The organism is Yoonia sp. R2331 (assembly GCF_041103235.1).
In the GTDB taxonomy this organism is placed as follows: domain Bacteria; phylum Pseudomonadota; class Alphaproteobacteria; order Rhodobacterales; family Rhodobacteraceae; genus CANMYO01.
This window is the reverse complement of sequence record NZ_JBGCUN010000001.1, coordinates 894,711-950,776: the sequence shown is the minus strand read 5'-3', so window position 1 is coordinate 950,776 and position 56,066 is coordinate 894,711. Positions and strand designations below refer to the sequence as shown.

51 protein-coding genes, 1 tRNA gene, 1 pseudogene and 1 riboswitch (1 of these 54 only partly in view) are annotated in these 56,066 nt (G+C 61.1%); of the genes and pseudogenes, 20 read left to right on the top strand and 33 right to left on the bottom strand.

The genetic code is table 11. The annotated features are described in order from the left end of the window. The 4 genes from AB3Y40_RS04805 to AB3Y40_RS04790 all read left to right on the top strand — a co-directional run. A protein-coding gene (locus AB3Y40_RS04805) for a DNA polymerase III subunit delta' (protein WP_369437659.1) crosses the window boundary here: on the top strand, nt 1–929 show its 3' portion. Its footprint begins 196 nt before the window's first position; the window shows 929 of its 1,125 coding nt (coding positions 197–1,125); its start codon lies beyond the left edge, outside the window; its stop codon occupies nt 927–929. A 10-nt stretch (nt 930–939) separates the two neighbouring features. After that, nucleotides 940–1,725, top strand: coding sequence for a TatD family hydrolase (locus AB3Y40_RS04800; protein ID WP_369437658.1), 786 nt, complete (start codon nt 940–942; stop codon nt 1,723–1,725). Next, nucleotides 1,722–2,519, top strand: coding sequence for an MBL fold metallo-hydrolase (locus AB3Y40_RS04795; protein WP_369437657.1), 798 nt, complete (start codon nt 1,722–1,724; stop codon nt 2,517–2,519). The genes AB3Y40_RS04800 and AB3Y40_RS04795 overlap by 4 nt, the downstream gene beginning before the upstream one ends. A gap of 103 nt (nt 2,520–2,622) precedes the next feature. Beyond that, nucleotides 2,623–3,552 carry an AEC family transporter gene (locus tag AB3Y40_RS04790; RefSeq protein ID WP_369437656.1) on the top strand — a complete coding sequence of 310 codons (930 nt, stop codon included), beginning with the start codon at nt 2,623–2,625 and terminating at the stop codon, nt 3,550–3,552. 10 nt (nt 3,553–3,562) lie between these two features. Here the strand turns inward: AB3Y40_RS04790 and AB3Y40_RS04785 are convergent, their stop codons facing one another. The 7 genes from AB3Y40_RS04785 to AB3Y40_RS04755 form a co-directional block, all read right to left on the bottom strand. Next, nucleotides 3,563–4,792: an ABC transporter permease gene (locus AB3Y40_RS04785; protein ID WP_459553966.1), complete on the bottom strand. Its 1,230-nt coding sequence runs from the start codon at nt 4,790–4,792 to the stop codon at nt 3,563–3,565. Between the two features lie 3 nt (nt 4,793–4,795). Beyond that, on the bottom strand, nt 4,796–6,421 hold the full coding sequence (locus AB3Y40_RS04780; RefSeq protein ID WP_369437655.1) for an ABC transporter permease: 1,626 nt from the start codon (nt 6,419–6,421) through the stop codon (nt 4,796–4,798). Next, on the bottom strand, nt 6,422–6,709 hold the full coding sequence (locus AB3Y40_RS04775) for a DUF1330 domain-containing protein (protein WP_369437654.1): 288 nt from the start codon (nt 6,707–6,709) through the stop codon (nt 6,422–6,424). A gap of 71 nt (nt 6,710–6,780) precedes the next feature. Further along, the gene (locus AB3Y40_RS04770) at nt 6,781–7,893 is read right to left on the bottom strand and encodes an extracellular solute-binding protein (protein ID WP_369437653.1); all 1,113 of its coding nucleotides are present in this window, start codon (nt 7,891–7,893) and stop codon (nt 6,781–6,783) included. Nucleotides 7,894–7,969: 76 nt separating this feature from the next. Continuing rightward, complete coding sequence (locus tag AB3Y40_RS04765) at nt 7,970–9,109, bottom strand: ABC transporter ATP-binding protein (RefSeq protein WP_459553965.1); 1,140 nt, start codon at nt 9,107–9,109, stop codon at nt 7,970–7,972. 190 nt (nt 9,110–9,299) lie between these two features. Then, nucleotides 9,300–9,386, bottom strand: a tRNA-Leu gene (locus AB3Y40_RS04760). Between the two features lie 53 nt (nt 9,387–9,439). After that, entirely contained in the window at nt 9,440–9,922 is a 483-nt protein-coding gene (locus tag AB3Y40_RS04755; protein WP_369437652.1) for a DUF2306 domain-containing protein, read from the bottom strand. Between the two features lie 101 nt (nt 9,923–10,023). Between AB3Y40_RS04755 and AB3Y40_RS04750 the strand changes: the two genes are divergently transcribed. The 4 genes from AB3Y40_RS04750 to ctaD all read left to right on the top strand — a co-directional run bounded on the left by AB3Y40_RS04750 (nt 10,024) and on the right by ctaD (nt 15,330). Next, a complete protein-coding gene (locus AB3Y40_RS04750; protein WP_369437651.1) occupies nt 10,024–10,809 on the top strand; it encodes a LytTR family DNA-binding domain-containing protein in 786 nt (261 codons plus the stop codon). Continuing rightward, a complete protein-coding gene (gene lipB / locus AB3Y40_RS04745; protein WP_369437650.1) occupies nt 10,802–11,494 on the top strand; it encodes a lipoyl(octanoyl) transferase LipB in 693 nt (230 codons plus the stop codon). Before AB3Y40_RS04750 ends, lipB begins: the two co-directional genes overlap by 8 nt. Before the next feature lie 45 nt (nt 11,495–11,539). After that, on the top strand, nt 11,540–13,501 hold the full coding sequence (locus tag AB3Y40_RS04740; RefSeq protein ID WP_369437649.1) for a putative bifunctional diguanylate cyclase/phosphodiesterase: 1,962 nt from the start codon (nt 11,540–11,542) through the stop codon (nt 13,499–13,501). 158 nt (nt 13,502–13,659) lie between these two features. After that, on the top strand, nt 13,660–15,330 hold the full coding sequence (ctaD, locus tag AB3Y40_RS04735) for a cytochrome c oxidase subunit I (RefSeq protein WP_369437648.1): 1,671 nt from the start codon (nt 13,660–13,662) through the stop codon (nt 15,328–15,330). Nucleotides 15,331–15,817: 487 nt separating this feature from the next. On the opposite strand, the gene AB3Y40_RS04730 is transcribed toward ctaD, so the two are convergent. Further along, a complete protein-coding gene (locus tag AB3Y40_RS04730; RefSeq protein ID WP_369437647.1) occupies nt 15,818–16,417 on the bottom strand; it encodes a VPLPA-CTERM sorting domain-containing protein in 600 nt (199 codons plus the stop codon). 317 nt (nt 16,418–16,734) lie between these two features. On the opposite strand from AB3Y40_RS04730, the gene AB3Y40_RS04725 reads away from it, so the two are divergent. After that, nucleotides 16,735–17,223 (top strand): DUF2244 domain-containing protein, encoded by a 489-nt coding sequence (locus tag AB3Y40_RS04725; protein ID WP_369437646.1) that lies wholly within the window; start codon nt 16,735–16,737, stop codon nt 17,221–17,223. 139 nt (nt 17,224–17,362) lie between these two features. Here AB3Y40_RS04725 and AB3Y40_RS04720 read toward each other — a convergent pair whose 3' ends face one another. Further along, nucleotides 17,363–17,818 carry a GatB/YqeY domain-containing protein gene (locus AB3Y40_RS04720; RefSeq protein ID WP_369439603.1) on the bottom strand — a complete coding sequence of 152 codons (456 nt, stop codon included), beginning with the start codon at nt 17,816–17,818 and terminating at the stop codon, nt 17,363–17,365. Between the two features lie 177 nt (nt 17,819–17,995). On the opposite strand from AB3Y40_RS04720, the gene carA reads away from it, so the two are divergent. Beyond that, entirely contained in the window at nt 17,996–19,141 is a 1,146-nt protein-coding gene (gene carA / locus AB3Y40_RS04715; RefSeq protein WP_369437645.1) for a glutamine-hydrolyzing carbamoyl-phosphate synthase small subunit, read from the top strand. 76 nt (nt 19,142–19,217) lie between these two features. After that, entirely contained in the window at nt 19,218–21,125 is a 1,908-nt protein-coding gene (locus AB3Y40_RS04710; protein ID WP_369437644.1) for a glycosyltransferase family 2 protein, read from the top strand. On the opposite strand, the gene AB3Y40_RS04705 is transcribed toward AB3Y40_RS04710, so the two are convergent. After that, on the bottom strand, nt 21,079–21,732 hold the full coding sequence (locus AB3Y40_RS04705) for a GntR family transcriptional regulator (RefSeq protein ID WP_369437643.1): 654 nt from the start codon (nt 21,730–21,732) through the stop codon (nt 21,079–21,081). The two genes, AB3Y40_RS04710 and AB3Y40_RS04705, sit on opposite strands and share 47 nt — an antisense overlap. Nucleotides 21,733–21,841: 109 nt before the next feature. Here AB3Y40_RS04705 and AB3Y40_RS04700 point away from each other — a divergent pair, with 109 nt between their 5' ends. Then, nucleotides 21,842–23,023 (top strand): UbiH/UbiF family hydroxylase, encoded by a 1,182-nt coding sequence (locus AB3Y40_RS04700; protein ID WP_369437642.1) that lies wholly within the window; start codon nt 21,842–21,844, stop codon nt 23,021–23,023. Nucleotides 23,024–23,110: 87 nt separating this feature from the next. Here the strand turns inward: AB3Y40_RS04700 and AB3Y40_RS04695 are convergent, their stop codons facing one another. From AB3Y40_RS04695 to AB3Y40_RS04675, 5 genes are all read right to left on the bottom strand, one after another. Next, a complete protein-coding gene (locus AB3Y40_RS04695) occupies nt 23,111–24,247 on the bottom strand; it encodes an aminotransferase class V-fold PLP-dependent enzyme (RefSeq protein WP_369437641.1) in 1,137 nt (378 codons plus the stop codon). 144 nt (nt 24,248–24,391) lie between these two features. Continuing rightward, complete coding sequence (locus tag AB3Y40_RS04690) at nt 24,392–25,129, bottom strand: GGDEF domain-containing protein (protein WP_369437640.1); 738 nt, start codon at nt 25,127–25,129, stop codon at nt 24,392–24,394. Nucleotides 25,130–25,188: 59 nt separating this feature from the next. Beyond that, nucleotides 25,189–25,905: a GGDEF domain-containing protein gene (locus AB3Y40_RS04685; protein ID WP_369437639.1), complete on the bottom strand. Its 717-nt coding sequence runs from the start codon at nt 25,903–25,905 to the stop codon at nt 25,189–25,191. Nucleotides 25,906–26,012: 107 nt separating this feature from the next. Next, nucleotides 26,013–26,465 carry an Lrp/AsnC family transcriptional regulator gene (locus tag AB3Y40_RS04680; RefSeq protein ID WP_369437638.1) on the bottom strand — a complete coding sequence of 151 codons (453 nt, stop codon included), beginning with the start codon at nt 26,463–26,465 and terminating at the stop codon, nt 26,013–26,015. Further along, nucleotides 26,462–26,917 (bottom strand): Lrp/AsnC family transcriptional regulator, encoded by a 456-nt coding sequence (locus tag AB3Y40_RS04675; RefSeq protein WP_369437637.1) that lies wholly within the window; start codon nt 26,915–26,917, stop codon nt 26,462–26,464. The genes AB3Y40_RS04680 and AB3Y40_RS04675 overlap by 4 nt, the downstream gene beginning before the upstream one ends. Nucleotides 26,918–27,050: 133 nt before the next feature. Between AB3Y40_RS04675 and ilvC the strand changes: the two genes are divergently transcribed. From ilvC to AB3Y40_RS04655, 4 genes are all read left to right on the top strand, one after another. Next, nucleotides 27,051–28,073, top strand: coding sequence for a ketol-acid reductoisomerase (ilvC, locus tag AB3Y40_RS04670; RefSeq protein WP_369437636.1), 1,023 nt, complete (start codon nt 27,051–27,053; stop codon nt 28,071–28,073). Nucleotides 28,074–28,134: 61 nt separating this feature from the next. Then, a complete protein-coding gene (locus AB3Y40_RS04665) occupies nt 28,135–28,758 on the top strand; it encodes a GNAT family N-acetyltransferase (RefSeq protein WP_369437635.1) in 624 nt (207 codons plus the stop codon). 102 nt (nt 28,759–28,860) lie between these two features. After that, nucleotides 28,861–29,133, top strand: a complete 273-nt coding sequence (locus tag AB3Y40_RS04660) for a hypothetical protein (protein WP_369437634.1) — start codon at nt 28,861–28,863, stop codon at nt 29,131–29,133. A gap of 69 nt (nt 29,134–29,202) precedes the next feature. Further along, nucleotides 29,203–30,108, top strand: coding sequence for a DMT family transporter (locus AB3Y40_RS04655; RefSeq protein WP_369437633.1), 906 nt, complete (start codon nt 29,203–29,205; stop codon nt 30,106–30,108). A 146-nt stretch (nt 30,109–30,254) separates the two neighbouring features. On the opposite strand, the gene glmM is transcribed toward AB3Y40_RS04655, so the two are convergent. From glmM to AB3Y40_RS04610, 9 genes and pseudogenes are all read right to left on the bottom strand, one after another. Continuing rightward, a complete protein-coding gene (gene glmM, locus AB3Y40_RS04650) occupies nt 30,255–31,598 on the bottom strand; it encodes a phosphoglucosamine mutase (RefSeq protein ID WP_369437632.1) in 1,344 nt (447 codons plus the stop codon). Beyond that, nucleotides 31,573–32,424: pseudogene (folP, locus tag AB3Y40_RS04645) on the bottom strand (dihydropteroate synthase); the annotation flags it as partial. The gene glmM and the pseudogene folP, both read right to left, overlap by 26 nt. Next, nucleotides 32,418–33,299: a dihydroneopterin aldolase gene (locus tag AB3Y40_RS04640; RefSeq protein ID WP_369437631.1), complete on the bottom strand. Its 882-nt coding sequence runs from the start codon at nt 33,297–33,299 to the stop codon at nt 32,418–32,420. The pseudogene folP and the gene AB3Y40_RS04640, both read right to left, overlap by 7 nt. 88 nt (nt 33,300–33,387) lie before the next feature. Then, nucleotides 33,388–34,062: a cell wall hydrolase gene (locus AB3Y40_RS04635; protein ID WP_369437630.1), complete on the bottom strand. Its 675-nt coding sequence runs from the start codon at nt 34,060–34,062 to the stop codon at nt 33,388–33,390. Nucleotides 34,063–34,230: 168 nt separating this feature from the next. Next, nucleotides 34,231–36,732, bottom strand: coding sequence for a putative PEP-binding protein (locus AB3Y40_RS04630; RefSeq protein WP_369439602.1), 2,502 nt, complete (start codon nt 36,730–36,732; stop codon nt 34,231–34,233). Nucleotides 36,733–36,859: 127 nt separating this feature from the next. Then, a complete protein-coding gene (glyS, locus tag AB3Y40_RS04625) occupies nt 36,860–38,905 on the bottom strand; it encodes a glycine--tRNA ligase subunit beta (protein ID WP_369437629.1) in 2,046 nt (681 codons plus the stop codon). Continuing rightward, nucleotides 38,905–39,399: a DUF6446 family protein gene (locus tag AB3Y40_RS04620; RefSeq protein ID WP_369437628.1), complete on the bottom strand. Its 495-nt coding sequence runs from the start codon at nt 39,397–39,399 to the stop codon at nt 38,905–38,907. Before AB3Y40_RS04620 ends, glyS begins: the two co-directional genes overlap by 1 nt. A 32-nt stretch (nt 39,400–39,431) precedes the next feature. Beyond that, nucleotides 39,432–40,088, bottom strand: a complete 657-nt coding sequence (locus AB3Y40_RS04615) for an FkbM family methyltransferase (protein ID WP_369437627.1) — start codon at nt 40,086–40,088, stop codon at nt 39,432–39,434. Beyond that, nucleotides 40,085–41,005, bottom strand: a complete 921-nt coding sequence (locus AB3Y40_RS04610) for a glycine--tRNA ligase subunit alpha (RefSeq protein WP_369437626.1) — start codon at nt 41,003–41,005, stop codon at nt 40,085–40,087. Before AB3Y40_RS04610 ends, AB3Y40_RS04615 begins: the two co-directional genes overlap by 4 nt. 175 nt (nt 41,006–41,180) lie before the next feature. Here AB3Y40_RS04610 and AB3Y40_RS04605 point away from each other — a divergent pair, with 175 nt between their 5' ends. Next, a complete protein-coding gene (locus AB3Y40_RS04605; RefSeq protein WP_369437625.1) occupies nt 41,181–42,923 on the top strand; it encodes a trypsin-like peptidase domain-containing protein in 1,743 nt (580 codons plus the stop codon). Nucleotides 42,924–43,243: 320 nt separating this feature from the next. On the opposite strand, the gene AB3Y40_RS04600 is transcribed toward AB3Y40_RS04605, so the two are convergent. Together AB3Y40_RS04600 and AB3Y40_RS04595 are read right to left on the bottom strand one after the other, a co-directional pair. Further along, nucleotides 43,244–44,833: a thiamine pyrophosphate-binding protein gene (locus tag AB3Y40_RS04600; RefSeq protein ID WP_369437624.1), complete on the bottom strand. Its 1,590-nt coding sequence runs from the start codon at nt 44,831–44,833 to the stop codon at nt 43,244–43,246. After that, nucleotides 44,833–46,281 carry a TrkH family potassium uptake protein gene (locus AB3Y40_RS04595; protein WP_369437623.1) on the bottom strand — a complete coding sequence of 483 codons (1,449 nt, stop codon included), beginning with the start codon at nt 46,279–46,281 and terminating at the stop codon, nt 44,833–44,835. The genes AB3Y40_RS04600 and AB3Y40_RS04595 overlap by 1 nt, the downstream gene beginning before the upstream one ends. A 157-nt stretch (nt 46,282–46,438) precedes the next feature. On the opposite strand from AB3Y40_RS04595, the gene AB3Y40_RS04590 reads away from it, so the two are divergent. Next, nucleotides 46,439–46,909, top strand: coding sequence for a hypothetical protein (locus AB3Y40_RS04590; protein WP_369437622.1), 471 nt, complete (start codon nt 46,439–46,441; stop codon nt 46,907–46,909). Between the two features lie 7 nt (nt 46,910–46,916). On the opposite strand, the gene AB3Y40_RS04585 is transcribed toward AB3Y40_RS04590, so the two are convergent. Then, entirely contained in the window at nt 46,917–47,429 is a 513-nt protein-coding gene (locus AB3Y40_RS04585; protein WP_369437621.1) for a class I SAM-dependent methyltransferase, read from the bottom strand. Between the two features lie 445 nt (nt 47,430–47,874). Here AB3Y40_RS04585 and AB3Y40_RS04580 point away from each other — a divergent pair, with 445 nt between their 5' ends. Continuing rightward, entirely contained in the window at nt 47,875–48,675 is an 801-nt protein-coding gene (locus tag AB3Y40_RS04580) for an HpcH/HpaI aldolase family protein (RefSeq protein WP_369437620.1), read from the top strand. Between the two features lie 99 nt (nt 48,676–48,774). On the opposite strand, the gene folE2 is transcribed toward AB3Y40_RS04580, so the two are convergent. Both folE2 and metZ read right to left on the bottom strand, forming a co-directional pair. Further along, nucleotides 48,775–49,878, bottom strand: coding sequence for a GTP cyclohydrolase FolE2 (gene folE2 / locus AB3Y40_RS04575; RefSeq protein WP_369439601.1), 1,104 nt, complete (start codon nt 49,876–49,878; stop codon nt 48,775–48,777). A gap of 389 nt (nt 49,879–50,267) precedes the next feature. After that, entirely contained in the window at nt 50,268–51,437 is a 1,170-nt protein-coding gene (metZ, locus tag AB3Y40_RS04570; protein ID WP_369437619.1) for an O-succinylhomoserine sulfhydrylase, read from the bottom strand. A 48-nt stretch (nt 51,438–51,485) separates the two neighbouring features. Continuing rightward, nucleotides 51,486–51,563, bottom strand: a riboswitch (SAM riboswitch). A gap of 118 nt (nt 51,564–51,681) precedes the next feature. Between metZ and AB3Y40_RS04565 the strand changes: the two genes are divergently transcribed. After that, the gene (locus AB3Y40_RS04565) at nt 51,682–52,008 is read left to right on the top strand and encodes a PilZ domain-containing protein (RefSeq protein WP_369437618.1); all 327 of its coding nucleotides are present in this window, start codon (nt 51,682–51,684) and stop codon (nt 52,006–52,008) included. Here AB3Y40_RS04565 and AB3Y40_RS04560 read toward each other — a convergent pair. Genes AB3Y40_RS04560 through ftsY form a run of 4 tightly spaced genes read right to left on the bottom strand, consistent with a single transcriptional unit; the run spans nt 52,005 to nt 55,493 of the window. After that, a complete protein-coding gene (locus AB3Y40_RS04560; protein ID WP_369437617.1) occupies nt 52,005–52,616 on the bottom strand; it encodes an inner membrane-spanning protein YciB in 612 nt (203 codons plus the stop codon). The genes AB3Y40_RS04565 and AB3Y40_RS04560 overlap by 4 nt on opposite strands. A gap of 11 nt (nt 52,617–52,627) precedes the next feature. Then, nucleotides 52,628–53,530: a DMT family transporter gene (locus AB3Y40_RS04555; protein ID WP_369437616.1), complete on the bottom strand. Its 903-nt coding sequence runs from the start codon at nt 53,528–53,530 to the stop codon at nt 52,628–52,630. Further along, nucleotides 53,527–54,420, bottom strand: a complete 894-nt coding sequence (locus AB3Y40_RS04550; RefSeq protein WP_369437615.1) for a hypothetical protein — start codon at nt 54,418–54,420, stop codon at nt 53,527–53,529. The genes AB3Y40_RS04555 and AB3Y40_RS04550 overlap by 4 nt, the downstream gene beginning before the upstream one ends. After that, on the bottom strand, nt 54,420–55,493 hold the full coding sequence (ftsY, locus tag AB3Y40_RS04545) for a signal recognition particle-docking protein FtsY (RefSeq protein WP_369439600.1): 1,074 nt from the start codon (nt 55,491–55,493) through the stop codon (nt 54,420–54,422). The genes AB3Y40_RS04550 and ftsY overlap by 1 nt, the downstream gene beginning before the upstream one ends. Nucleotides 55,494–56,066: the final 573 nt, after the last annotated feature.

The window sequence follows — 56,066 nt, the reverse complement described above, 5'->3', positions numbered from 1 at the left end:
TTCTGCTGGCAACCCCATCCCAGCAAGATGACGGGCTCTTTGGGGCCCCGCCCCCGCCAACTTCACTTGCAATTGACCCCGATCACCCCGATGCCCGCCTTGTACAATCTGGCAGCCATCCCGGCCTCTTGGTGATCCGCCGCATGGTCAATGAGAAGACCGGCGCCCTGCAGGCCGACATCACGCGCGAGGCGCTCGAGCCGCTCAAAAACTTCTTTCACATGTCGGCCACCGATGGTGGCCACCGCGTGGTGATCGTGGATGCCGCCGATGAAATGAACCGCAACGCTGCCAACGCGATCCTCAAGGAACTGGAAGAGCCGCCCGCCAACACCACGCTCCTTCTGATTGCCCATCAACCCTCGCGCCTCTTGCCCACAATCCGTTCGCGCTGCCGCGAGCTGCGTTGCGCGCCCTTGGCCGCCACTGATCTGGCCGCCGCACTTGATCAGGCCGGGTTCCAGACCGACCAGACAGAGGCGCTGACCACGCTTTCGGGCGGCTCTGCGGGGGATGCGATCCGGCTTCTGTCGCACGACGGCCTACCGCTTTACGCGGAACTGGTGGACCTGATGTCAGGCCTGCCCAATGTCGCGCGTCCGCCTCTGCTGAAACTCGCGGACAGCTGTGCAGGCCGCAATGCAGACACCCGATTTGCTCTGACACTTGACCTGCTGGACCACCTGCTGGCCCGCGCCGCGCGCACCGGACTTATGGGCGAACCCAGCAGCCAGGGCGCCCCGGGCGAGGCACGGCTGCTGGCGCGCCTGTCGCCCAATGACCGCGCCGCGCGCGCTTGGGCCGACCTTCAGCAATCGCTTTCTGCACGCGCGCGTCACGGGCGGGCGGTCAACCTTGACCCTGCGGCGCTGATCCTTGATATGGTTTTTGCAATCGAACACACGGCGCGCGACCACGCCGCCCCCTGAAAGCGCGCCGATGATCCCTGCCCTTGTCGACAGCCACTGCCATCTGGACTTTCCCGATTTCGACGGCGAACACGGCGCGCTGATCGCCCGCGCGGCAGAGGCTGGCGTGACCCGCATGGTTACAATCTGCACCAAACTGCGGCTGGAACCGCAGGTGCGTGCACTGGCCGAACGTTTTGCGCCAGTCTTCTATGCCGCCGGCACCCACCCGATGTCTGCCGCCGATGAACCGCTCGCGACCTATGACGAACTGGTCGCTTTGACCGATCACCCCAAATTTGTGGGCATCGGCGAAACCGGGCTGGACTATCATTACACCGCCGACAGCGCGCAGATCCAAAAGGACAGCCTGCGCATCCATATCGCCGCCGCTCGCGACACCAAACTGCCGCTTATCATCCATGCCCGTGCCGCCGACGACGACATGGCCCGCATCCTGTCCGAGGAATACGCCAACGGCGCATTCACCTGCGTCATGCACTGCTTTTCCTCTTCGGCCGCATTGGCCCAAACCGCCCTCGACCTCGGCTTCTACCTGTCAATGTCAGGCATCGCCGCCTTTCCCAAGTCCGCCGACCTGCGCGACATCTTCAACGCCGCCCCGCGCGACCGCATCCTTGTGGAAACCGACAGCCCCTACCTTGCCCCACCGCCCCATCGCGGCAAACGGAATGAGCCTGCCTACACCGCCCATACCGCACGCATCGCGGCAGAGGCCTTCGGGATCGACTATGCCGACTTCGCAGCCCAAACGACGGCCAATTTCGACCGGCTGTTCTGGAAGGCCACCGCATGACGCTGCGCTTCACCATCCTCGGCTGCGGCTCGTCTGGCGGTGTGCCACGCCTTGGCGGCCACTGGGGGGCCTGTGATCCTGCGAACCCCAAGAACACCCGCCGCCGCTGTTCGCTGCTCGTGGAACGCGATGGCCCCGATGGCACCACCCGCGTCTTGATCGACACCTCTCCCGACCTGCGCAGCCAACTGCTGGATGCAGGCATCGGCGAACTCGACGCCGTGATCTACACCCATGCCCACGCAGATCACGTGCATGGGCTGGATGACATCCGCATGATTGTCTACAATATGCGCCGCCGCATCCCTGTCTGGGCCGATGGCGATACCGGCAACGCGCTTCTGGCGCGCTTTGGTTATGCGTTCGTCCAACCCGCCGGATCGGCCTATCCGCCGATCTGCGATCTCAACACCATCGACGGCGACGTGACGATCGTGGGCGCAGGCGGCCCGATCACCCTGACCCCGTTCGAGGTTGAACACGGCACAATTGACGCGCTTGGCTTCCGGATCGGTGATCTTGCCTATCTGCCGGATGTCTCGGCTATTCCCGATGATGTCTGGCCGGTGCTCGACAACCTGGCAATCTGGATTGTCGACGCGCTTCGCCGTGATCCCCACCCCAGCCACAGCCACCTTGCGCAAACACTGGACTGGGTCGCACGCGCCAAACCGGCGCAGGCGGTGATTACCAATATGCATATCGACCTCGACTACGCGACGCTCAGCGCCGAAACACCGGATCATATCACCCCCGCCTACGACGGTATGACTTTGACCCGACCCGCGCCATGACGCACCTCACCCCTGCTTCTTCTGGCCACAATAATCCCCGCCGGAGGCACCAGAAAATGGCACATTTTCTGACCCAGATTTTTTGCAAAAATCTGGCCTGCCCATGACAGCGCTGCTTGATGTCATCCTGCCGGTCTTTCTGGTGATCGGCTTTGGCTACCTCGCCGTTTGGCGCGGTGTGTTTGCACCCGAAGGCGCGGACCAGCTGATGCGCTTCACCCAAGGCTTCGCGATCCCCTGCCTTTTGTTCCGCGCCATCTCGACCCTTGATCTGGGCCAGAACTTCAATCCGGCTTTGCTGTTCAGCTACTACGGCGTCGCAGCCTTGTGCTTCTTGCTGGGGTTGCTGGGCGCGCGCGCGCTGTTCCGTCGCGACTGGGAAGACGCCGTGGTCATCGGCTTTTGCTGCCTTTTTGCCAACTCCGTCCTGCTGGGTATCCCGATCACCCAGCGCGCCTATGGCACCGACGCACTGGCGGGAAACTACGCGCTCGTCGCGATCAACGCACCCTTTTGCTACGGCCTTGGCATTACCTTGATGGAGTTTATCCGCAATCGCGGCGGCAAGCTGCGCCAGACCCTGCCCAAGGTCGCAAAGGCCATGTTCGGCAACAACCTGATCATCGGCATCAGCCTTGGCTTTGCCGTCAATCTCACAGGGCTCCCGTTGCCGGTCGTCCTGACCGACGCGATTGACATGATGATCCGCGCGGCACTCCCGGCCGCACTCTTTGGCCTTGGCGGCGTGCTGGTCCGCTACCGTCCCGAAGGCGACATGCGTGTCATCCTTTACGTCTGCGCCATCACGCTGCTGGTGCAACCGGCGCTGTCGTTCACCCTTGGCGCGGGCTTTGGGCTGCCAGTCGAGGCGCAGCGCTCGCTCGTGATCACAGCGGCCATGGCCCCCGGCGTGAACGCCTATGTCTTTGCCAATATGTATGACCGTGCGAAACGGGTCGCGGCGTCATCGGTCCTGATCGCGACCGGTCTGTCGGTGCTGACCGCCTGGGGCTGGCTTTCGGTCCTGCCCTAGGGTCCTGACCCTAAGTCGGGGACATGCCCCGCAACCGCTCTGACCGCCGCCGGAGCAGTTCAACCACCGTCAGCAGAATGATCGAGATCACCACCAGCACCGTCGCCACCGCCAGAATCGTCGGACTGATCTGCTCGCGCAATCCAGTGAACATCTGCCACGGCAGCGTCTTTTGCGCCGCAGCACCCACAAAAAGCACCACAACCACTTCATCAAAGGATGTGATGAACGCAAACAACCCGCCAGAGATCACGCCCGGCAGGATCAACGGCATCTGCACCTTAAAGAAGGTCGTGACCGGCGTCGCGCCCATGTTCGCCGCTGCCCGTGTCAGCGAATTGTCAAACCCCACCAGCGTCGCCGTCACCGTGATGATGACAAAGGGAATGCCCAAGGCCGCATGCGCGAGGATCACCTTGATATAACCCGACAACGACTTGGACATGCCCAGCGTGTTCTCCATCCATAGCCCCATCTGGCTGTAGAAAAAGAACATCCCCGTGGCCGAGATGATCAGCGGCACGATCATTGGTGAGATCAGGATCGCCATGATCCCGCGCCGAAACGGCACGTGGGATTGGCTCAACCCAATCGCCGCCAACGTGCCCAGGGACACTGAAATGATCGTGGCAAAGGGCGCAATGATCAGGCTGTTCTGCATCGGGCGCAGCCAGTCGGCGTTGGTGAAGAAGTCTTCGTAATGCTTCAGGCTGTATCCCGCGGGGTCCAGCGCCAGCATCTCGGGCGTAAAGGTGAAAAAGTCCTGCGCGTTGAACGACAAGGGAATGATCGTGATGATCGGGGCGATCAGGAAGAAAAAGATCAGCCCGCAGATCAGTTTGAAGGTATTGTGCCACAACACCTGCCCTGTGGTGGCATAGGGCGGCACGCCCGCGCGGTAGGCCCCCGTCGACAGCCAATAGGCACACCAGCCCAAAAGTGCGCCCAGGATGCCACCGGCCAGCGCACCGGGCAAACCGCCCAGCACCAGCCCCAGTGCGGCGCATACGGCGATCGCGACCCAGCGACCTGTGCGTTTGGGCAAATGCACCGCCAGCGCATAGGCCAATGCAGCGCCAATGACAGCCCCTGCCACCAGCCCGGTCAGCACGCCCAGCCCTGCGGCCTGCCCGCCCAACACCCCCAACACCGCGCCAAAGGCGGCGGTCAGCGGCACGGTAAAGCTCCAGGTGTTGTCAGCGGCGGCGGCCTTGTCGGCGGCTGTCATGAATGTGGTCATGGCTCAGCCCCCCAGCTTCACGTTATCGATGCCGACGATCTTGTCGTACATCCAGTAGAAGATCAGCACGATCGCCAGCAGGATCGACCCCAGCGCCGCGGCCAAACCCCAGTTCAGGCTGGATGAGATGTGATAGGCGATCCGGTTGGAGATAAAGACACCCTTGGTGCCGCCCACAATCTCGGGCGTGATGTAGTAGCCAATCGCCAGAATGAAGACGAGGATCGAGCCTGCGCCGATCCCCGGCACCGACTGCGGGAAGTAGACCCGCCAAAAGGCCGTCCAGTTTGTTGCCCCCAGCGATTTCGCCGCCCGCAAATAGCTGGGCGGGATCGTCTTCATCACCGAATAAAGCGGTAGGATCATGAAAGGCAGCAGGATATGCGTCATCGCAATGATCGTGCCCGTGGCGTTGTTGATCAGTGCCAGCCGGTTCTCATCCCCCACCAGCCCGATCCAGACCAGCAGCTCGTTGATGACCCCTTGCTGTTGCAACAGCACCTTCCACGCGGATGTCCGCACCAGAAGAGAGGTCCAGAATGGCAGCAACACAAGGATCATCAGCAGGTTCGCCTTGGACGCCGGCAGGTTCGCCAGCAACCAGGCCACCGGATAGCCCAGCAGGATACAGCTGCAGGTGATGACCAAGGACATCACCATCGTGCGCCAGAAAAGCGTGAGGTAAATTTGCTGATCTTCCGGCCGCCATTCGGACCCGTCGGGCGCTTTCTGGCGGTCGATGGAGTTCAGGAAATACCCGCTGGTGTAGTTCGGGCTGTAGGTCTGGATGGTTTGCCAGACTTCGACACTGTTCCAGTCTTCGTCCACATCGACAAAGGCGGCGCGCAAATCCTCGGTTTCAAATGCGCCCACGGCCCCTTGGGCATCAACCAACGGCAGCCCGGTCCCCGCTACAGCCGACAGATCGGCTTCGCCCAATTCCTGTGCCAGGACGTGGAACTGAATGGGCCAGATGTCTTCTTTCAGCGGGTTGTCTTCCTCGCTGCGCACAAAGTTTGCGTAATCCCGGTACAGCGCCACGGTCTGCGGCAGCGCCTCCGCTGCACCCGGATCAGCCTCGAACTGCGGCGGCATCCCGTCTTCGCCTGCGTTGGTCCAATCCGTCAGGGCCGCGTTCCAGTTTGCGCTGCCCAGTTGCACCGCCCAATTGGCGGGCATCTCAAAGCCGGGGTCCAGATCGACAAACTGATCCATCGCCACCTCGCCCATATCATCCACGCGGCGACCGGACTTGCGGAAAAGCGACGCGATACCTGATGTTTCGTAATTGAGCCGCGACCCAAGCCGCGTGTGTACCTTTTTCTCGACCGCGACCATCATGTCCTGGGCCAAAGCCTCAAACACCGGATCGCCGGGGGCTTCGCCGGTGCTGGCGTCCCAATCGGCAACCGCGACCACGGTGCGGGGCAGCACATCGCTGACAATCTGGTTTTCGACCGACCGGAACAACATCTGTCCAATCGGCCAGATAAAGGTCAGCAGGATGAACAGCAGCAACGGGGCGATCAGCAGCAGCGCGCGCATCTTCTGACGGCGCAACGCCCGGTTCAGCGATTTTTTCAGCGGCGTGCCGTCGGCCGCCAGCATCGGGCCTGCTGCATCAGTCATCTAGACACCTTCAACTAGAATGATTGTGCTTTCTGCACAGCGCCGCCGGATCTCGGCGACAGCTTGGTACTCGGGGTCTTCGTAGGCCGCCTTGGCGGCGGCGTAGCTGTCGAATTCAATGACGACATGGCGGCCCATTTCGACCCCCTCCGGCGTCTCGGATTGCCCACCGCGAACGACAAAGCGCGCGCCGTGGCTTTCAAGGATCGGCGTGTCCTTTTGCACATATTCGGGATACCCCTCGGGATCCGTCACTTTGATATGTCCGATGATATAACCTTTGGGCATCGTCCGCTCCTGCTGCTGTGGTGGCAAGGCGGGGTCAAACCCCGCCCTACCCTTTTTTCACGCCTCAGCGCTTATTGCGCCAACCATGCCTGGAACTTGGCGTCCAGGTCATCGCGGTAATCCGCCCACCATTCGTAATTGTTCACAAAGGTGTTCTCGGCATTGTTCGGATCGGTCGGCATATGCGGTGCCATCTCAATCCCTAGCGTGGCATGAGTGCTGACCAGCGGGGCCGACGACATCCGGGCCGGGCCATAGCTGATGTACTTGGCCTGATCCGCAAGGCGCTGGGTGTCCGTTGCGAAATAGACATAGTCCAGCACCCGGGCCAGACGGTCCTCGGGCAGACCAGCCGGGATCACCCAGCCATCCAGATCAAACATCTGCCAGTCCCAGGCCATGCCAATCGGCTGGCCCTGCTCTTCAATCGCGGCAAACAGGCGGCCATTGAACGTTGAGCTCATGAAGACCTCACCGTCAGCCAGAAGCTGGATCGCCTCGGCCGCAGAGGACCAAAAGATCGTCTGATCCTTGATGGTGTCCAGCTTGGCAAAGGCCTGCGCCTGCCCCTCTTCGGTCTCAAGGGTGTCATAGACGTCCTCATAGGCCACGCCATCACACAGCAGCGCCCATTCCATGTTGGCAATCGGTTGCTTGTTCAAACCGCGCTTGCCCGGATAGGTCTCCAGATCGAACACATCACAGGCGCCGGTTGGCGGTGCGACGCCATCAGCGACCTGATCGGTGCGATAGCCAAAGGTCGTCGAGAACACGATCTGCGGAATAAAGCAGTCAGAGACGATCATGTCGCCGAAGTCATTGCTGGCACTTGTGCCGTCCGGTGCCGCGGCCAGTACTTCGTCGTGGTCAATCTCCATCGCCAGACCCTCGTCGCAGGCGCGGATCGCGTCCGCGGCCTCAAGGTCAACCAGGTCCCAGGTGATGTTGCCCGCTTCATTCATGGCCCGCAGCTTCGCGATACCCTCGGCCGAACTATCATCGTTGATGATCGTTGTTCCGGTCATTTCCGAATAAGGCGTGTGATACGCGTTCTGCTGTGACGAGGTATAGGCCCCGCCCCAGCTTACGATGGTCATTTCGTCGGCCATGTGACCGTCTGCAAACGCAGCCGTGCTCGCCAGCGAAAGGGCGGTACTCGCCATCAGTGTTGTCGTCAGTTTCATGTCGTTCTCCCGTTTCGAAACCCGGTTTGATCTTTTTTCAAGGCGCACCGCCGGGCGCGGCGCGGCCCTATTGCGGTCAGGCGTCGAGCGCCCGGCAATCCTGTGGCAACCAGCCAATCTCGATCTGCTCGCCGGGCTTCAGGCGGGTCTGATCGGGCGCGTTGCGCGATTTGATGATGAAATCATCGGTGCCTGCGACCCGTAGACGGGTGCGGAAAATGTCACCCATATAGATGAATTCCTGCACTTCAGCCTTCAGGGTATGCGCGCCTTCCTGCAAGCGTGACTTGTCGAATTCGACCCGCTCGGGCCGGATGCTGACCTTGGTGCGCTCGCCCACGTTGGCCACGTTGACTGGCATCGCATCAATGATGTCGCCATTGTCCAACTTGACCACGCAAGTGTCGCCGGTGATCTCCTGAACAACACCTTCCAACGTGTTGTTTTCACCAATGAATTGCGCCACGAAAGAGTTCTCTGGTTGTTCATACAGCTGATCGGGCGGGGCCAATTGCTGGATTCGGCCATCGTCAAAAACCGCCACGCGGTCTGACATGGTCAGCGCCTCGGTCTGGTCGTGGGTGACGTAAACCACCGTGATCCCCAGCTCGTGTGCCAGATTGGTGATCTCAAACTGCAATGTCTCGCGCAACTGCTTGTCCAACGCGCCAAGAGGTTCATCCATCAGCACCAGTTCGGGTTCAAATACCAGCGCGCGCGACAGCGCGATCCGCTGCTGCTGGCCACCTGACAACTGGCTGGGACGGCGACCTGCAAAGTCCTGCATCTGCACCATGCCCAGCGCGCGCATCACCTTTACTTCCTGCTCGGCCTTGCCCATCTTGCGCACCTGCAGCGGAAACGCGAGGTTTTCGGCCACGGTCATATGCGGAAACAACGCATAATTCTGGAACACCATGCCAATGCCGCGCTTGTGCGGCGGAATGTTGTTGATGCTGATCCCGTCCAACTTGATCTCGCCGTGGGTCGCTGTCTCGAACCCGGCCAGCATCATCAGGCATGTGGTTTTCCCGGACCCCGATGGCCCCAGCATCGTCAGAAACTCGCCCTTGGGCATTGAAAGGTTCAGGTCTTTGACGACAAGGTTTTCGCCGTCATAGCTTTTCTGCACACGTTCGAACGCAACGAAAGCGCTTTCATGACTTGATCCGGTCACGTAGTTCTCCCCATTGGCGGCTTTGTCGCGCCATTGCATCAGACTAAAACAAGCGTTTGACGCGATTGCAACCAATTCAGCGGCATGTTGCCACTTGCAGGCGACATGGCCCCTTGGTGCCCGCAAAAGAGGCCAATCGCCTGTTTGCGGTCCAGCCACGACATTCCGCTGTGCCCGGCGCGGACCACAGGGCAGAAGCGCTTTGAAAACCAATGTGTCGAAAGGGGCGTGGTGCGGTCGGGGGGACTCGAACCCCCACGAGTGTTACCTCACAGCGACCTCAACGCTGCGCGTCTACCAATTCCGCCACGACCGCAAGTCAGGCTGCGCGTCTTCTAGATCAGGGGTCCGACCTTGCCAAGAGGGAATTCACGCAACCCGTGGCTGATACCGCCAGCCCAACCAGGCCAGTCCGCCGACAACGACAAAGGTTGCAACAAAACCCGCAAGGGGCGACGCCGCAAAGAAGGTCTCGTTCAGCGTCCGCCCCGGCAGGAATGTGAACAACCCGGCAATCGCCAAACCTTGGAAATAAAGGCTGCGCATGGCCCGCCCATGTTGGGCAAAGCGGCGGTTGATCAGGTGCCAGATGCTTTCGGCCAAAGAGATATAGGTCAGAACCGAAAACAGATGGATCGGGTTGAAGGGGCCAATAACGGCCCAACTGCTCATCATCAGGCCACTGGTCGCCAACCCGAACATGGCCAACATCCACGTGCCACCCATCATCCGATGCAGCCTGTCACGGCGTTTGCGCCAGATGTTGACCGGGCCAAGACATATCGCCAACACGGCGCAAAGCAGATGGATTTGCACCATCAGCGGTGCGGTCAGGATCGGGGTGAGAGTCATGGGTCAGGCTCCGTTGGTTGTGGTTGTCGCGATGTCATGGCACCTTTTGCAAAACGCCCCTCGCGGGGCAAAACCCGATACGCAAAAGGCAGAAAAACAACGTGGCTGACGGCGCTTTCCCATTCGCGATACGTGAACTGCGGACCACGTTTGGCGATGTGCGGATGCTTGTGGCGCTCTTGTGCACCGGCGTCATGGTAGGGCTCGCCGGTCCATTTGATACGTTTGACCTGATGGCCACCCTGCCCCGTATGGCTTATTGGATCGGGCTTGTGTTTCTCACTTACGCGGTCGGCAACTTTGTCTCGGCACTGGTCCAGCACATCCTTTACGACCGCATTCCCGCAACGCTGCCGCGCTTTGCCATTGCTGGTGTCGCCATGGGTCCACCGATCTTTGCCGTGATCGCCGCCATCAATTATGCCAGCTTTGGCTTTGTGATGGACACCCCGGCAGAGGTGCTGGTGGCCCTGTTCCATGTCACGGTGATCTCTGTGGTGATCTCGGTCCTCTTCGCGCTCTTTTTGACGACGGACGCGCCCGCCGACACCGCACCACCCGCGATCCTTGACCGCCTGCCGTTTGACAAGCGCGGCCCCCTTGTTGCGCTTTCGGTCAGCGATCACTACGTCAACGTCATGACCACCAAAGGGCAAGACATGGTGCTGATGCGACTGGCTGATGCGATGCGTGAAACCGGTGACGTGGCGGGCCTGCAAGTGCACCGCTCGCATTGGGTGGCGCTGGATCAGATCACAGCGGTCAAACGTCAGGGGGATCGCGCCGAACTGACGCTGTCCACCGGGGCCACAATCCCGGTGAGCCGCGCCAATATGCCCGCACTCCGCAAAGCAGGCCTTCTGCCCCGGCCGACCGCCCATGGTTGACTGGATCACCGCACCGGGGTTGACCCCTTACCCCGACGCACTGCGTTTCATGGAGGACCGCGCCGCCGCCATTGCCGCAGGCACGGCGGATGAATGCATCTGGCTGGTGGAACATCCCCCGCTTTATACCGCCGGCACCTCGGCCAAACTTGCGGATTTGGTCGACCCCGACCGCTTTGACGTGTTCGAGGCGCGGCGCGGCGGGCAATATACTTATCACGGACCGGGCCAGCGTGTGGCCTATGTGATGCTTGATGTCTCCAAACGCGGCCGTGACGTGCGCTGCTTCGTGCACGATCTGGAAAGCTGGATCATCGCCACACTGGCCGAATTCAACGTAACCGGTGAACGTCGCGCAGGGCGTGTCGGCGTCTGGGTCACCCGCCCCGACAAACCTCTTGCTGCAGATGGCAGCCTGCGCGAAGACAAGATCGCCGCTCTGGGCATCAGGCTGCGTAAATGGGTGTCGTTTCACGGGCTGTCGATCAATGTGGAACCTGATCTGTCCCATTTTGACGGAATCGTCCCCTGCGGCATTGCCGAACATGGCGTCACATCGCTCGTTGATCTGGGCCTGCCAGTGACAATGGACGACGTTGATGTCGCCCTTCGCCGCACCTTTGCGACCGTGATGGAACAAAGCTCTGCAAAAAGCTGCGATGCAGGGGGCGAAATTAGCGCATAGTTAAATCTTCACCTCTAGTCCGTTGCGAGACTTATGAGGTGAAAGATGCTCCCTGCCACGGCCGCCAAAAATTCCGACCGCAAGGTTTTTTGGGCCGTTTTGGGCACGGTGGCACTCGCAGGGCTTCTGGTGGTCGGAACCTACTATGCATTGCAGCTCGCGCGCGAACATGAATTACGGGCCAAGGCGCAAAGCGACGTGCGCGCATGGGGTGAACACCTTGTGGATCATACGCCGGGATTGCCGGGCCTCTTGGCGGGTCAACCCGCGTCACCAGCCCAGCAATCCGCGTTCCATATGGCGCACAGCTATGGCGGGGTGCAGGGGTTTTCCCTCTTTTCCTTAGACGGCACGCAGATCGTTGGCCATGGCAACATGCCCCAACGGCTGACCGAACAGGCCACGCTAGACGCGGTGCAGCAGGCTGCCGCAAATGGCACGCTGCACATCTGGTTTGAAGATGTTCCGGACACCAGTCTGCACAACGTGGTCGATTCCGTCGCCATCCTTCCGCTTTTTGCAGATGACGGCACTCAAATCGGCGTGGCAAAGCAGCGGACTCGGCACACCAGCACAGCCGTATCGCTGTCGACGGTGACCGGCCTTGTGGTGATGGGCGTGCCGATCCTGTCGGCCTTTGCCTTTCTTTTGCCGATGCTGATCACGATCCGCATCACCCGCAAGGCCAAACTGCGCGAACAGGAACTCGCCAATCTGTCGCGGCAGGACGCGCTCACCGGGCTGATGAACCGCAATGGCATCGCAGGCAAGATCCGACCGCTGTTTGCCGACAGGCGCGACCCGGCTGAACAGATCGGGATCATTCTGGTCGATCTGGATAACTTCAAGGCGGTCAATGACATCTACAGCCCGGCCGTGGCAGATGCCTATTTGTGCGAAACCGCCAACCGGCTTTTGCGGATCGCGGGGGCTGCAGGCTTTGTCGGGCGGATGAATGGCGATGAATTCATGCTGGTCCTGCCCACCACCACCAGAGAAGCGTTGCGCCGCTGCGCAGACGAGGTGCAGCACGCCATTGCCGCCCCCTGCCCGATCGATGGTCAGCAAGTGCAATGCACTGCCTGCATCGGGCTGCATCTGTCGCCCGTGGGCCAACCGGTTGACCGCGCGCTACATGCCGCTGATTTGGCTCTGAACAAGGCGATTTCCGACGGTTATGGCCAGACGGTCGAATACGTCGATGCGCTCGATCAGGTCACCGGGCGACACAATCAGATCGAAAGCTATCTGCGCAGCGTCGGTTTCGATCACGCGGTTGAGGTTTACTTTCAGCCCTTCGTCGATGCCGAAACCGGGCAGGTCAACGGGTTCGAGGCTTTGGCCCGCTTGCGCGATGAACAGGGCAATATTGTCGGCCCTGACGAATTTATTCCTGTTGCCGAAAGCACCGGCATGATTCACGAGTTGGGCAAGGTCGTGCTGCGCAAGGCGATGCGCGCCGCCCGCAAATGGCCCGCCCCGATCTATATCTCCGTAAACCTCTCACCTGTGCAGTTTCAGAACAGCAATCTGGCCAATGACATTATCGCTGACCTTGACCGCATCGGGCTTGCCCCGGAACGGCTGGAACTGGAACTCACCGAAAGCCTGCTTTTGCAGGACGAAGAAGGCGTCAGCGCCGTCTTGCAACGCCTGCGGCATGCAGGGATCAGCGTCGCGATGGATGACTTCGGCACCGGATATTCCAGCCTTGGCTATCTGTGGAAATACCATTTCAACAAGCTCAAGATCGACAAATCCTTCCTCTCCGGCCACGACTTTGAAGAAGGGCGCTATTTCGACATCATCGAAACCATCATCCTGCTTGGTCATAAGCTGGGCATGTCGGTTACGGTTGAAGGGGTCGAAACCCGCCGTCAGGTCGAAGTCTTGACCGCCATGTCCTGCGACCAGTTCCAGGGCTTCTATTTCGCGCGGCCTCTGACGCTCGAACAGGCCAACGCCGTCGTGCAAAGCCTTTACGCACCGATACCAAAATCCGCCTGATTTCGAACACCGGCACCCCCGCCCCTGCGCCAATATTACCCAGCACCTCGGCCACTTCGCGTGTTGCCCCGGCGCGCACAACCCACTAGAACCCCAACAAAAGCTCGGGGTGAAGATGACTCGCGCCCGGAGCAAAGGAACCAACCAAGGAGAGCCACATGGCAGACGCAGCCATCCACGGCCACGAGCACGAAGACAACCGCGGCTTCTTTACCCGCTGGTTCATGTCCACCAACCACAAGGATATCGGCATCCTGTACCTCTTCGTTGCAGGTGCGGTCGGTTTCATTTCGGTGGCCTTTACCGTCTACATGCGGCTCGAGCTGATGCACCCCGGCGTGCAATACATGTGTGCCGAAGGCGCGCGGTTCATCGCCTCTGGCGAGGTTTGCACACCTAATGGTCACCTCTGGAACGTGATGATCACCTATCACGGCGTCCTGATGATGTTCTTTGTGGTCATCCCGGCGCTCTTTGGCGGATTTGGCAACTATTTCATGCCCTTACAGATCGGCGCGCCCGATATGGCCTTCCCGCGCATGAACAACCTGTCGTTCTGGATGTATGTCGCCGGTACCGCGCTTGGTGTCGCCTCGATGCTGTCGCCGGGCGGCAACGGGCAGCTTGGCTCTGGTGTGGGCTGGGTGCTTTACCCGCCGCTGTCGACGTCCGAGGGCGGGATGTCCATGGACCTTGCGATCTTTGCAGTCCACGTTTCAGGTGCCTCGTCGATCCTTGGCGCGATCAACATGATCACCACCTTCCTGAACATGCGCGCGCCGGGTATGACCCTGCACAAAGTGCCGCTGTTCTCCTGGTCGATCTTTGTGACCGCATGGTTGATCCTACTCGCCTTGCCCGTTCTGGCCGGCGCCATCACCATGCTGCTGACAGACCGTAACTTTGGCACGACATTCTTTGATCCTGCCGGTGGCGGTGACCCGATCCTCTATCAGCACATCCTGTGGTTCTTCGGCCACCCAGAGGTCTACATCATCATCATCCCCGGCTTTGGCATCATCAGCCACGTCATCGCCACCTTCAGCCGCAAACCGATCTTCGGCTACCTGCCGATGGTCTATGCGATGGTCGCGATCGGTGTGCTGGGCTTCGTCGTCTGGGCGCACCACATGTACACCGTGGGCATGTCCCTGACCCAGCAGTCCTACTTCATGCTGGCCACGATGGTGATCGCAGTGCCGACAGGTGTGAAGATCTTCAGCTGGATCGCCACAATGTGGGGCGGCTCGGTTGAGTTCAAAACGCCGATGCTTTGGGCGATGGGCTTCCTGTTCCTCTTCACCGTGGGCGGTGTGACGGGCATCGTACTGTCTCAGGCCGGCGTCGACCGGGCCTATCACGACACCTACTACGTCGTGGCACACTTCCACTATGTGATGTCGCTGGGCGCTGTCTTCTCGATCTTCGCGGGCATCTATTTCTACTTCCCCAAGATGTCGGGCCGCATGTACCCCGAATGGGCCGGTAAATTGCACTTCTGGGCGATGTTCATCGGTGCAAACATCACCTTCTTCCCGCAGCACTTCCTGGGCCGTCAGGGGATGCCACGTCGCTACATCGACTATCCCGAGGCTTATGCCCTGTGGAACTACGTCTCCAGCTGGGGCGCCTTCCTGTCCTTCGCCAGCTTCGTGTTCTTCATCGGCGTGATCTTCTATTCGCTGCTCTACGGTCGCCGGGTGTCTGACCCCAACCCGTGGAACGAATACGCCGACACGCTGGAATGGACCCTGCCCTCGCCGCCGCCCGAACATACGTTCGAAACGCTGCCCAAGCAGTCCGATTGGGACAAGCCGCACGCGCACTGACGCCAAGGCGTATCGCAACACCGAAAAGGCCCCGGTCACTCGACCGGGGCCTTTTCATTTGTGCATCACGCAATTGCAGGGCACCGCGATACCCGGGTCGTATTGCCGCCCATAACACCCCGCGCAGCCCGACACTGCCCCGCTCTTTGGACGCAGCCGCCTGACTGTAGCAACCACCAAGCGCGCAGTAAGTCACACATCAGAACCCATAGGTGGCCCAAGGCTTCGGACCCACCGCAGCACGGGACACAGGTGCGCGTTGACTTCGCCACCACCGCTCACGGTGAGAGCGTTGCACATCTTACGCCTGTGGCGGCCCCCTGCCCCTTTGACAGCTGCAGCCATGCCGCTGTGACGGCTCTTGTTGCAGTGGTGGTGCGCATTGCTGCCATCACTGTCACCGACGACGCAACGGCATCAGCACCCATACCCCGGAATCAAAAAGCCCCGCACAATGGCGGGGCTTTCCGTATTCTGTTGGGAAGGATTAGCCCTTGCGGCGCTTCATCGCACCCAGACCGCCCAGACCAGCCAGCAACAGCAGACCAGCGGCAGGCACCGGAACCGATGCAACAACGCGGAAGTCCAGATTGCTGAAGTCTTGATTCACACCTGTCCAGGTCGCGACAAGGTACTTGATGTCGCCAGCGCTGCCGAAGCTTGCAAGCAGGCTCTGCCCAGACACAGGCTCCATGATGAACGATTCTTCGCCGGAACAGCTCGAACCGGTGACGCCCGAACACCATGAGATGCGCAGGTCATCGAATGATCCCACGTCATTGGTTGTGCTGGTGTTCACGGCGAACAGACCAGCAATGGCCGACTCAAACTTGAAAACAATCGAGCCACCGTCGCTCGACGTGCCGCTATCCAACTCACCCAGAAGGGTCGAATTCGCATCGATCAGGTTGGTTGCCATCTGGCTGTCGGAACTTGCCCCGACTTCCAGCAGCGAAGCTTCAAGTTGCGCCACGGCATGCGGCGTATAAACCATCCCACCTGCAGAAAGCGTTGCGGCACTTGCCTGACTTGCAAACGCTGCGGCCGCAAATCCGGCGACAGCGGCAAGTGACTTAATCTTGTTCATTTCAATTTCCTCGTTACCAAACAGCAGCGCACAAAGTACCGCCGACTTCTCAACATGTATCCCATATCAAAAAGGGCCAAATCAAGGCCCGTGAACGTTTCATTAACACTTTTTCGCCTCAGACCCGAAAATCGCTCCAAATCTCGCCCCCAAATGGCCCGATTTTGCCGAAAATCCTGCAATCTTTTCCCTTTTGGAAACAATCATCAGGACTGCCAGCGAATCGGTCCGCCTGATTCTCGCCACATTCAAGGCGCGGAATCAGGCGCGACGGAACCGCACATTGTCTGCCATGCACAGATCGCTAAAACGTCCCCATGCCCTACGAATGGACCCCGGAACCTCCGCAAGCCTCCGCCAACTGGCGGCTGTCGCTCTGGCCCTACCGGTCGCTTTTGCGGCGCGACTTTGTGCTTTTCATGGGGGCAACCTGCCTCCTTGTGACTTTGCCGCTGATCGTGGTTCTGGGATCAACTATCCTTTGGGGTCTTTTGCCTTTCTTTGCGCTGATGGTTGCAGGTCTGTGGACCGCGCTCAACATCAGCTACCGCAGGGGCGAGGTGCTCGAGGAATTGACCGTCACGGATGATGTCGCCTACTTGACCCGGCACAACCCCAAGGCACCGGCGCAGGAATGGCAGGCCAACCGCTATTGGGTCAGCGTACATCTGCACCCCAAGGGCGGCCCGGTCGACAATTACATCACCCTGCGCGGCGGCGACCGCGAGGTTGAAATCGGCAGCTTTCTGGACGCCAGCGAACGGCTCGCCCTTTATGACGACCTCAAACGCGCTTTGCGTCCCTAGCGCGCCACAAATTTGCAAATGCGCTTGAGACGCCCACCCGTAAACCGCTTAAACGGTCCCCCGGACCGTTTCCGAGACCCCCGGGGCTCCGCCCGTAAACCGCTGAAACGGTCCCCCGGACCGTTTCTCGAGACGCGGTTTACCCCAATTTGTCTTTGACCAACGGGCCGACCTTGCCGAAATCCATCTGACCGGTGAACTTGGCCTTCAGGACCCCCATCACCTTGCCCATATCGCGGATGCTGGTGGCGCCAACCTCGGCAATCGCGGCATCCACGGCAGCGGCGGCCTCCTCTGAATCCAGCTGTTTTGGCAGGAAATCCTCGATCACCTTGATCTCGGACCGTTCCTTGTCGGCCAGCTCCAGCCGCCCGCCCTCTTCGTAGGCGCGTGCGCTTTCGTGACGCTGCTTGACCATCCGCCCCAAGATTGACAGCACCTCTGCGTCGCCCACCTCGGCCTCGTCAGTGCCGCGTTGCGCGATCTCGCGATCCTTGATCGCGGCGTTGATCAGCCGCAGGGTGGACAGACGGTCCGCCTCTTTCGACTTCATTGCATCTTTCAGGGCCGCATTGACCCGGCTGCGCATGTCCATGAAAACTCCCGTCTCTGGCATCAGGCGAGCGCGCACCATACTGTCGCACCCGGTGGCTGACAAGCACCCCAACGCGACGTTAGCACAGGCCAAAAACAAGGGCGTTCTGGCCCTTGACCCCTGCCGACTGCGCCCTTAGTTACGGCCCAATTTTGCGCGATCTGGGGGATGCACGCGATGCCAGCGAAACCAACCGCCTGCCTTGCACTTGCCGATGGTACGATCTTCTATGGTCGCGGCTTCGGGGCCACCGGCCAGACGACGGCAGAGCTTTGTTTTAACACCGCCATGACCGGCTATCAGGAAATCATGACCGATCCGTCCTATGCGGGCCAGATCGTGACATTCACTTTTCCCCATATCGGCAACACAGGCGTGACCCCCGAAGACGACGAAACCGCAGACCCCGTTGCCTGCGGCATGGTCGTCAAATGGGATCCAACTGGACCTTCGAACTGGCGCGCGACCGAGGAAATGACCACATGGCTGACCCGCCGGGGCCGGATCGGCATTGGTGGTATTGATACCCGCCGCCTGACCCGCGCGATCCGCCAGCAGGGCGCGCCGCATGTGGCGCTGGCCCATGACCCGGACGGCAATTTTGACATTGATGCGCTTGTGGCCGCCGCCCGCGGTTTTTCCGGCCTCGAGGGACTGGATCTGGCGAAGGAAGTGACCTGCGCGCAATCCTACCACTGGAATGAAATGCGCTGGGCCTGGCCAGAGGGCTACGCGCCACAAACCGCCGCCCGGCACAAAGTTGTGGCGATTGACTATGGTGCCAAGCGCAACATCCTGCGCTGTCTCGCCTCTGCGGGCTGCGACGTGACCGTCCTGCCTGCCACGGCCACCGCAGAAGAGGTTCTGGCGCTTAACCCCGATGGCGTCTTTTTGTCCAATGGGCCGGGCGATCCGGCGGCCACGGGCACCTATGCCGTGCCGATGATCAAAGGCGTGCTTGAAACCGATCTGCCTGTGTTTGGCATTTGTCTGGGTCACCAGATGTTGGCACTCGCCCTTGGCGCGCAGACGATCAAGATGAACCACGGCCATCACGGCGCCAACCACCCGGTCAAGGACATCGAGACCGGCAAGGTCGAAATTACGTCAATGAATCATGGGTTTACCGTTGACAGCCAAACCCTGCCCGACGGCGTTGTCGAAAGCCACGTCTCGCTCTTTGACGGGTCAAACTGCGGCATCCGTCTGGCGGACCGTCCGGTCTTTGGCGTGCAATATCACCCCGAGGCATCGCCGGGGCCGCAAGACAGCTACTATCTGTTTGAGCGTTTCGCAGCGGCCATGGACGCCCGCGCTGCGTAAACTTTTCGCGGCTTTGTTAATCATCCGTTAAGGATGCTGCCGTCATCTTGGTCTTCGGGACAACCGGACGGGCCAGATGACGCGACTGACGCCCCATTTGACACCAGACCCAACTGCGCAGGTGATGCACCCCCTGCGCAGCACGTTGCGTCTTGACCTTTCGACGTCCGATGGCGCGGTGTCGTCCGATGCGCTCGATGATGCGCAACATGTCGCGACCCGGCTGGGGTTGCAGCTGGATGACGTGCTTTATGCGCAGCATGGATTGTCCCGCCGCACACTGGTCGAGGCGCAGACCGATTTGACGAAATCGCAGTTGATCGACCCGCTGCGAGACCCGCCTGACCCCCGGCTGGTGGCCCAACTTGGGCCTGCGCTGGCGCTGCGCCACGGGGTGTTGCCGTGGCGGCGCATGGGCGGCTGCGTTGTGGTGCTGGCGCCCACGGCGCTGCATTTTGACCGCCACCGCGCTTCGCTGACGGCGCTGTTTGGTCCCGTCCGCATGGCCTTTGCCACGACCGATCAAATCACTCGCTGCATCAGCACACAATTCGCCACGCAACTCGTTCGCCGCGCCGAAACCCGCGTGCCCGACGCCGAAAGTTGCCGCAATTGGGCGGCTCCGGCGGCGCTACGCCTTGCCATCGTTTTCGCCGGCCTCTTGCTGCTGGCCGCCTTTGCCGCCCCAGTGCTGACCTTCACAATCCTGACCGCCCTGACGGTGCTCTTGCTCACACTCGCAACCGGCGTCAAAGCCGCAGCCGCCATCGTGGGCCGCGCGCCCTTGCCCGAAGGCCCCGGCGCGCATGACGCCACACCTGCGCGCCTGCCCGTGATCACCCTGCTGATCCCGCTCTACCGCGAAAAAGCGATTGCAGATCACCTTCTCAACCGCTTGGAAGCGATTGATTATCCACGCGAATTGCTTGACGTCTGCCTTGTGATGGAAGCCAGTGATCACACCACACGCGCCGCTGTCGGCCGCGCCCGGTTGCTCACGTGGATGCGGCTGATCACCGTGCCGGACGGCACAATCAAAACCAAACCGCGCGCCCTGAACTACGCGCTCGATTTCGCGCATGGGTCGATTGTCGGCGTCTACGACGCCGAGGATGCCCCCGCCCCCGATCAACTGCGCCGCGTTGCCCATCACTTTGCCAATGCCGATCCTGCGGTGGCCTGCCTGCAAGGCATGCTTGATTACTACAACCCGCGCGCCAACTGGCTGACCCGCTGCTTCACCATCGAATACGCCGCCTGGTTCCGGGTCATCCTGCCCGGCTATGCCCGTATGGGGCTGGTCGTACCGCTCGGCGGCACCACACTCTTTTTTCGCCGCCACGCGCTCGAACGGCTTGGCGCCTGGGACGCACACAATGTCACCGAAGATGCCGATCTTGGTATCCGGCTGGCGCGCCACGGATTCCGGACCGAATTCGTCAACACAGTGACCGAGGAAGAGGCGAATGGCCGGTTCTGGCCGTGGGTCAAGCAACGCTCGCGCTGGCTCAAGGGCTATGCGATCACTTACGGCGTGCACATGCGCCACCCTGTCCGCCTCTGGCGCGATCTGGGTCCATGGCGGTTCTTCGGACTGCAAGTGCTCTTCGCGGGCACGCTGGCGCAGTTTCTGCTTTCCCCCCTGCTCTGGTCCTTCTGGCTGATCCCTTTTGGCCTGCCGCACCCGATTAGCACGATCCTACCTGCACCTGCCCTTTGGACACTGGCCGGGCTCTTTCTGGCGACCGAACTGGTCTCACTTGCCATTGCATGGGTGGCCCTTGGCCGCGCGGGAAAGCGGGGCCTCTGGCTTTGGGCCCTATCCCTGCAGCTCTATTTTCCGCTGGCGACCATCGCCGCCTACAAGGGTCTGCTGGAACTGACGTGGAAGCCGTTTTATTGGGACAAGACCGCCCACGGCGTGCTCTTGCCCGGCACTACTCGGCGGCTTCGACCTTGGCAGCGTCCAGCTTCAAACGGGTAACATAGGCCTTGGAAATATGGTCGTGCAGCGCGCGATACGCCGCATCACCATCGCCTTTTTCAATCGCACGCACGATTTCCTCATGCTCTTGCAACGTGTCGGCCCCTCGGCCCTCGGCCGAGATCGACGTTGTCGCCAACAGCGCCATGGACCGATGCACAAGATCCAATTGCCGGACCAGAAACCGGTTGTGTGACGCCAAATGGATCTGCTTGTGAAACCGCCGATTGGCACGGGCCAGCGCCTGCGCGTCATCCTTGAGCGCCTTGTCCGCCTCCAGCATGTCACGCAACACGGCTACCTCTTCGGGCGTCGCGTGCCGGGCTGCCAGCCGGGCCGCCAACCCTTCCAACTCTCCGCGCACCACGTAAAGTTCGGACATCTGGGTATGGTCCAGTGACGCCACAATCAGCGACCGCCCATCGCGCGTCAGCAGCCCTTGGGTCTCCAACCGTTGCAATGCTTCGCGCACCGGCGTGCGCGACACGCCCAGACGTTCCGCCAGATCGCTTTCCACCAACCGGTCGCCCGGGGTGTAGATATGGCTGTCGATCGCCTCAAGGATCAGATCATAGGCATCCTTTTGCGGACGGGGTGGCACGGGCATCAGGCTTCCTTTCGCGCGGACGTGATCCGACCCTAACGATCCGTTCCCGTTGGCGCAATTCGCCACATCCCCCTTTCCCGCGCGCCTTTAGCCGCCTATGTCGCAGGGTATGGAAACCGACATTCTGATCTCGGGCGGCGGTGTGGCGGGTCTGACTGCTGCTGCGGCCTTTGGCACCGCTGGCTTTGATGTGGTCATTGTGGACCCCGCCCCGCCTGTCACACAGGCCGATACGCCCGGGGCTGATTTGCGCACGACCGCATTTTTGCAACCCGCGCGCGCCTTTCTGGACTGCGCCGGGCTTTGGGACATGCTCGCCCCCCATGCTGCACCTTTGCAGATCATGCGCATCGTTGATGGCGCTGCCACGCCGCCGGTTGTGCGCGACTTTGACGCCGCGGACATCTCGGACCAACCTTTTGGCTGGAACCTGCCCAACTGGCTGTTGCGCCGCGAAATGGTCGCGCGTCTCTCTGCCCTGCCAAACGTCGACTTCCGGCCCGGCACGGGCTTTGCGCGGATGCTGACCCGCACGGCAGAGGCGCGCGTGACGCTGACAGACGGGCAAAGCCTGCGCGCCAAACTGGTGATCGGCGCCGATGGCCGTGGCTCACCTGTGCGCGCCGCCGCCGGGATCGACGTCAAAACAACGCGCTACGGGCAAAAAGCGCTGACCTTCGCGGTGACCCACGCGGCCCCGCATGACAATATCTCGACCGAGGTGCACCAGACCGGCGGCCCGTTTACGCTGGTGCCGCTCCCCGATCACAACGGCCAACCCTGTTCCGCCGTCGTCTGGATGGACAGCGGGGCCGAGGTTGCGCGCCTCGCTGCCCTTTCACCCGCCGACTTCAATGCCGCCGCCACCGCGCGCAGCGCAGGCGTCATGGGCGATCTTGCGCTGGTGGCAGGCCGGTCCAGCTGGCCGATCATCAGCCAAATCGCCAATCGCCTGACCGCCCAGCGCACCGCATTGGTGGCAGAGGCTGCGCATGTGATGCCGCCGATTGGCGCGCAGGGCCTCAACATGTCGCTCAGCGACCTCGCCAGCCTGCTGGATCTGGCCGAAGCGCACCGCGCATCCCTTGGCGATACTGCCATGCTGGATGCCTACCAGGCTGCGCGGCATACCGACATCCGCCTGCGGGTCACCGGGATCGACGCGCTCAACCGTGCTTCCATCGCGGGCTCATCGGTCTTGCGTGACCTGCGGCCCTGGGGCATTCGCGCGCTGGCCGACACAGCGCCCGTTCGCCGTCAACTCATGAAACTTGGCCTCGGCGCGGGCTGACTCTTCTTCTGGCCAAAATAATCCTGGGGGAGTCCGCCCAGCGGACGGGGGCAAAGCCCCCAAAAGGGTGGGTGGGCGGGCACCGCCCTACCCGCCTACCACCTGATCCACCACCGGCAGCAACCGCGCCAGCGTCGCGTCCACATCGTAAAGCTTATCCAGCCCAAACAGCCCCAGCCGGAAGGTGCGGAAATCCTCTGGCTCATCGACGGCAAGCGGCACACCTGCGGCAATCTGCATGCCTTGGGCCGCAAACTTGCTGCCGTTCTGGATGTTCGGGTCATCGGTATAACTGACCACGACACCCGGCGCGCCGAACCCTTCCGCCGCGACAGACCGCACGCCCATGCCCGCCAAATGCGCGCGCACCGCGTCACCCAGCGCCCATTGCGCGTCTTTCAACCGGTCAAACCCATAGTCCCGCGTTTCAATCATCGTGTCCCGAAACGCCCGCAGCCCATCCGTTGGCATCGTCGCATGATAGGCATGGCCACCGCCTTCATAGGCCGCCATGATCCCGTGCCATTTCTTCAGATCTCCGGCAAAGCTGTTGGATGTGGTGTCTTGCATGCGCGCCGCCGCGCGGTCCGACAGCATCACCAGTCCCGCACAGGGCGTCGCTGACCAGCCCTTTTGCGGGGCAGAGATCAGCACATCAACGCCCACATCCTTCATATCGACCCAGACACAGCCCGAGGCGATGCAGTCCAGCACCATCAATGCGCCCACCTCATGGGCAGCCGCTGCCATCGCGCGCAGATAGTCATCCGGCAGAATGATGCCCGCGCTGGTTTCAACGTGCGGGGCAAAAACCACATCGGGTTTCGCCGCCTTGATCGCATCCACAACCTCGGCAATGGGGGCAGGCGCGAACGGTGCGCGGCTGTCATTGCCCGCCTGCCGCGCCTTCAGCACCGTGGTCTGCGCGGTAAATTGGCCTGCGTCGAAAATCTGGCTCCAGCGGTATGAAAACCAGCCGTTGCGCAGGATGAACGTATGTGCGCCGGCGCCAAACTGCCGCGCGACCGCCTCCATGCCAAAGGTGCCGCCACCAGGCACAACGGCCACGTGATCGGCGTTGTAGACCTCTTTCAGCATGGCTGAGATGTCGGTCATCACACCTTGAAAGGCCTTACTCATGTGATTGAGCGACCGGTCCGTGAATACCACCGAGAATTCCATCAGGCCTTCGGGATCAACCGAGGATTTCGCTGTGCCGTCCATGCATGCCTCCTGCGCTGGGGTTGCCTTTGGCTACCTTCCGCGCGGGCTGATGGCAAAGTCTATTTGGGTATGCAAACAGCTATCGGCCCAGTCGCGGACCGCATTCATCTTGCGCCAGCCGCCGGGCACAAAGCGACCCTTTGCCTAACCTGCCGCTTTCCAGGCCTCCCCGGACCCTTGCTGATCGCGATGAAAAACCACCCCGTTGCGACCCTGCGCTTTTGCCAGGTAAAGTGCTGCATCCGCATCCCGGATGGCGGCATCAATGTCCGCGCAACGCGCCTGCAAGGACCCGCCAATCGACACCGTCACTGTCAATGGCTTACCTTCAAAGGTGACCACCTCTGCCGCAACCGCCTGCCTTATGATTTCGGCCACGGTGGCCGCCGCCTCGACAGAGCTTTCGTGCAAGAAGATCACGAACTCTTCACCCCCGAACCTGCAAACCATATCCTGCGGCCCGACAGAGGATTGCAGCACGCGCGCCACTCGGCGGATCACCGCGTCCCCTGCGATATGCCCATGTGTGTCGTTGACCGCCTTGAAGTGATCAATATCAACCATCAATGAGACACCATAAGCATCCGGCGCATCGGCCATGACTGCGTAAAAGTGGTCGCGCGTTGCCACATCCGTCAGCCTGTCGCGCGCGACAAGTCGTTGAAGCTCGTCTGACAATTCATTGATATGCACAATTTTCTTGCCGATGAAAATCATCAACGACATGGTAATCGAGACGGTCAGCAGCAAACTTAACGACAACTCCCACAGCCATTCTTCGCGCGGGTACAACAGCATGATCACAGGGACAACCACAGCGCAGGCAAACGCTGTGGCGAGCATGGAAAAGCCCAGGATATCAGAGTTGGTTTTCAGCTTCATGACGCCCTCTTATAGCACATATAGCCGCGATAGGTGCCCAAGGGGTTAATCTGCCTCTGTCATGCAGCCTGCGGTGACAGCCACTCCATCACCGTGCGGTTCCGACCGCTTTCCTTTGCGCGATAAAGTGCGGCATCTGCTGTGCCAATGGCTTCGTCGATGTCCTCAGTGGCGTCTTTGAGCGATCCGCCAATGGACACGGTTACCGCCACGGTCAAATCGCCCACCCGCACCGGGGCTGCAGCCACAGACCGGCGCATCCGTTCGGCAATATCGCGGCCCTGTTCCGGCGTGACCTTGTGCAGGAAGATCACGAATTCCTCGCCGCCAAACCGGCAGACAATATCAATCTCGCGGCAATTGGCGCGCAGCACTTCGGCCACTGACTTGATCACCGCATCACCGACCATATGTCCGTGGACGTCATTGACTTTCTTAAAGAAATCAATGTCCACCATCAGCGACACACCATAGGCATCCGGTTCGGCCGCAAGGCGTTCATAAAAGAAGTCCCGCGTTGCGGCCTGGGTCAGCCGGTCACGTTCGGTCAGCGCTTTCAACTCTTGCTTGCGCAAGTAGTTTTCGTGCATCTGCCCGCCCAGATAAAGGCATACAGGCAAAGAGATAATCAGCGTCAGCAGCGGTTCGCGCGCCAGAATATAGGCGTGCATTTCGGGCGGGTAGTACAACACCTGCACGATCATCAGAAACGCCATTTCAAGCGCCGAAAAAAGGATCGCGAACTTCCAAAGATCACTGCGTTGCCGGACTTCCATCAGGGGGCCTCTGCTTTGTTGCGCAGTCACCTTACGTAAATCTTCCCCAACAGAATCTTAATTGCCCCGGTTTCTTTCCGCACAACTCATAACAAGATTTTAACAAATCAAAGCGGTCCGGGGCGGCGTTCTTCGCTCAGCAGCACATTGGCCTCCACGTCACCGACACCCGGCAAGGTCATGATCCGGCGGCGCAACACCCTCTCAAAATCGGCCAGATCGCGCGCCACGACCCGCAGGCGATAGTCATATAGCCCCAGCACGTGTTCAACTGATTGCACCTCAGCGATACCGCTCACTGCCCGCTCAAAGTCTTCCAGACTGACGCGCCCCTTGGTGGCAAGTTTCACCCCCAGAAACACCGTTACACCAAATCCCAGCGCCTCATGGTCCAGCCGCAGCCTGCGCCCCGCGATCACCCCCGCCTCTTGCAGCCGCCTGATCCTCCGCCAAGTGGCAGGCTGGCTCAGCCCTAGTTTCTGGCCCAACCGCTGCGTCGATTGCTCTGCGTTTTCAACCAATTGCCGCAACAGATCGCGGTCCAGATCATCCAGCGTCATATCGGCAACGTCCTGTCATCCTTGACACTTGCCACGGTCATCAGCGCCTCGATGTCCGCGATATGTGGCAGGGTCAAAACCTCTTCGCGGTATATCCGCTGATAATCCGGCAAATCCTTCGCGATCAGCGACAGCCGCACATCGACCCGGCCCAGAAAGGTCTGAATTTCGACCACCTCACGCACCGCCCGAGCGGCCACCAAAAAGGCATCGAAGGCGCGCGGTTGGGTCTTGTCCAGCGTGATCCGCAGACTGACCGCCACCGCATAGCCAAGTGCTGCCCAGTCAATCACCACACCCACGCCTTGTAACACGCCGCTTGCGCGCAGCTTCTCTAACCGGCGACTGACCCGCGCAGGGCTCAGCCCCGTGGCTGCCGCCAAGTCTGGCACGGCCATCGCCGGATCATTCTGCAATCGGCGCAAAATGCGTCTGTCATCATCATCAAGCATGAATTTCGCAATATCCCGACTTTTGGCGAATAACAATTACCATATCGACCCAAATAATTGCGCAACCAACACTGCGCTTCCGGCCAAAGGGGCCTATAAGCGCTGCCAGACACGATAACCAAAGGAAAAGACCATGCGCGTTTACTACGACCGCGATTGCGACGTGAACCTGATCAAGGACAAGAAAGTCGCCATCCTCGGCTACGGCTCTCAGGGTCACGCCCACGCCCTTAACCTGCGCGACTCCGGCGCCAAGAACCTTGTCGTCGCCCTGCGCGAAGGCTCCCCTTCGCAAGCCAAAGCCGAAGGCGAAGGCCTGCAGGTCATGGGTATCGCAGAAGCCGCCGCCTGGTGTGACGTCATCATGTTCACCATGCCCGACGAACTTCAGGCCGAAACATACAAGAAATACGTCCACGACAACATCAAGCCCGGCTCGGCCATCGCCTTTGCCCACGGCCTGAACGTCCACTTCGGCCTGATCGAGCCAAAAGACGGTGTCGACGTCATCATGATGGCCCCCAAAGGCCCCGGCCACACCGTGCGCGGCGAATACACCAAAGGCGGCGGCGTCCCCTGCCTTGTGGCCGTTGACACCGACGCATCCGGCAAGGCGCTGGAAATCGGCCTGTCCTATTGCTCCGCCATCGGCGGCGGCCGCTCCGGCATCATCGAAACCAACTTCCGTCAGGAATGCGAAACCGACCTCTTTGGTGAACAGGCCGTGCTTTGCGGCGGTATCGTTGAACTGATCCGCATGGGCTTTGAAACCCTCGTGGAAGCAGGCTACGAGCCCGAAATGGCCTATTTCGAGTGCCTGCACGAAACCAAGCTGATCGTGGACCTGATCTATGAAGGCGGTATCGCCAACATGAACTACTCGATCTCCAACACCGCAGAATACGGCGAATACGTCTCTGGCCCGCGCGTGCTGCCTTACGCCGAGACCAAGAAGCGGATGAAGGACATTCTGACCGACATCCAAACCGGCAAATTCGTGCGTGACTTCATGCAGGAAAACGCCGTGGGCCAGCCCTTCTTCAAGGCGACCCGCCGGATCAACGACGAACACCAGATTGAACAGGTCGGTGAAAAGCTCCGTGGCATGATGCCTTGGATCTCTGATGGCAAAATGGTCGACAAATCCAAGAACTGATCTTTGATCTCACACATGGCTGGTCCCGCCCTTGCGGGGCCAGCACACCACCGGGGGCCAGATGTCCAATCTTGAAATCCGCCCCGCGCCCGCGTCACTTCTCCCACAAATCCAGACCGCCCTGCGCGCCACGTGGGAAGCGCACCGCGCCCGCCAACCCTTTGCTTTCAGCACCGGTGATCTGGAATCCCTCGTGATCCCTGGCCTTGCCCAGTCGTTTCAGGACCATGACGGCCAACCGCTTGAAGAAAGCCCAAGCATCTTTGCGGCCTACCTCGACAACCGGTACGCCGGCTACATCGCGCTCAGCCCGCTGACCCTGCCCGATGGCAGCACGCCCGCCTTTATCAATATCGACGACATTCACGTGCAACCTGACCTGCGTGGCCAAGGCATCGCCCGTGCGCTTGTCGATCACGCCAAAGCCTTGGCTGATACGAACGACTGGGACAACCTCACCGCGACCGTCTGGTTCGGAAATGACAGCTCGGCCCGGCTTTTCGCCTCCGCAGGTTTTGCACCGACCTCAACAACCCTGCGCTATGGCCCCGCGCGCCAGGTGCGCGATCAACCTGCCCCACCAGCGACCCCAAGCACGCGCCGCCAAGGCCACGGCGACGTGATCCTGGCGGTCGTTGCCACATTGGCCCTGGTCAGCCTCGCCGTCTCCTGCGCCGGGCGCTGACCGCCCCCCCGCATCAAATCGGCAAAGTCTTGCACCCTTGCGGCCATGCTCCTGCCGCATTGCCCCGGCAAAGTTCACTCAGATCGAACCAAAGGTGACCACATGCTGCGTTTTTCTCTGCCACTCGCACTCTGCCTTTTTGCAGCGCCGCTGAGCGCCAGCAACCTGACCGATGACACGTCAGGCCCCTCTCTGGCCGTGCCCGCCCCACAGATCGCCGCCCTTGACGATCTGATCCCACAGCAGACACCGACGCTGACTGCCACCATCGGGGGCAGCGCCATGCTGCCCGGACTTGGCCTGCTAACCCTCGACGGCGCGCAAGACCTGCAGGCCATCACCCAGCCCGCCACCGCTGTCCAGCTGCTGAAATAATCGGCCTTCCGCTGGCGCACGCGCCGCGCCCGGGCTAGCAAGGGGCACACCACCCCAACCGCTGGCCCCATGACACCGCATCCCACCCCTGCAAACTGGCTCTCGATCTTCGCCCTCGGCCTGATCTGGGGTGGCACCTTCATGGTGGTGACACTGGCCCTGCGTGGCTATGGCCCACTGACCGTGGCCTGCGCGCGCACCACGCTCGGTGCTCTGGTCCTGCTGGCGCTGATGCGCTCTCTCGACCGCCCTTGGCCGTCCTGGACCCCGCGCCTGACGCTCTATCTGCTGGTGATCGGCACGCTCAACACCGCCCTGCCTTTCGCGCTGCTCAGTTGGGGTCAGCAACACGTGGCCTCTGCCTTTGCTGGCATCTCCATGGCCGCCCTTCCGCTTTTTGTGCTGCCGCTGGCGCATGTCTTCTCGGATGAACCGCTCTCAGCCCGCAAAACCGCCGGTGTTCTTCTGGGCTTTGTCGGGGCCGTCACCCTCATCGGCCCCGGCGTGCTGGACATGGGGCAAAGCACGGCTTCCTTGGGGCAACTGGCCTGTATCACCGCCTCGCTATCTTACGCGGTCTCTTCGATCCTGACCCGCCGCTGCCCGCCGATTGACAGCATTGCGCTGGCCACCATCGGGCTTTGTGTCGGCATCGCCTACCTGATCCCCGCGATGCTGCTGGTCGAAGGCGTGCCCACCCTTGCCGACCCGCGCAGCACGCTCGCGATCCTGTTCCTCGGGCTGGTCCCTACCGCACTGGCGGCACTTTTGCGGGTCGCCGTGATCCGCAGCGCGGGATCGGTCTTCATGACATTGGTCAACTACCAGGTCCCGCTCTGGTCGGTCCTCTTTGGCGTGCTGATCCTGAACGAAGTCCTTCCCCTGCGGTTCTTCGCCGCCCTCGCCCTGATCCTCACCGGGCTGGCGATCAGCCAATGGCCCAGCCTCAAACGGCTCTTTGCCCCTTTCTTTTGAATGAAAATATGCCGGGGGAGTCCGCCTAGCGGACGGGGGCTGGCCCCCATGCAACACCTGCCACACGCACCGCCGCCGGGGCCTGTCACACTGCCACCACCCCTCGGGACACGAAAAATGTCGTGCGGCGCAGCCGCGCAATGACCTCAGGCCGCGGCCTCAACCTCGGCCACGATCCCGTCAACCACCGCTTCCAGCAACACAGGATCCTCGCATTCTGCCATCACCCGCACAAGCGGTTCGGTGCCGGATTTGCGGATCAACAACCGCCCCTTGCCCGCCAGCTTGGCCTCCGCATCCGCAATCGCCGCGCGCACGGCCTCTGCCTCCAAGGGTGCGGCCTCTGCCCCGAACCGGACGTTCTTCAACAACTGCGGCACGGTCTCGAAACTGCGGCTCAGCGCGCTGGCCTTTTGCCCGGTCTGGATCATCGCCACCAGAAACTGCAACCCCGCCAACAGCCCATCACCGGTGGTGGCATAATCGGTCATCACGATATGGCCGGACTGCTCTCCGCCCAGGTTAAAGCCACCTGCACGCATCCGTTCCACCACGTAACGGTCGCCGACGCCCGTGCGCTCCAGCCGCAGGCCCTGCGCCTCAAGATAACGCTCCAGCCCAAGGTTCGACATCACCGTCGCCACCAGCGCCCCGCCTGCCAACCGCTCTTCTGCGGCCCAACGGGTCGCCATCAGCGCCATGATCTGATCGCCGTCAGCCACTTGCCCGGTCTCATCAAGGATCATCACCCGGTCGGCATCGCCATCCAGACAAATCCCCACATCCGCGCCATGGGCCAAAATCGTCTCGGCGGCGGTCTGTGTTGCCGTGGATCCGCAGCCTGCGTTGATGTTCACCCCATTGGGGGCAACACCCACCGGGATCACAGTCGCCCCCAATTCCCATAACACCTCTGGTGCGACTTTGTAGGCCGCCCCATTGGCGCAATCGATCACCACCTTTAATCCATCCAGCCGCATGCCCGCAGGCACCGTCGATTTCACCCGCTCGGCATAGCGGAACCGCCCGTCATCAATCCGCTTGGCGCGACCAATGTTTTCCGCCTGCGCCAGCGCAATCTCACCCGCGACCAGCCCCTCGATCTCGGCCTCTGCCGCATCCGACAGTTTGAACCCATCCGGTCCAAAGAACTTGATGCCGTTGTCATGGTGCGGATTGTGGCTCGCGCTGATCATGATGCCCACATCTGCGCGCAGGCTTGTGGTCAGCATGCCGACCGCAGGCGTCGGGATCGGCCCCAGCAGAAAGACATTCATGCCGGTGCTGGTCAGCCCCGCCGTCAGCGCGTTTTCGAACATATAGCCCGACAGCCGCGTGTCCTTGCCGATCACCACCCGATGACCATTGCTGCCGTCATTGCGGAAATAGCGGCCCGCAGCTGCCCCGATCTTGAGCGCCAGTTCCGGCGTCATCGGCCATGTATTGGCCTTGCCGCGTACCCCGTCAGTTCCGAATAATGCCTTGCCCATCGCCCCACGTTCCTTGCATCGCCAGTTGCAGATCAATCGCCTGCTTGGTGGCAAAGGTATCGTGAACCCGCAGGATTTGCACCCCCTGTCTGACCCCTTCAAGCGCCACAGCAAGCGATCCGCCCAACCGGTCCTTGGCCGCCTCTGTGCCACTGATGGTGCCAATGAACCGCTTGCGCGAGGCTCCCAGCAGAACCGGACAGCCCAGCGCCTGAAACCGGTGCAGCCCTTTGATCAGCGCAAGGTTATGCGCCAGGGTTTTGCCAAACCCGATGCCGGGGTCCACCACGATCTGTGCGCGCGCAATGCCTGCCGCCTCGGCGACGGCAATCCGCTCCGCCAGATGGTCATAAACCTCTTGCACCACATCGCCGTAAGCCGCCTGATCCTGCATCGTCTCTGGCGTGCCAATCGAATGCATCAGACAAACCGGCACACCCGCCTTGGCCACCACACTTGCCAGATCAGGATCAAAGCGAAAGGCACTGACATCATTGACAAAAGTGGCCCCGGCTTCCAGCGCCGCCGCCGCCACTGCCGCTTTGCGGGTATCAATTGAAATCGCCACCTCGCTCTGCGCCCGCAGCGCTTTTATCACCGGCACAACTCGTGCAATCTCTGCATCCTCGGGCACCTCTGCTGCCCCGGGCCGCGTGCTTTCGCCGCCAATATCAATAAACGCAGCGCCCTCGGCCTGCATCCGCAGCGCCGCCTTCACAGCGTCATCAACGGCCAGATGATCCCCCCCGTCGGAAAAGCTATCGGGTGTGACGTTCAGAATGCCCATGACCTGCGGGCGATCCAGCGACACACCGGCAATCATTGCGCCGCCTCCGCTGCGCCCTCGCCCACCATGACCAGCTCCACCGCCTGCATTTCAGTGGCAAACCAATCCGCCAACGCGGCGGCATCGCGTGGGCTGGCGCTGGGGCCATCAACCGCGTCCAGCACGATCTTGCTGGGTGCCCAGATGCAGATCTGGCCGTTCTTCATCGCCCAATCCAGCTCTGTCCGGGTGCCCACCACCTGACAACGCGGGTCGCGCGCGGCCAGCACCCAGGCGTTCTGCTCTATCGCCAGCAGATCAATGCGGCGCTGCGCCAGCGGATGGCTCGCCTTGGGTGCGGCCACCTCTGCGGCACCGACACAAATAATCACCGGCGCACCGCGCGCGACAGCAGCCGTGATCCGCGCCACTACATCGCTGGCGGCAATTGCGGCATTGGACAGATACAGCACACGCGGATGCGGCGCCTCTTCATGGGCCTGCCCAGCGGGGGCAGCCCCATCGCGGCTGCGCACGATTTCCACCCCCAGTGAGAACGGCCCGCGATCCAGCTTTTCGATCCGCACAAACACCCGCACCGCTTGCGGTTCAAGCAAGATGCGTTCCGCCACCCGCGCCGCCAATGTCTCAAGCAGATTGATCCGCTCCGCGCCCAACTCGTGGCCAATCGCCTCAGTCACCCGGTCATACGACAGGATCCGGTCCACATCGTCATCAATCGGCCCGGTCAGCGGGCTGACCTCGACCACCACGTTGAACCGCACCCGCTGCAAATGCCCGCGCTCCTGCTGAAACGCACCGATCTCAACCTCAACCACGTAATCACGCAGCGAAATGCGGTCGCACGGGGTGGTCGCACTCGCCTCGGCCCGTTCAGATGGATGGGCAAAGGCCTGCCGGATTTCGTCGCTCATCAGGGTCCCCCGGTTATTCGGGACCGGCATATTGCCCCGCCCCGCCCACTGCAAGGCAGGTCACGACGGCGCAGGCGGCAAAGGCGACCTAGTTAGACGCGCTGCGGGTCGGCTGACGGTAGAAGATATGCACACCATACTTCGCTGTCTGCGGGAAACGCCGTGCCCAGGACGGGCTGACGGCAGTGGTGTGGTAATGTGTGGCCCCGGCGGTCAATTCGCGCGGCGCGCCATCCATCAACAGCTTTGCCACTTTGCCCACGCGGTTGAACGCGCTGCGGTTGTTGATCGCGTCTGAGCGGCCATCGCAAGTCCATGTGAACTGGCAAGCATACTTGCGCCCCGTGCCCTGATGCACCACGCCACAAATGCTGTTGGGATAGGCGGCGCTATCCACGCGGTTCATGATGACCTCGCCCACGGCGAACAGACCCTTGGTGCTTTCGCCGCGCGCCTCATGATACAGCGCCTCGGCCATGCAACGCCATTCGGCACCGCCGCTCGGCGCCGACATCGAGGACAAGAACGCATTGTCATAGGAAATCGTGGCAGGCGACGTGGTGATCCCGCGGTCCTCGGCAGAGGGCAACGTGGTCAGCGCGTTCAATCGCGCATCGGGGACAACGGCAATCGATTGTCGCTCTTGGCCCAGCAACGCACCAAGGCGGCTCGCCAGAAGATCTTCGGCAGAGACCGCCGTCACATTTGCAAAAATCGCAGCTGCACACAGCGCAGCCTTCGTCCCAATGCTTGAAAAACGCATCACATCACCCCAACCCAAACGCGGTAAGCTCCGCGCTAGCAGCGGCTCTTTACGGAATCTTTACGCTTAGGTCCACCCACCCGCTGGCGCTGTTTCCGGGATGGAAACAATACTGCGACAGTTCCGGGATAATAAACGCCTATAGTGGGTTAGCAGGCGATCTTCACTCTATATCTTGGGAAAGCTCCGTGCCTCAATGGCAAGCTGCGCGGCGGAAAGTCGCGCAAGCGGAACCCGGAATGGCGAGCAGCTGACATAGTCAAACCCCTGTTCGCGGCAAAACGCGATGGCCGACCGTGACCCACCATGTTCGCCACAAATTGACAAAACCACCTCCGGGCGACCCTTCCGACCGCGTGCTGCACCAATCGCCAACAGCTCTCCGACACCGTCCAGATCAAGGGTGTGGAACGGGTCTTCTTCATAGACACCCTGCTGCACATAGGCGCTCATAAAGCGGCTCGCGTCATCGCGGCTCAACCCATAAGTCATCTGGGTCAAGTCATTGGTCCCAAAAGACAAAAACTCTGCATGCTGCGCGATATCCTCGGCCCGCAGCGCCGCGCGTGGGGTCTCGACCATCACACCCAGCTTGTAGTCAAAGCTTTGCTTCAACTCGGCCTGCACAGCCGCGGCAATCGCGTCAGCACGGCCCTTGACCAGTTCCACTTCGCGCATCGCGCTGATCAATGGAATCATGATTTCGGGCACCACAGTGATTCCCTCGGCCGCCATCTCGGCTGTGGCCTCAAAAATCGCGCGCGCCTGCATCTCATAGATCTCTGGCACCGACACACCCTGCCGCACGCCGCGCATCCCCAGCATCGGGTTGTATTCGCTCAGCGCCTCGACCCGCTCGGTCACCTTGGGCACCGGCAACGCCAGTTGTTCGGCCAATTCGCGCTGCCCGGCTTTGTCGTAGGGCAGGAATTCATGCAGCGGCATGTCAAACAGCCGGATCGTCACCGGACGCCCGGCCATGATCCCGAACAGCGCCTTGAAATCGGCCCGCTGCATCGGCAGCAACCGGTCCAGCACCACGCGGCGATCTTCCGGCGTTTCTGCAAAGATCATCTCGCGCATCACACCCAGCCGGTCCCCTTCAAAGAACATATGTTCCGTCCGGCACAGACCGATCCCCTCGGCTTTGAAGTTCTGGGCGGTCTGCGCATCCGCAGGTGTGTCGGCATTGGCCCGCACCCCGATGTCGCGGCACTCATCGGCCCAGGACAGAAGCGTCTGAAACGCCTCGTCCAGCGCCGCCTCCAGCATATCGGGCGCACCGGCCAAAACATCGCCGGTGGTGCCGTCCACTGTAATCACCTCGCCCGCGGCAAAAACACGGCCGTCAGGGGTCACCACCCGGCCCTTCTTGCGATCAATCACAAGGTCAGAGGCGCCAACGACGCAGGGCAGACCCAGCCCCCGGCCAATCACAGCCGCATGGCTGGTCACGCCGCCGCGCATGGTCAGCACCGCTTGGGCCGCGTGCATCCCGCGGATATCCTCCGGCGTGGTTTCGCGCCGCACCAGCACACACGGCTCGCTGCGCGCCGCACTGGCCTGCGCGTCATCGGCGGTCAGCACGATCCGGCCCGTGGCAGCACCCGGGCTGGCAGCAATGCCCGTCGCCAACACATCGCGTGTGGCCGCCGGGTCCACCTGCCGGTGCAACATTTCTGACAGCGCCCCCGCTGGCACGCGCATGACGGCCTCGTCCTTGGGGATCACCCCGTCGGCGGCCAATGCCACCGCAATCCGCACCGAGGCCCGGCTGGACCGCTGCACGCGCACCGCGTCCAGCACCGATAAGGCCCCGTTTTCAATGGTGAATTCCACCTGCATCTCTTCACGCAGGCGCAGCCTGCAGACATCGCCATAGGCCAGCAGTTTGGCAAAAGCGTCCGGGCAGGCCTCTTCCAGCGATGGCCCGCGCGGGTCTGTCGTCAGGTAGAATGCACCCTCCGCATTGCTCAGCGCGTCGCGCCCCTGGCTTTGGCTCAGATAGCGGCCCGTGACCTGCGGCGCGCCGGTCTCTCCATCGACATATTGGATCAAACCGGACCCGCATTCGCCGCGCCCGACGCCCAGTGCCATCGCCTGCACCACAAGGCCCAGCCCCGCATCCGCCGGTGCGCCCTTGGCCTCGCGCAGCAGCCGCGCCGTTGTGCCATCCCAGGCCCGTGCCATCGACCGCAAGACCTCGGCCAACTGCACCGCCACATCCTGCGGGAATGCTGCGTCGGCCTCTTCCTCGTAGGCTTCCAGCGCCGCCATCAGCGCGTGTTCGCCGCTCAAATGCGGGAAATCGAACGCCTCAGGGTCCAGCCGGGCCACATGGGTCGCATAAGACTGCACAAACCGCAGATAAAGCGCAAAGGCCGCAGCTCCGCCCACCTCTGCCTTCATCTGGTTCAGACGCGCATCGTTCATCCCGATGTTCAGGATCGCCCCCGGCCCGCCCCAATCGGGGTCCTGACTACTGGGCCGGACCGACAGTAGCGGCGCATCCCCAAAGGGTGCCAGAACCTGCGCCATATCAGGCATTTGCCCCTTGGCGATGCGGTTCACGGCATCAAAACTCAGCGCGACTGTCGTCGGCACCGGCATGTCCAGCCGCACCAGCCGCTGCAAACACTTCGCCCGCCCACCATGCACAGCCGGTGACATGGGCGCGGTGTTGGTGATCAGCGTCACATCTTGAAATGTCGTCGGTTGCTGCACTGCGGCGATCCTTTTTCACGCGCAGCATAGGCGCATGGACAGCCTTGTGTAAACCTAAAGCGACAAGGGAGTGTTAACCATTGATCAGCGTCAAATCCGCCACAGCCAAACAGGTGCTCCGAATACGGCTCAGCAGGTTCAAACGATTGCGCCGGACGATGTCGTTGTCGGCATTGACCTGCACCGCTTCAAAGAAGGCATCAATCGGTGCGCGCAGCTCTGCCATTGCGGCCATCGCGGTGCCAAAATCCTCAGCCTCCATTGCCGGTTTGATCACCCGGTCCGCCTCATCCAGTGCCGTAAACAGCGCCCGTTCAGCGTCATGCTCCGCAAATTTCGGATCGGCCCCGTATTCGTACGACACCCCATCCTTGTCCTCGGCCTGAGACAGAATGTTATTGGCGCGCTTGAACCCCTGAATGAGGTTCTCGCCATCATCGGTTTCCAGCGTCGCCTGCAAGGCCTTCGCCCGCTTCACCAGCAAGGTCAGATCATCATTCCCCGGCATCGCAATGCAGGCGTCAATCACATCGTGCCGCACGCCTTGGTCGCGGAGGTAAACCTTCAGGCGATCATGGAAGAAAGACAGCAAATCCTGCGCCCACGAATTTTCGTCGAAAATTCCCGCCAGCGGCACTGTCAGCCCATTCTCCAACACCAACCGAATAACACCCAGCGCAGCCCGCCTTAACGCAAACGGGTCCTTCGACCCCGTCGGTTTCTCATCAATCGCCCAAAACCCGGTCAGCGTGTCCAGCTTATCAGCCAGCGCCACGGCAACCGACACCGGCGCGGTCGGCACGTCATCAGACGGCCCCAACGGCGCGTAATGTTCTTGCGAGGAGCGCGCGACAGCAAGCGACGAGCCCGCCGCTTCCGCATAATATCGCCCCATCAGCCCCTGCAATTCGGGGAACTCAAACACCATCTCGGACGAAAGATCGGCCTTGGCGATCCGGGCCGCCTCTGCCGCCTCATCCGCATCAGCACCCACCACCGGGGCCAGCTCACGGGCCAGTGCCGTGATCCGTTCCACCCGGTCCTTCTGCGAGCCCAGCTTGTTGTGGAACGTCACATTGCCAAGCGCATCCAGCCACGGGTCCATCCCCGCGCGAGCCACGCGCAAGTCATTCTCCCAAAAGAACTTTGCATCCGACAACCGCGCAAACAGAACCTTCTGATTGCCCTTCAGGATCGTCGCCCCACCATCCGCCGTCTCGGTATTGGCGACGGTCACAAACTGCACGATCCGGCCCGTCTTGTCCTTCACCGAAAAGAACTTCTGGTGCTCCTTCATCGACGTCTGCAAAACCTCTGGCGGCAGGTCCAGAAAGTCATCGGCAATCTTGCCCAACAGCACCACCGGCCATTCCACCAGCCCCGCAACCTCGGCCAGCAGCCCGCGATCCTCGACCACCTCAAGCCCTTGGGCAAAGGCCTGATTTGTGGCCTCGTGCCAGATCATCTCGGCGCGTTCTTCTGGCCGCAAATAGACATACGCGCGCTTCAGCTTGGCCTCGTAATCCTCAAACCCGGTGACGGCAAAGCTGCCCTGCGACAGAAAACGGTGGCCCTGCGTTTCCGCCCCGGCCTTGATTCCGTCGATCTCCAGCGGCACAACGCTTGCCCCGCCCTCGTCACTTAGCAAGCAGATGATCGAATGCAGCGGTCGCACCCATTTCAGGCTGCCCGCGCCCCAACGCATCGACTTGGGCCAGGGGAAGTTCCGCACGACCCCTTCCAGCACCTCTGCCACAATCTCTGCCGCGTCGCGCCCCGGCCGCTCGATCACTGCGAAATAAACCTCGCCCTTCTTGTCCGCCCGCACTTCCAGCGCGCTGACCTCGACACCCGCACCACGGGCAAAGCCGTTCACCGCCTGCTCTGGCGCGCCCACCTTTGGCCCTTTGCGCTCTTCGCGCACGGGTTTTGACGCCTCCGTCAGCCCCTCAACCGACAGCGCCAAACGGCGCGGCGTGGCAAAGGCGGCAGCCCCGGCATAGGTCAACCCGGCCTCGACCAGACCATCGGTCACCAGCTTTTGGAGGTCCGCACTGGCCTTGCCCTGCATCCGCGCGGGAATTTCTTCGGAAAAGAGTTCGATCAGAAGATCAGGCATTATCTCAACCCTTCGGGTGGTGTGGGGCAATCTGCGGGCACGGGATCACCGTCAAAGACGACCTCGCCGCAGCGGTTAATCTCGTGCCAGGCAAAAGCCCGGCCATCGGGGTAGACGGCGACAATCCGGTCAATGCCGTAGGTCACGTTTTCCTGCCCCAAAAACGGTAGCGCGATCCCGGCTTCAAGATCAGCGCCGATCTGGTCGGCGTCAAAGCAGTCAAACCAGCCCGGTGCGACCAGCGGCGTCGCCGCCTCCAGAACCACATAGGTTTCGGTCATCATCGCCAGCGATCCGACCACATCGAAACAGGCGCGATAGCGCAAAGGGCTGCTGTCGCTGTCGATACCCTTGAAGTTTTCGAACACAATCGGTTCGGCTTGCCCGGTCACCACATTGGTCATTTGCACATTTTCAACTTCGGCCGAGACCTCGTCATAAAAGGCATAGACCTGAAAGTAGTACATCGCGACGCCCGCAATCAGTGCACTCATCAGCAACAATCCTATGATAATCCGCCCCAGCATCAGTGCCAGTCCCAGTTCACAGCAGGTCGGGTCCGCCCCTTGGTCCGCGCCTTCAACGCAGCAGTCCGGTCCGCCAGCGAGGGGATCGCGCGCTCATGGGTCTCGACAAAGATCTGGGTTATCCGTGCTGCCACCGGATGGTCCAGCAGCGCCTCCATCAGATCAACCTCTGCGCCCTCAATGTCCATCTTGATCACCGCGACGTCACGGTCCCGCCCCTCCAGAAAGGCCACGAAATCAACAACTTCGACCGAAATTCCCGCCTCTGCCGTCACATTGCGCTTCTCCGCCACCAAGGACGACGACGTCGAATGCCGGTCCGGGTCGCGGTCAAAATCCGCCGTCCGGTATAGCGTCATGGTGCCCGCTTTGGCCGCAGCGGCAGCATTCAGACACGTTACGTTCCCAGACTCCCCCACCGCTGCACGCAACGCTGCAAAGGCATGCGGGTCCGGCTCAAACGCCACCACATCCGCGCCGGTTTCAGCCAGCTTTTGGGTGAAAATCCCTCGGTTCGCACCCAGATCAATCGCCAGATCGCCCGCGCCCAACCCCGCGCAGGCCACTGCAAAGGCGTCCTGTGCTGCACGCTGTGCCGCGGCCTTCTGGCCGGTCACATTGCGCCAGTGATGGGCAAAGGTGCGGGCAAGGCTCACGCAGCGGCACCCCCGGCGGGCGTGGTGACAAAGGCATCGGCACAGGCCTTGGCCAGCGCGCGCACCCGCCCGATATAGGCCTGCCGTTCGGTCACGGAGATCACGCCGCGCGCGTCCAGCAAGTTGAACACATGGCTGGCCTTGATTGCCTGATCGTAAGCGGGATGCGCCATCACGATGGTCTTGCCGGTCTTGGGGTCGACGGCGGGCTCTGCCAGAATGCGGGCGCATTCGGCCTCTGCATCCTTGAAGTGCTGCAACAATGTGTCGGTGTCAGCCACATCAAAGTTCCAGCGCGCGTATTCTTCCTCGGTCTGCTTGAAGACATCGCCATAGGTCAGCGGGATCGGGCTTTGCGGGTCATTGAACGGCATATCCATCACGTGATCCACGTTCAGAATATACATCGCCAGCCGTTCCAACCCATAGGTCAGCTCTCCGCTGACGGGATGGCAATCGTGGCCGCCCACCTGCTGGAAATAGGTGAACTGGCTGACTTCCATACCGTCGCACCAAACTTCCCAGCCCAGCCCCCAGGCGCCCAGCGTCGGGCTTTCCCAATCGTCTTCCACAAAGCGGATATCGTGCAGGCTGGCGTCAATCCCGATCGCCTCAAGCGATCCCAGATAAAGCGCCTGCAAATCCGGTGGGCTGGGTTTGATGATCACCTGATACTGATAGTAGTGCTGCAACCGGTTCGGGTTCTCGCCATAGCGCCCATCCGTCGGCCGGCGCGACGGCTGCACATAGGCCGCCGACCAGGCATTGCTGCCCAGCGCGCGCAGGGTTGTGGCCGGGTGGAACGTGCCAGCGCCCACCTCCATGTCATAGGGCTGCAACACGGCACAGCCCTGACGCGCCCAATAAGACTGCAAAGCCAGGATAATTCCCTGAAAACTGCGTGGTGTCTCGGCCATCTCGCCCTCATTCCTTGGTCCCGCGTTCAATAGGCCCGCGCGGATTGAGGGTCAATGAGCACAGCCCCCCTAAAAGGACAGGCCACACGACGATTTGTGCTGCAACCCATTGCTTTTTTGCTAGTTTGCCCGCCAAACGCCGCGCTGCCAGCGGCAAGGGGATTCTGGAACTGAAATGTTGAAGTCAATTCGTTACGCGTTTTTTGTGATCTGGTGGGCTGTAGCCGCCACCGCCCAAAGCCCGGTCTGGGTCCAGGTCGAGGCACAACCGACCCTGACCGCCGCGCAGGACCGCGTGCGGGCCTATGCCGCCGCACTTGATAACGTGGCGGGGTTCTATCTGGGCTCTGGCTGGTACGGGATCGTGCTGGGCCCCTATGCGCCCGATGACGCGGACGCGCTTCTGCGGTCCCTGCGCGGGCAGCGGTTGATCCCGGCGGACAGCTTTATCGCCTTTGGCAACAACTTTCAGCAGCAGTTCTGGCCCGTGGGCGTCGGCGCTGAAACCACAGCCCAACCCCTGCCCGGCGCGACAGAGGTGACCGACCCCGTGGTCGCTGAACCCCTGCCGGAACCGACCCCGATCGCCATCCCAGATGAAACCCCGCGTCAGGCCCGCGCCTCAGAGGCGTTGATGACCCGGCCTGAAAAAGAGCTGCTGCAAGTGGCGCTGAAATGGGCGGGGCACTATCAGGGCGCGATTGACGGATCATACGGACGCGGCACGCGCGGGGCGATGGAAAGCTGGCAAATCGCCAACAACCAAGAGGCCACCGGCATCCTGACCACCGCGCAGCGGGCAGAACTGATCGGCGCCTACAACGCGGTGCTGGACGGGATGAACCTGCAACTGGTGCGCGATGATGTGGCGGGCATTGAGATCGCGCTGCCCACCGGCGTGGTGGCCTTTGCCGAATATGAACCGCCATTCGCGCGCTATGATGCCAAAGGCGACATCCCCGCGCAGGTGCTCTTGATTAGCCAGCCCGGCGATCAGAACCGCATGTTCGGACTTTACGAGATTCTGCAAACGCTAGAGGTCGTACCGACCGAGGGCGAGCGCGTGCGCCGCAACCGCGAGTTTGAAATCAACGCCCAAGGCCGCGATCTGGTGTCCTATACTTACGTCAATCTGCGCAACGACCGGATCAAGGGTTATATGTTGGTCTGGCCTGCGGGCGATGACGAACGCTTTGGCCGCATCCGGGACGAAATGAAGGCAAGCTTTGACCGGATCAACGGCGTGCTCGACCCCGCAATTGCGGCGCCCGACGAAGATCAGGCCACGGACCTTGTTGCCGGTCTGCAAGTGCGCAAACCGCGCCTGTCACGCTCTGGCTTTTTCATTGACGGCACCGGCAGCGTGCTGACCACGACCGAAGCCATCGACAGCTGCGAGCGGCTGACCATCGACACCGACACCGATGCAGAGGTGGCGCACCGCGACGACGCGCTGGGGCTGGCCGTGCTGCGCCCCACCACACGTCTGGCGCCGATTGCCGTGGCTGCCTTCCAAACCGGCGTGCCGCGTTTGCAGTCCGAAGTGGCCGTCGCGGGATACCCCTATGGCGGCGTGCTGGTGACACCTTCGCTGACCTTTGGCCGGCTTGCCGACCTAAGGGGCCTGAATGGCGAAGAAGAGGTCAAGCGTCTGGCCCTGACCGCCCAACCCGGCGACGCCGGTGGCCCGGTCTTTGACAACGGCGGCGCTATCCTTGGTATGTTGCTGCCGCGCAGCAGCAATAGCGGGCAAGTGCTGCCGCCCGAGGTCAGCTTTTCTGTTGATGCCGATCAGATCGTGGCGTCCTTGACCGGGGCGGGCATCGCCGTGGACACCACCGACACGGTCGCCTTTATGCCCCCCGAAACCCTAACCCTGCGCGCCGCAGACCAAACCGTGCTGGTGAGCTGTTGGTAACGTCAGGTCGCACCGCGACCTGACGCGTGCGGGTTAGCTCGTCTGCGTCGCGCAGCGACCTGACGCGTGCGGGTAAGCGGCTTTGCTTGCAAAGTTGCGGCCGTCACCCGGTGGCAATATTGCGCCAGCACCCGTCACCCGGTGGCGGTGATGCGCCTGCACCCCCATTTCGACCCATGCGGGGCATGGGCCGACCGACCGGGGGGCTAGCCCCCGTCGCCATTGACGCTTGAACCAATGGCGCGTCAAATGGCGACCCGCCCGCATATTGCCACACAAAAGAAAGCACGCCTTGGCCGGTAGCACTCTGGTCTGTGCCTTCAGATTGCAATGTCGTTTTGCACATGGATCAGCGTTGGCCGCGTGGCGTAGAATGCCTTGTCAACCGCGGACGCGAGTTCTTCCACGGATTTCGGGCGCGCGGCTGCCGCGCCATAGGCCTCCGCCAGTTTCACGAAGTCAGGGTTCTTTTGCACAACCGCATGCGGCGCGATCTGGGCGCGGACCATGCTGTCTTCGATTTCACCCAGTTTGCCGTTGTCCCACAGGATGATCGGCAGGGTCAGCTCCAGTTCCACAGCCACCGCAAGTTCCTGCAGCGTGTATTGAAAGCCATAGTCCCCCGCGATGGCAAGGACCGGGTTCAACGGATCGTTGCGGCCTCTGCCGCGGCGCGCGATTGCACCGCCGATGGCCGCAGGCAAGGCATAGCCAAGCGTGCCAAACCCGGTTGGGTGATGCCAGAAACCGGGATGTTTCATGGGCCAGATTTCCTTGGCCGCATAGGCGATCTGGGTCATGTCGGAATAAATCATGACCCTGTCATGCAGCGCCGCGCGCAGGGCTTTGATCACTGGCCCGAGTCCCGGCCGTTCGGTCTCGACTTCGGTGCGCCAACGGCGTTTTTGCGCGGCGATGTCCTTTGCAAGCCATTGCCCCTTGGGTCGGTGCTGCGCCGCCGCACTTAGCAGTTGGGTCAGGTAGTCAAACGCATCGCCATGAACATGGCGCATGGCCTGCGGGTGAAAACCGCTGGCATCGATGTTGACAGAAAGGCATGTGCCCGTGATCCCCGCGTCCTCTCGCCAGAGGTCGGTTTCAGCGAGCTCTGTTCCCACCAGGACCACCACATCGGCTTGCGCGATAACATCGCGTGATCCCGGACGGGCCAGATAGGCCCCAAAGCTAAGCGCTGAACCTGTCGATACACCGCGCCCCGCATAGGTGTCAAAGGCGGCTGCATTCAGCGCCTTCAAGACGTCCTTGGCCACATAGCCGCAGGCCCTGGCCCCGCCTCCAAAGATGAACAGCGGGCGCTCAGCATTCAAAACGGCTTCAAAATCCGATGCGGCAAATTCAGGAGCGGTCACAAAGCCCATCGGCTGCGTCCCGGGAAACGGATCGGCCATGGCTTCCAACACCGCGATCGGCACCTGAATGTGCTTGGGTCTGGCCCTGCCATGACGAAACTCTGTCAGCGCTCGGTCAATCAGGGCATAGGCGGCCTGTGGCGTGCGCGCGGTTTCGGACCAGTCGCAGACCGTGCGTGCAGCCCCTTCCTGATCCTTCATCTGGTGCAACTGCCCGCGCGTCGCCGAAGTCTCATCCAAACAACTGGAAATCACCAGCATCGGCACGCTGTCGGAATAGGCCTGCCCCATCGGCGTCATGATATTGCACAGCCCCGGCCCGGTGATCACATAGGCCACGCCCGGACGCCCCGTTGCGCGGGCATAGCCATCGGCCATGAACCCCGCCCCCTGCTCGTGCCGCGCCAGCACATGGGTCAGCCCCGCCTCTTCGATGCCGCGATACATTTCCTGATTGTGTACGCCCGGAATGCCAAAGATCACCTCGACCCCGCGGTCTTTCAGCATGTGCGATATCTGCGCGCCCAGCGGTCGTTGCATCAATCCCTCCAGAATTTGCGGCTGATCACCACCAGCACCACCATGATTTCCAATCGGCCCACAAACATCCCCATCGCCAGCAGCCACTTGGCGCTGTCCGGCAGGGCCGCAAAGTTGCCCGCGGGCCCGATGATCGTGCCAAGGCCCGGCCCCACATTCGCCAGCGCAGTCGCCGCACCCGACACGCTCGTGATGAAATCAAGTCCGGTAAAGCCCAGCAGCACCGACAGGATGCCAATCGACAAAACGAAAGCCACGAAAAACGCCATGACAGAGTTCAGCACGTCCTCTGTCACGGTCTTGCCCTGATAGCGCGGGGCAAAGATGCCGTGCGGGCTGTGGATCTGGCGGATTTGGGATTTGATCGAGGCAAACAGCAGCTGATACCGGAACACCTTAACCGAACAGGCCGTCGACCCCGCGCAGCCGCCGATCAGTCCGATGAAGAAAAACACCACCACCGGGAACGTCCCCCATGTCATGTAATCGGCATTGGCGTAACCGGTGCCCGTGGTGATCGAGGTCACGTTGAACAGCGCCTCGCGGAACGCCACCTCTGTCATCACCCCGTCGCGGCCCCAAAGCCAGGAACTTTGCAGCAGGACAACCGTGAAGATCACGTAGAAAAAGCCGCGGATTTGGCTGTCGCGCAGCATTGGTTGTGCTGTGCCGGCCAGCAGTTGCACGTAGCGGACAAAGGGCAGTGCCGCCATCAGCATGAAAAAGACCGCCGTGTAATGCACCCCGGCCCCATAGAACCCGAAAGAGGCATCGCTGTTGGCCATGCCCCCAGTCGCAACCGTGGTCATCGCATGGACCATCGCGTCAAAGGGCAACATGCCAAAAGCGGTATAGGCCAGCGCACAGGCCAGCGTCAGCGCCACATAGATCACCGAAATCCGGGTGGCGATCTCACCCGCGCGGGGCAAAATCTTGCCCATGGTGTCAAAGGCCTCGGACCGGAAGATCTGCATCCCACCCACGCGCAGCTCTGGCAGAAACACCATCGCCACGACAATGATGCCCACACCGCCCAGCCATTGCAGAATGCCGCGCCACAGTTTGAGCCCCTCAGGCAACGCCTCAAGCCCGCTGAACACCGTTGATCCAGTGGTGGTCAGCCCCGACATCGCCTCAAAGAACGCGTCCGTGAAATCGGCATTGGTGGCGCCCAGCACAAACGGAATCGCGCCAAAAAGCGGCAGCGTCAGCCAGACCAGCGTGGTCAGAAGAAAGGTCTGCCGCAGGCTTAGCCCTGCGCTGACCCCGTTGGCGCAGGCCCCGGCCAGTACCGCCCCGGTCAGCACCGTGACAATTGCGGATTCCGCAAAGACCGGCCAATGGCCGTTGCCGACCCACAGGTCTGCCACCAACGGCGCCAGCATGGTCAGGCCCAGGGCCGCGACCAACAGGCCAATCACATATCCAATCGGACGCAGGTCAATCATGGGCTATCGGTGGCGAATGGGACCTGAGGTGTCAAGCGATGTCACCACCCTGCCCGCACCTGCAGTGTCGACGGGGATCGTTCAAGTCAACAAAACAGTCGCAAAACCTTTCGAAACCTGTTTCGATGTCCGCCACGTCGCGTAACCAGAGACATAGATGCCCGCTATCCCGGTTCCAGATCCGCACTTCGACTGCCCCGTTGCGGTCTCGGACTATCTGCTGGACATCACCCGGCGCGCCTATTTTGAGCGTGACCGCACCGGGTATGCCGCCCGCTTCATACTGCCACAAGTGATCGACACCATTGACGGCGTCCGCAATCTGCAGACGGTTGCCGACCTGATGCATGTCTATGACGAAATGTGTCGCATCATCCAAACCAAAGGTGTGATCGACTTCAAGCGGCACACCCTGTCAGCCGTTTTTGAGGCCCCAGACACTGTGCGGTGCACCTCGATTTCGCAGCATCTCTATCAAGACTATCGCCTCAGCGAAGAGATGATGATTCACAGTCTGCTCCGCCGACGGAACGGCCGGTGGAAAATCGCAAAAAGCCAATACGTGACAGCCGACTCAAGAATGAACGCCGCCCTCATTGCAGGAGGGCGAAAGCTGGAAAAGAAGTGAAGACCGCTTACGTCCGCCGCACGAAAAGAGTGCCACGCTTGGCCAAATCAGTCACCCAAACACCCCCATGCGCTGCGATGACACGTTTGTAGCCCGCCATGTTGGATGGCTCATCGGCGATCAACACCCAGCCCGCCGGTGCGACGTGATCCAAAAGCCGCGACAGCACCTTTTGCGCCTCCGGCGCGGCAAGCATGTGCAAGGTGCGGTCAATCAGAACGACGTCAAAGTCGCCCTGCGGCGCATAACCGGTGATGTCGGCCACCACACCTGTAACGTCCAACCCCTCCGCCTGTGCCGCCGCGTTCAGATCGCGGATACCATGCGCGGCCAAGTCCACGCCCACCACGCTGTGGCCCAACCGCGCGATGAACAACGCATCCCGTCCCTGCCCGCAGCCGACGTCCAACACCCGCGCGCTTTGGGGCGTAAATGACGCAAAGAAGTCCACAAAAACCTGCGTCGGCGCGCCCAGCGCATCCGGCGTTTCCGCATAAAGTTTGTCATAATCATAAGCCATGCCAAATGCGCTAATAGATTTCTACGCGCTTGGCCAAGTGTTTTTCGCCCGCGCATCTTGGGTGCAATTCGGCACGCTATGCGTGGCGCAAAATCCTTGGAAAGGATTTTGGCAAGACCTTTTGAAAAGGTCTTGGGCGTCGCGGCGGTTGGTGATGGGCCGCTTTGGAACAGAACCAATCCTTCGATTCAAGTTTCAGCAAGGGCGGCTTTGCGGGACAAAGCCGACCTTCTCTGCATTTGCGCTAATGACTGCTTCCAAACAAATACTGACTTTGGAACGTCGCAGTCTAACTTCTCCAACTAAACCTTTCATCGCGAGCATCGGCAAGACGGTCTCTTAGTCCCATGGTCTCGCATGGAAAACTTGTGTCCATGCAATTTCGTTAGGTGGAGACATCCGATCCTCGTACACAAGCCTAGGCAATACAAAAAGGAGCTTGGAAATGAAACTTAAGGAAAAGCTTGCAAACCCGACTTACAAGATATGTTCGGAACTTTGTGTCATCCCGTCCGCCACCGTTACCCAAGCTCTCGCCTCCACCGGCATCGACAGCATGATCATTGATCAGGAGCACGCCGCAACAAACCCAGAAACGTTACATGCCATGATTGCTGCCACTCAGGGCACCGATTGCGCACCATTGGTACGGGTCATTGATCACAACCCTGCAAACGTAAAACTTGCCCTCGATCTCGGAGCAGAGGGTATTGTGTTTCCACTGGTCCGAACGCCGGAAGAGGCCGCTCATTGCGTGGCTACAATGCGTTATCCGCCCGAGGGTGTTCGTGGTTGGGGTGCATTCGTCGCGCATTCGCGGTGGGGTACATCAGTGCCCGAATACTTGCCGGAGTATGGCGATAAAACTGTTTGTTGTTTGTTGATAGAGACCCCGGAAGCGGTAGAAAACATCGACGCAATTTTCGCCACAGAAGGGGTTGATATGGCAGTTGTTGCACTCTTCGATTTGTCCACGACGCTTGGCGTCTCTGGTCAATTTCAACATCCCAAGGTCCTAGAAGCCGTTGATAAGATCGAAAGAGCAGCAAAGCGCGCCGGGATGCCGCTTGGAGGCCCCTTTGCGTCAACCAAATCAGAGGTCGACGCACTGTTCGTCCGTGGGTACCGGATCGTAGCAGGTGTCGACCTCCTACAACTTAAGGGAATTGTCGCGAACCTTGTTGCTAACGTTCGCTCCAATCCAGAAGAAAACCTTAATGAAACTGGCAAAGCGCCCTCTCAGTAAAGCAGACTTTGGTCACTTCAAGTCTGGAAAGCACTTTGGGCTCATACCGGACATCCGCTCAAACAACGGCCCGACATCAACCCGGTACGCGCCACCTGATCACCCCACGTGGAACAGGCTCGCAAACAGCTTGGGATCAAGCGAGTTTGCGGCAAAGGTCGGCCCTTCCGTCAGCACGCTGACCGCATCATGGGAATGCAGGCTTTCCTGATGGCTGGCGATCACGCGGAAATCGCTGATCCGGGGATCAATCTGCAGTTGCTCGGTGAACAGCCGGGCCGCATCTTCCACAAAGATCGGGTTCGCCGCGTTCAATTCGGCAAAGGCCTGCTCATCCTCGCGCTTGACCATCACTTGGGTCTCTGTCGGCACGGCTGTGCGGGCGCGGTCAATCAGGTCCTCGAACCACAGCGTGTCCTGCCCCTCTTCCAGCAGCACCGAAATCCGCGCCACCGACCGCTGGCTATGCGGTGTGGCCAATTGCCCCCGGAACTGCCGCGCATGTTCGCTCAGCTCAAGCGAACAGGGACAAGTGCTGGAATAGACGTAATCGAGATGCACGATCTTCTTGCGCACGCCCGCCTGCTCGATCAGCTCCAGCGCGATATCGTAGTATTGATACCCCTCCAGCCCCGACCGCAGGCTTTGCACCTTCATCGGAAAGGAAAACCGCATCTGAATGCGGGCGTCAAAGCTTTCAAGGTCGGACTTATAGGCATCCAGCGCCCGTTCGATCACGTCAAAGCTGAACGTCTGCTCGGCATGTTTGTAGAACGTCCGCATGATCCGGGACATGTTGATGCCCTTCTTTTCGGCCTCCAGCGACACCGTGCCGGTCACGCTGGTTTCCAGCGTCAGATCACCGTTGTCACGGGTGTGAAACCGGATCGGCAGACGGAAATTGCTGATCCCCACATGCTGGATCTGCTGCTTGGCCCCTTTGATCAGGCTCGACGGCCCATTCTGCAAATCCGGCATGGTGGCGCGATAAGCCTCATCCACCTCAAAGGCATCAGGGTATGCGCGGGCCAAAGCGGGGTAATTGCTGACCTCCTGGCCAGGGATCAAGCGGCTGACCAGCGGGTCCAGTGTTGCCACTTCTTCGGCGCTGACCTCGCCCGCCCAGCGACGCAACAGCGCAAGCGCCGCTTCTGCCTCGTCCCGGCTGGGTTCACGATCAAAATCTTGGGAATGAACATTCATCGATGGGGCCCCCTCCGGCACATCCGCATCCCCGATATGGGGCATTCCTTCACGTTTTCCAACGTTTTCCCAATAGATACGTGACAACTCTGCCCGTGGATCAGACATATCAAGTGGCCCCCCGTCTGCGCCGCATCCCACCTTGCCCATTTGGCCGGAGCAAGGCAAGCGGCCGGGCCGACCCTTAGCGCCGCCAAACCGACCGGCGCTGCGGGTTAACAGAACCTTTCATTTGACCTGACGCGCAGCGCCCTTAAAGCCGCGAGCGCCCCGTTAAAGGCCTCTGTGGCGAACATAAGCAGCCCGCGATGTTGCCGCGATGTGCATGGTTTGTGCATGCGTTAACCTTTGACCCGGACATCGGTTAACGCATTGATTCGTTTGGCGTTTCAGCCCAATGCTTGCTGCAAATCCGCCAAAAGGTCCGCCGGGTCCTCCAACCCCACCGACACACGCACCAATCCCGGTGTGATCCCCAGCGCGGCCTTTTGGGCGTCTGGCAGGCGTTGATGCGTGGTGGTCGCCGGATGGGTTGCGATGGATTTGGCGTCGCCCAGGTTATTGGAAATCAATATGATTTCCAACGCGTTGAGCATCTCGAACGCCCGCGCCTGACTGCCGCAGTCAATCGACAGAACCGTGCCCCCGGCGCCCATCTGCGCCATCGCCAGATCGTGCTGCGGGTGATCTTTCAGGCCGGGATAGATCACCTGCGAAAGACCCGCATGGCCCTGAAGCGCAGCGGCCAGAGCGGCGGCACTGCGCGCCTGCTCTCGCACCCGTAAATCCAATGTCTCCAAACCCTTAAGCATCAGCCAGGCGCTGAACGGCGACATCGCCCCGCCGGTGTGCTTCATATAGGGCTCAACCGTTCCGCGGATGAATTCTTGCGTCCCAAGAATGATCCCGCCCAACGCCCGGCCCTGCCCGTCAATATGTTTTGTCGCAGAATAGACAACAACATCAGCACCTTGCGCGATCGCATCCGAAAAGACAGGTGTCGCAAAAACGTTGTCCACAATCACCTTTGCCCCCACCGCATGGGCCAGCTTGGACACCGCCGCGATATCAATCACCTGCAAGGTTGGGTTCGACATGCTTTCAAAGAAAATCGCCTTGGTGTCTCCACGAATCGCGCTGGCCCACTGATCAAGGTCGGTGCCATCCACAAACGTCACCTCAACCCCGAAACGGGTTAACACCTCTTCGAGGATATAAAGACAGGATCCAAACAACGCGCGGCTGCTGACCACGTGGTCACCGGCCTGCAACATCGCGGTCAGCGCGCCATTGACCGCCGCCATACCAGAGGCGCAGGCGAACCCGTCCTCGGCCCCTTCCAACGCGGCGATCCGGTCCTCGAACATTGCCACCGTAGGATTGCCGTAACGGGCATAGATGAACTCGTCTTCGCCGGCCTTCAGGAACCGGGCTTCGGCAGCCTCGGCCGTATCGTAAACAAAGCCCTGGGTTAGGAAAATCGCTTCCGAGACTTCATTATACTGGCTCCGTCGAACGCCGCCATGAACGGCCTTTGTGCGCTTGTTCCACTGTGTCATTCTCGGCCCCTTTCGCCAAAACAAAACCCCGACACCGGTCACAGGTATCGGGGTTACGCCCTGACCCTTTTAGCGGCATGTTTAACGTGGCCCGCAATCCGGTAACAAATCGCCACGGGCAATCGCATACGCCGCCCTCGCCCGTGCGTCAAGCCGCATCGGATTTTAACCATTTTGAGCGCTTCGGCGTTCACCGCCTGTTTACCCGATCCTGCTATTTCATGACGAAACAAGGGTAAATATGATGCAACAGTACAGACGCCACCGTTATCCCACCTCTTTCCCGGTGCAGGCAAAGACGCCGTTTGGTGTACTGCCGGGCAAGGTTCTTGACGTCAATGAACACGGCGCGCAGATCAAGGGGCTTGATGACCTGTCCCCTGGTGACAAGGTCATGCTGCAAGCGGGCGGTGACCAGATCATGTCCGTTGTGCGCTGGGTCGCCAAGGATCGGGTCGGTGTAATGTTCCGCCCCATGCTGACGATCCGGCAGGTCGACGCGCTGCGCTATGCCAAACGCAGTTCTTCCGCGTCCCGGTTCAGTTCCGTCGGTCTGATGGAAATGCGCTAGGTTTCGGGCTGTTTTTCCGGTTCGATCAGATAGCGTTGCAGCAAAACGATCTGAGCCCACAGGAAGACGAACAACACAGCCGGGAACGCAAAGGTTTCAAGCTTCACCCAAAGCTCTGTGCTTTGCGTGCGCCAAATCAACTCGTTAGCGACCGCAAGTGCGAGGAACATAAGGGCGACGCGGCGCGTAAAAATCATCCAACCTTCTGATTTCATGGGCAAAAACTCACCCATAATCCACTGAAGATAGCTCCTGCCGCGCATCAACCCGATCCCCAGAACGACTGCAAAAAAGCCGTAGACGATGCTCGTCTTCATCTTGAAGAACCGCTCGTCGTTGAACCACGCGGTCAAACCACCAAAGAAAATCACCATGAAGGCGGTGAAAATCTGCATCCGGCTCAGCGTCCGGGTCAGCGCCCAAAGGATCGCCATCGCCACCAGCAAAATCGGCACAAAGATCAGTGTCGCCACGATGAACCCGGTGTATTCAGTTCCACCCAGCGTGTAGGTGTTGTCCTTGATCCGCAAATAGATCAGGAAAAACAAGATCGTAGGCCCCAGTTCAAGGACTTGACGCAGGATCGGATTGATCTTTTTTTCGGCCATGTGGTTCTCCCTCAGCCCCCCGTTTCCACGATCACAGCGCCCAGTGCAACCAGTGCCATCAGAAAGGTGCGGCGCGGTCCGACTTTCTCGCCCAGAAACAGCCAGCCGATCAAGGCCGCAAACACCGTGGATGTTTCGCGCAACACCGCCGCCTCGCCGACTTTGTCCAACCGTGTCGCCAGCATCACACCGCCAAAACTGACCCAAGCGATTAGCGCCCCAAATAACCCCCGCCACAACAGCGGGCCAAGGTCAGGCGCGGCTTCCATTCGCCGGTACCGCCATGCGGCAAGCAGCGGAAAATCCAGCGCGGTGATAAAGAAGAACCAAGCCAAAAACGTAAACGGATCAGCGGCTTGGCGGATGCCGTAGGCATCATAGGTCGTATAAATCGCCACCAGAACCCCGCCCAATACGGCCCAGAACAACCCGATCCGCACCGCGCTTGGGTCCAGCACCTCTTCGGTCAAATTGCGCACTGCCAAAAGCAGGATGCCCCCCGACAGACACGCCACGCCCAACCATTGTTGCACGGTGAAATGTTCCTGAAAGATCACGCTGGCGGCCAGCACCGTCACCAATGGCCCGGTCCCGCGCACCACTGGATAAACCACCGTATAGGCGGCTCTCTCATAGGCCAGCGCCATCGTCAGCTTGTAGCCAAAATGGATCACCAGCGCGCCCGCCAGGATCCACGCCACATCCCCCGAGGGCCAGGGCACCGCAAACAGCGCCACCGGCGCCGAGATCACCACAAGCCAGCCGTCAATCGCCCCGCGGGTCAGCCACGGGTCATGCCGCCCCTTCTGCAACGCGCCAAATGCGGCATGGGCCACAGCCGAGATCAGCGCCAAAATCGTCGCCAGCCGCGCCCCATCCGGCGTGCCCGCAATCGCGACGATCCAATCGCTCATCGGGCCGCAGCCGCCCAATCAACCGTGACTGCAGCGCCATGCAAAGCCACTGACACCACATCGGCGAATGATTTATCCTGCGCCTCGAACGCATTCGCGGCCATCGCGTATTGCAACAGTCCTAGCCCTTGCTCAGAGCTGAGCGTGACCGTCAGAACCCCTTTGGCATTGGGCAGCACGCCCATGAAATACCTTGCGGATTCAAAGGATTGCGCGTCAAATTGCGCTTCGCTCAACCCATCGCGCAATCCGCGCAGAAAGTGGGTCGCGTCCCGTTTCACGGACCCACCGTCCAGATCAAATGCGTCCAAGATCGCCCAGACGTCGTCAACCCGCGCCGTGACGCGATGCAACCGCAGGCTGCCAAGGCTGAGTGCTGCACTGGCGCGGGTGTCAAAATAGGCACCACCCAGCGTGCCTGTCACCTGCATCCCCCGTCCTTCGGTTGTCAGCAGATAAAGTGCATCCAACCGCAACGCCGGATCGCCGTCTTCGCGGCTTAACCCGATGCTCAAATCAAAGGGCCGCTTGCCCACGCGGCCATCCAGCATCACATCATCGACCGCAATCCTGATCCGGGATGGAAAACCTTCGCCCATCAGATATCGCGTCACACCATCCGCCTGCCAACGTATTGATGAAAAAGGTAAATCGCGAAGATCGCGCGTGGCCGTCACCCGGCACCAGCCGTCGCGGTCATCGGAGACGCGCCAACCACGGTCCAGAATGGTCCCCGCAGCAACAGCGCCGCCACGCCCTGCAGTGCGGCGCAGCTCGGACAGATCGCCGACAAAACGGTCCCAAAATGCCTGACATTGTGGTGGCGCGGATTGGGCGCCCGCTTGACTGGCCAGCAAAACCGCCAGAGCCGCGCCAAGCCACCAGCGCATCAGACGTCGCGCCCGACCAGCGCGTTGGCAAAGTCCTCTGGGTCGAACGGGGCCAGATCGTCGATCTGTTCGCCTACGCCGATGGCATGAATGGGCAGGCCAAACTTGTCGGCCAGCGCCACCAGCACACCGCCCTTTGCGGTCCCATCGAGCTTGGTCATCACAAGGCCGGACACATCCGCAAGTTCTTGAAAAACCTTGACTTGTTGCAGGGCATTCTGGCCTGTCGTGGCATCCAGCACCAGCAGCGTGTTATGCGGCGCATCGGGGTCTTTCTTGCGGATCACCCGGACGATCTTGGACAATTCCTCCATCAGATCGGCGCGGTTTTGCAGCCGCCCGGCAGTGTCGATCATCAGCAAATCCGCGCCGTCGGCCTGGGCCTGGGTCATCGCATCAAAGGCGAGCGAGGCCGGGTCCGACCCTTCGGGCGCGGTCAGCACCGGAACCCCTGCGCGGTCGCCCCAGACCTGCAATTGCTCGACTGCAGCCGCGCGGAACGTATCGCCCGCCGCAATCACCACCGATTTGCCCGCGGCTTTGAACTGGCTGGCCAGCTTGCCGATGGTCGTGGTTTTGCCCGACCCGTTGACACCGACCACCAGCACCACCTGCGGTTTGTGGGCGTAAAGCGGCATGGGCCGCGCGACGGGGTCCATGATGCGGCTGACCTCATTCGCCAAAAGCGTTTTGATTTCGTCCACCGACAGTTTTTTGCCCAAGCGTCCCTCGGCCATATTGGCGGTCACCCGCAGCGCCGTATCCACGCCCATATCTGCCGTGATCAGCAACTCTTCAAGCTGTTCGAGCATGTCGTCATCCAGCGTGCGGCGGACAACGGTCTTTTGTTCGCGACCAAACAGGCGCCCCAAAAGGCCCTTCTTTTCAACGGGTTCCTCCGACGGCTCGTCCAGTGGCGAGGGTTCAAGCCGTGTCATCGGCGCGACGACGGCCTCTCTGATCGGGGGCGCGCTGGCCGCCTCTGCCGCGGCCTCGACCTGGGCTTCGATCTCTTCGGCGAGCGCGTCGATATCCTCGTCAGACATCGGGTCCGGCTCAACCATTGCTGCCAGCCGCGCGTCTTCCTCTGCCGCAAGGCGTGCCTTTTCTTCGGCGGCCAAACGCGCCGCTTCGGCCTCTTCGGCGCGGCGCTCTGCCGCGGCCTTGCGCGCGGCCTCGGCGTCTTGCGCGGCCTGCTCTGCGGCCTGGTGTGCCGCCTCGGCGCGGCGTCGTTCTTCTGCGGCAGCGGCTTGCCGCGCGGCCTCAGCCCCTTCGGCTTGCTGCCTTTGCGCGGCCTCCAGTGCGCGTTGCGCGGCTTCGGCCTCCTCGGCGGCCTGCCGGGCAGCTTCCGCTTCGGCGGCAAGCCGCTTCTCTTCTGCGGCGTCAGCGGCGCGTTGTTGTTCTGCGGCCAGTCGCGCGGCTTCGGCAGCGGCCTCTGCTTCGGCCTTGGCAGCGGCGGCGGCTGCAGCCATCTCGGCTTGGCGCGTCTCTTCGGCCTGACGGGCGGCGTCCGCTACGCGGGCCGCTTCGGCAGCACGCGCTTCTTCAGCCAGACGCGCTTCTTCCGCCAGACGCGCCTCTTCCGCCAACCGCGCCTCCTCGGCCAACCGCGCTTCCTCAGCCAACCGTGCCTCTTCGGCCAACCG

What these genes read in the sequence shown, in the direction of transcription:
- AB3Y40_RS04800 (WP_369437658.1), top strand. Translation starts at nt 940, where the DNA reads ATGATCCCTGCCCTTGTCGACAGCCACTGCCATCTGGACTTTCCCGAT.
- AB3Y40_RS04795 (WP_369437657.1), top strand. Translation starts at nt 1,722, where the DNA reads ATGACGCTGCGCTTCACCATCCTCGGCTGCGGCTCGTCTGGCGGTGTG.
- AB3Y40_RS04790 (WP_369437656.1), top strand. Translation starts at nt 2,623, where the DNA reads ATGACAGCGCTGCTTGATGTCATCCTGCCGGTCTTTCTGGTGATCGGC.
- AB3Y40_RS04785 (WP_459553966.1), bottom strand. Translation starts at nt 4,792, where the DNA reads ATGACCACATTCATGACAGCCGCCGACAAGGCCGCCGCCGCTGACAAC.
- AB3Y40_RS04780 (WP_369437655.1), bottom strand. Translation starts at nt 6,421, where the DNA reads ATGACTGATGCAGCAGGCCCGATGCTGGCGGCCGACGGCACGCCGCTG.
- AB3Y40_RS04775 (WP_369437654.1), bottom strand. Translation starts at nt 6,709, where the DNA reads ATGCCCAAAGGTTATATCATCGGACATATCAAAGTGACGGATCCCGAG.
- AB3Y40_RS04770 (WP_369437653.1), bottom strand. Translation starts at nt 7,893, where the DNA reads ATGAAACTGACGACAACACTGATGGCGAGTACCGCCCTTTCGCTGGCG.
- AB3Y40_RS04765 (WP_459553965.1), bottom strand. Translation starts at nt 9,109, where the DNA reads ATGCAATGGCGCGACAAAGCCGCCAATGGGGAGAACTACGTGACCGGA.
- AB3Y40_RS04755 (WP_369437652.1), bottom strand. Translation starts at nt 9,922, where the DNA reads ATGACTCTCACCCCGATCCTGACCGCACCGCTGATGGTGCAAATCCAT.
- lipB (WP_369437650.1), top strand. Translation starts at nt 10,802, where the DNA reads ATGGTTGACTGGATCACCGCACCGGGGTTGACCCCTTACCCCGACGCA.
- AB3Y40_RS04740 (WP_369437649.1), top strand. Translation starts at nt 11,540, where the DNA reads ATGCTCCCTGCCACGGCCGCCAAAAATTCCGACCGCAAGGTTTTTTGG.
- ctaD (WP_369437648.1), top strand. Translation starts at nt 13,660, where the DNA reads ATGGCAGACGCAGCCATCCACGGCCACGAGCACGAAGACAACCGCGGC.
- AB3Y40_RS04730 (WP_369437647.1), bottom strand. Translation starts at nt 16,417, where the DNA reads ATGAACAAGATTAAGTCACTTGCCGCTGTCGCCGGATTTGCGGCCGCA.
- AB3Y40_RS04725 (WP_369437646.1), top strand. Translation starts at nt 16,735, where the DNA reads ATGCCCTACGAATGGACCCCGGAACCTCCGCAAGCCTCCGCCAACTGG.
- AB3Y40_RS04720 (WP_369439603.1), bottom strand. Translation starts at nt 17,818, where the DNA reads ATGGACATGCGCAGCCGGGTCAATGCGGCCCTGAAAGATGCAATGAAG.
- carA (WP_369437645.1), top strand. Translation starts at nt 17,996, where the DNA reads ATGCCAGCGAAACCAACCGCCTGCCTTGCACTTGCCGATGGTACGATC.
- AB3Y40_RS04710 (WP_369437644.1), top strand. Translation starts at nt 19,218, where the DNA reads ATGACGCGACTGACGCCCCATTTGACACCAGACCCAACTGCGCAGGTG.
- AB3Y40_RS04705 (WP_369437643.1), bottom strand. Translation starts at nt 21,732, where the DNA reads ATGCCCGTGCCACCCCGTCCGCAAAAGGATGCCTATGATCTGATCCTT.
- AB3Y40_RS04700 (WP_369437642.1), top strand. Translation starts at nt 21,842, where the DNA reads ATGGAAACCGACATTCTGATCTCGGGCGGCGGTGTGGCGGGTCTGACT.
- AB3Y40_RS04695 (WP_369437641.1), bottom strand. Translation starts at nt 24,247, where the DNA reads ATGGACGGCACAGCGAAATCCTCGGTTGATCCCGAAGGCCTGATGGAA.
- AB3Y40_RS04690 (WP_369437640.1), bottom strand. Translation starts at nt 25,129, where the DNA reads ATGAAGCTGAAAACCAACTCTGATATCCTGGGCTTTTCCATGCTCGCC.
- AB3Y40_RS04685 (WP_369437639.1), bottom strand. Translation starts at nt 25,905, where the DNA reads ATGGAAGTCCGGCAACGCAGTGATCTTTGGAAGTTCGCGATCCTTTTT.
- AB3Y40_RS04680 (WP_369437638.1), bottom strand. Translation starts at nt 26,465, where the DNA reads ATGACGCTGGATGATCTGGACCGCGATCTGTTGCGGCAATTGGTTGAA.
- AB3Y40_RS04675 (WP_369437637.1), bottom strand. Translation starts at nt 26,917, where the DNA reads ATGCTTGATGATGATGACAGACGCATTTTGCGCCGATTGCAGAATGAT.
- ilvC (WP_369437636.1), top strand. Translation starts at nt 27,051, where the DNA reads ATGCGCGTTTACTACGACCGCGATTGCGACGTGAACCTGATCAAGGAC.
- AB3Y40_RS04665 (WP_369437635.1), top strand. Translation starts at nt 28,135, where the DNA reads ATGTCCAATCTTGAAATCCGCCCCGCGCCCGCGTCACTTCTCCCACAA.
- AB3Y40_RS04660 (WP_369437634.1), top strand. Translation starts at nt 28,861, where the DNA reads ATGCTGCGTTTTTCTCTGCCACTCGCACTCTGCCTTTTTGCAGCGCCG.
- AB3Y40_RS04655 (WP_369437633.1), top strand. Translation starts at nt 29,203, where the DNA reads ATGACACCGCATCCCACCCCTGCAAACTGGCTCTCGATCTTCGCCCTC.
- glmM (WP_369437632.1), bottom strand. Translation starts at nt 31,598, where the DNA reads ATGGGCAAGGCATTATTCGGAACTGACGGGGTACGCGGCAAGGCCAAT.
- AB3Y40_RS04640 (WP_369437631.1), bottom strand. Translation starts at nt 33,299, where the DNA reads ATGAGCGACGAAATCCGGCAGGCCTTTGCCCATCCATCTGAACGGGCC.
- AB3Y40_RS04635 (WP_369437630.1), bottom strand. Translation starts at nt 34,062, where the DNA reads ATGCGTTTTTCAAGCATTGGGACGAAGGCTGCGCTGTGTGCAGCTGCG.
- AB3Y40_RS04630 (WP_369439602.1), bottom strand. Translation starts at nt 36,732, where the DNA reads ATGTCACCGGCTGTGCATGGTGGGCGGGCGAAGTGTTTGCAGCGGCTG.
- glyS (WP_369437629.1), bottom strand. Translation starts at nt 38,905, where the DNA reads ATGCCTGATCTTCTGATCGAACTCTTTTCCGAAGAAATTCCCGCGCGG.
- AB3Y40_RS04620 (WP_369437628.1), bottom strand. Translation starts at nt 39,399, where the DNA reads ATGAGTGCACTGATTGCGGGCGTCGCGATGTACTACTTTCAGGTCTAT.
- AB3Y40_RS04610 (WP_369437626.1), bottom strand. Translation starts at nt 41,005, where the DNA reads ATGGCCGAGACACCACGCAGTTTTCAGGGAATTATCCTGGCTTTGCAG.
- AB3Y40_RS04605 (WP_369437625.1), top strand. Translation starts at nt 41,181, where the DNA reads ATGTTGAAGTCAATTCGTTACGCGTTTTTTGTGATCTGGTGGGCTGTA.
- AB3Y40_RS04600 (WP_369437624.1), bottom strand. Translation starts at nt 44,833, where the DNA reads ATGCAACGACCGCTGGGCGCGCAGATATCGCACATGCTGAAAGACCGC.
- AB3Y40_RS04595 (WP_369437623.1), bottom strand. Translation starts at nt 46,281, where the DNA reads ATGATTGACCTGCGTCCGATTGGATATGTGATTGGCCTGTTGGTCGCG.
- AB3Y40_RS04590 (WP_369437622.1), top strand. Translation starts at nt 46,439, where the DNA reads ATGCCCGCTATCCCGGTTCCAGATCCGCACTTCGACTGCCCCGTTGCG.
- AB3Y40_RS04585 (WP_369437621.1), bottom strand. Translation starts at nt 47,429, where the DNA reads ATGGCTTATGATTATGACAAACTTTATGCGGAAACGCCGGATGCGCTG.
- AB3Y40_RS04580 (WP_369437620.1), top strand. Translation starts at nt 47,875, where the DNA reads ATGAAACTTAAGGAAAAGCTTGCAAACCCGACTTACAAGATATGTTCG.
- folE2 (WP_369439601.1), bottom strand. Translation starts at nt 49,878, where the DNA reads ATGAATGTTCATTCCCAAGATTTTGATCGTGAACCCAGCCGGGACGAG.
- metZ (WP_369437619.1), bottom strand. Translation starts at nt 51,437, where the DNA reads ATGACACAGTGGAACAAGCGCACAAAGGCCGTTCATGGCGGCGTTCGA.
- AB3Y40_RS04565 (WP_369437618.1), top strand. Translation starts at nt 51,682, where the DNA reads ATGCAACAGTACAGACGCCACCGTTATCCCACCTCTTTCCCGGTGCAG.
- AB3Y40_RS04560 (WP_369437617.1), bottom strand. Translation starts at nt 52,616, where the DNA reads ATGGCCGAAAAAAAGATCAATCCGATCCTGCGTCAAGTCCTTGAACTG.
- AB3Y40_RS04555 (WP_369437616.1), bottom strand. Translation starts at nt 53,530, where the DNA reads ATGAGCGATTGGATCGTCGCGATTGCGGGCACGCCGGATGGGGCGCGG.
- AB3Y40_RS04550 (WP_369437615.1), bottom strand. Translation starts at nt 54,420, where the DNA reads ATGCGCTGGTGGCTTGGCGCGGCTCTGGCGGTTTTGCTGGCCAGTCAA.